The 57,671-nt window shown below is 45.1% G+C and carries 46 protein-coding genes and 1 tRNA gene (2 of these 47 cut by a window edge); 26 read left to right on the forward strand and 21 right to left on the reverse strand.

What is annotated here, in order from left to right; all coding sequences use genetic code 11:
* Both BT112_RS07680 and BT112_RS07685 read left to right on the forward strand, forming a co-directional pair.
* Positions 1-2,303, forward strand: partial view of a SusC/RagA family TonB-linked outer membrane protein gene (locus BT112_RS07680; RefSeq protein ID WP_083564835.1) — the 3' portion only. The gene continues 763 nt to the left of window position 1, outside the view; 2,303 of the gene's 3,066 nt are visible here — the last part of the coding sequence; the start codon falls outside the window, past its left edge; it ends in the stop codon at positions 2,301-2,303.
* A 55-nt stretch (positions 2,304-2,358) separates the two neighbouring features.
* Positions 2,359-3,981 carry a RagB/SusD family nutrient uptake outer membrane protein gene (locus BT112_RS07685; RefSeq protein ID WP_072316917.1) on the forward strand — a complete coding sequence of 541 codons (1,623 nt, stop codon included), beginning with the start codon at positions 2,359-2,361 and terminating at the stop codon, positions 3,979-3,981.
* Between the two features lie 132 nt (positions 3,982-4,113).
* Here BT112_RS07685 and BT112_RS07690 read toward each other — a convergent pair whose 3' ends face one another.
* Positions 4,114-5,163 carry a substrate-binding domain-containing protein gene (locus BT112_RS07690; protein WP_072316783.1) on the reverse strand — a complete coding sequence of 350 codons (1,050 nt, stop codon included), beginning with the start codon at positions 5,161-5,163 and terminating at the stop codon, positions 4,114-4,116.
* Between the two features lie 477 nt (positions 5,164-5,640).
* Between BT112_RS07690 and BT112_RS07695 the strand changes: the two genes are divergently transcribed.
* The 5 genes from BT112_RS07695 to BT112_RS07715 all read left to right on the forward strand — a co-directional run bounded on the left by BT112_RS07695 (position 5,641) and on the right by BT112_RS07715 (position 13,755).
* Complete coding sequence (locus BT112_RS07695; RefSeq protein WP_217652338.1) at positions 5,641-6,204, forward strand: RNA polymerase sigma-70 factor; 564 nt, start codon at positions 5,641-5,643, stop codon at positions 6,202-6,204.
* Between the two features lie 75 nt (positions 6,205-6,279).
* A complete protein-coding gene (locus BT112_RS07700; protein WP_072316785.1) occupies positions 6,280-7,431 on the forward strand; it encodes a FecR family protein in 1,152 nt (383 codons plus the stop codon).
* A gap of 174 nt (positions 7,432-7,605) precedes the next feature.
* On the forward strand, positions 7,606-11,118 hold the full coding sequence (locus tag BT112_RS07705; RefSeq protein ID WP_217652339.1) for a TonB-dependent receptor: 3,513 nt from the start codon (positions 7,606-7,608) through the stop codon (positions 11,116-11,118).
* 13 nt (positions 11,119-11,131) lie between these two features.
* Positions 11,132-12,898 carry a RagB/SusD family nutrient uptake outer membrane protein gene (locus tag BT112_RS07710; RefSeq protein WP_072316786.1) on the forward strand — a complete coding sequence of 589 codons (1,767 nt, stop codon included), beginning with the start codon at positions 11,132-11,134 and terminating at the stop codon, positions 12,896-12,898.
* An 11-nt stretch (positions 12,899-12,909) separates the two neighbouring features.
* Positions 12,910-13,755 carry an endonuclease/exonuclease/phosphatase family protein gene (locus BT112_RS07715; RefSeq protein WP_072316919.1) on the forward strand — a complete coding sequence of 282 codons (846 nt, stop codon included), beginning with the start codon at positions 12,910-12,912 and terminating at the stop codon, positions 13,753-13,755.
* 78 nt (positions 13,756-13,833) lie between these two features.
* Here BT112_RS07715 and BT112_RS07720 read toward each other — a convergent pair whose 3' ends face one another.
* From BT112_RS07720 to BT112_RS07745, 7 genes are all read right to left on the reverse strand, one after another.
* Positions 13,834-14,760 (reverse strand): hypothetical protein, encoded by a 927-nt coding sequence (locus BT112_RS07720; protein ID WP_072316787.1) that lies wholly within the window; start codon positions 14,758-14,760, stop codon positions 13,834-13,836.
* Positions 14,761-14,766: 6 nt separating this feature from the next.
* Positions 14,767-16,026 (reverse strand): MraY family glycosyltransferase, encoded by a 1,260-nt coding sequence (locus BT112_RS07725; protein WP_072316788.1) that lies wholly within the window; start codon positions 16,024-16,026, stop codon positions 14,767-14,769.
* Position 16,027: 1 nt separating this feature from the next.
* On the reverse strand, positions 16,028-16,435 hold the full coding sequence (locus BT112_RS07730; protein ID WP_072316789.1) for a hypothetical protein: 408 nt from the start codon (positions 16,433-16,435) through the stop codon (positions 16,028-16,030).
* Between the two features lie 94 nt (positions 16,436-16,529).
* The gene (locus BT112_RS21795) at positions 16,530-16,697 is read right to left on the reverse strand and encodes a hypothetical protein (RefSeq protein ID WP_175545763.1); all 168 of its coding nucleotides are present in this window, start codon (positions 16,695-16,697) and stop codon (positions 16,530-16,532) included.
* 3 nt (positions 16,698-16,700) lie between these two features.
* Positions 16,701-16,961, reverse strand: coding sequence for a DUF4236 domain-containing protein (locus BT112_RS22200; protein ID WP_072316790.1), 261 nt, complete (start codon positions 16,959-16,961; stop codon positions 16,701-16,703).
* An 891-nt stretch (positions 16,962-17,852) separates the two neighbouring features.
* Positions 17,853-17,926 (reverse strand) — tRNA-Ala (locus BT112_RS07740).
* A gap of 138 nt (positions 17,927-18,064) precedes the next feature.
* A complete protein-coding gene (locus BT112_RS07745; RefSeq protein WP_072316791.1) occupies positions 18,065-19,357 on the reverse strand; it encodes an aminopeptidase P family protein in 1,293 nt (430 codons plus the stop codon).
* A gap of 301 nt (positions 19,358-19,658) precedes the next feature.
* Between BT112_RS07745 and BT112_RS07755 the strand changes: the two genes are divergently transcribed.
* The 3 genes from BT112_RS07755 to BT112_RS07765 all read left to right on the forward strand — a co-directional run bounded on the left by BT112_RS07755 (position 19,659) and on the right by BT112_RS07765 (position 23,215).
* Positions 19,659-20,321, forward strand: a complete 663-nt coding sequence (locus BT112_RS07755; protein WP_072316793.1) for a succinate dehydrogenase cytochrome b subunit — start codon at positions 19,659-19,661, stop codon at positions 20,319-20,321.
* A 9-nt stretch (positions 20,322-20,330) separates the two neighbouring features.
* Positions 20,331-22,340, forward strand: coding sequence for a fumarate reductase/succinate dehydrogenase flavoprotein subunit (locus BT112_RS07760; RefSeq protein WP_072316794.1), 2,010 nt, complete (start codon positions 20,331-20,333; stop codon positions 22,338-22,340).
* 131 nt (positions 22,341-22,471) lie between these two features.
* On the forward strand, positions 22,472-23,215 hold the full coding sequence (locus tag BT112_RS07765) for a succinate dehydrogenase/fumarate reductase iron-sulfur subunit (protein ID WP_072316795.1): 744 nt from the start codon (positions 22,472-22,474) through the stop codon (positions 23,213-23,215).
* Between the two features lie 76 nt (positions 23,216-23,291).
* Here the strand turns inward: BT112_RS07765 and BT112_RS07770 are convergent, their stop codons facing one another.
* The 3 genes from BT112_RS07770 to bioA form a co-directional block, all read right to left on the reverse strand.
* The gene (locus BT112_RS07770) at positions 23,292-24,452 is read right to left on the reverse strand and encodes a beta-ketoacyl synthase N-terminal-like domain-containing protein (RefSeq protein ID WP_072316796.1); all 1,161 of its coding nucleotides are present in this window, start codon (positions 24,450-24,452) and stop codon (positions 23,292-23,294) included.
* Positions 24,453-24,474: 22 nt separating this feature from the next.
* Positions 24,475-25,071: an SET domain-containing protein gene (locus BT112_RS07775; RefSeq protein ID WP_072316797.1), complete on the reverse strand. Its 597-nt coding sequence runs from the start codon at positions 25,069-25,071 to the stop codon at positions 24,475-24,477.
* A gap of 124 nt (positions 25,072-25,195) precedes the next feature.
* A complete protein-coding gene (gene bioA / locus BT112_RS07780; RefSeq protein WP_072316798.1) occupies positions 25,196-26,467 on the reverse strand; it encodes an adenosylmethionine--8-amino-7-oxononanoate transaminase in 1,272 nt (423 codons plus the stop codon).
* Positions 26,468-26,527: 60 nt separating this feature from the next.
* Between bioA and BT112_RS07785 the strand changes: the two genes are divergently transcribed.
* Positions 26,528-28,024, forward strand: a complete 1,497-nt coding sequence (locus tag BT112_RS07785; protein WP_072316799.1) for an ArnT family glycosyltransferase — start codon at positions 26,528-26,530, stop codon at positions 28,022-28,024.
* Here the strand turns inward: BT112_RS07785 and bioD are convergent.
* On the reverse strand, positions 28,021-28,644 hold the full coding sequence (gene bioD, locus BT112_RS07790; protein WP_072316800.1) for a dethiobiotin synthase: 624 nt from the start codon (positions 28,642-28,644) through the stop codon (positions 28,021-28,023). The two genes, BT112_RS07785 and bioD, sit on opposite strands and share 4 nt — an antisense overlap.
* Positions 28,645-28,706: 62 nt before the next feature.
* Positions 28,707-29,864, reverse strand: coding sequence for an aminotransferase class I/II-fold pyridoxal phosphate-dependent enzyme (locus tag BT112_RS07795; RefSeq protein WP_072316801.1), 1,158 nt, complete (start codon positions 29,862-29,864; stop codon positions 28,707-28,709).
* Positions 29,865-30,657: 793 nt separating this feature from the next.
* On the opposite strand from BT112_RS07795, the gene BT112_RS07800 reads away from it, so the two are divergent.
* The 13 genes from BT112_RS07800 to BT112_RS07860 all read left to right on the forward strand — a co-directional run bounded on the left by BT112_RS07800 (position 30,658) and on the right by BT112_RS07860 (position 45,756).
* A complete protein-coding gene (locus BT112_RS07800) occupies positions 30,658-31,443 on the forward strand; it encodes a DUF3108 domain-containing protein (RefSeq protein WP_072316802.1) in 786 nt (261 codons plus the stop codon).
* 4 nt (positions 31,444-31,447) lie between these two features.
* Positions 31,448-32,410, forward strand: coding sequence for a tryptophan 2,3-dioxygenase family protein (locus BT112_RS07805; RefSeq protein WP_072316803.1), 963 nt, complete (start codon positions 31,448-31,450; stop codon positions 32,408-32,410).
* A 5-nt stretch (positions 32,411-32,415) separates the two neighbouring features.
* Positions 32,416-33,684 carry a M23 family metallopeptidase gene (locus tag BT112_RS07810; RefSeq protein ID WP_072316804.1) on the forward strand — a complete coding sequence of 423 codons (1,269 nt, stop codon included), beginning with the start codon at positions 32,416-32,418 and terminating at the stop codon, positions 33,682-33,684.
* Between the two features lie 101 nt (positions 33,685-33,785).
* Positions 33,786-34,094, forward strand: a complete 309-nt coding sequence (locus BT112_RS07815; protein WP_072316805.1) for a GIY-YIG nuclease family protein — start codon at positions 33,786-33,788, stop codon at positions 34,092-34,094.
* Between the two features lie 121 nt (positions 34,095-34,215).
* Positions 34,216-35,859, forward strand: a complete 1,644-nt coding sequence (gene pgi, locus BT112_RS07820) for a glucose-6-phosphate isomerase (RefSeq protein WP_072316806.1) — start codon at positions 34,216-34,218, stop codon at positions 35,857-35,859.
* Between the two features lie 213 nt (positions 35,860-36,072).
* Positions 36,073-39,420 (forward strand): TonB-dependent receptor, encoded by a 3,348-nt coding sequence (locus BT112_RS07825; RefSeq protein WP_245776997.1) that lies wholly within the window; start codon positions 36,073-36,075, stop codon positions 39,418-39,420.
* Between the two features lie 173 nt (positions 39,421-39,593).
* Positions 39,594-40,652 (forward strand): lanthionine synthetase LanC family protein, encoded by a 1,059-nt coding sequence (locus BT112_RS07830; RefSeq protein ID WP_072316807.1) that lies wholly within the window; start codon positions 39,594-39,596, stop codon positions 40,650-40,652.
* A gap of 18 nt (positions 40,653-40,670) precedes the next feature.
* Positions 40,671-41,417: a nucleotidyltransferase domain-containing protein gene (locus BT112_RS07835; RefSeq protein ID WP_072316808.1), complete on the forward strand. Its 747-nt coding sequence runs from the start codon at positions 40,671-40,673 to the stop codon at positions 41,415-41,417.
* A gap of 61 nt (positions 41,418-41,478) precedes the next feature.
* Positions 41,479-41,739, forward strand: coding sequence for a class I lanthipeptide (locus BT112_RS07840; RefSeq protein ID WP_072316809.1), 261 nt, complete (start codon positions 41,479-41,481; stop codon positions 41,737-41,739).
* A 104-nt stretch (positions 41,740-41,843) separates the two neighbouring features.
* Complete coding sequence (locus tag BT112_RS22205; protein ID WP_217652341.1) at positions 41,844-42,071, forward strand: class I lanthipeptide; 228 nt, start codon at positions 41,844-41,846, stop codon at positions 42,069-42,071.
* Between the two features lie 580 nt (positions 42,072-42,651).
* Positions 42,652-43,089 (forward strand): hypothetical protein, encoded by a 438-nt coding sequence (locus BT112_RS07850; protein ID WP_072316811.1) that lies wholly within the window; start codon positions 42,652-42,654, stop codon positions 43,087-43,089.
* Positions 43,090-43,243: 154 nt separating this feature from the next.
* Positions 43,244-43,666, forward strand: coding sequence for a Fur family transcriptional regulator (locus tag BT112_RS07855; RefSeq protein ID WP_072316812.1), 423 nt, complete (start codon positions 43,244-43,246; stop codon positions 43,664-43,666).
* Between the two features lie 113 nt (positions 43,667-43,779).
* The gene (locus tag BT112_RS07860; RefSeq protein ID WP_072316813.1) at positions 43,780-45,756 is read left to right on the forward strand and encodes a heavy metal translocating P-type ATPase; all 1,977 of its coding nucleotides are present in this window, start codon (positions 43,780-43,782) and stop codon (positions 45,754-45,756) included.
* Positions 45,757-45,813: 57 nt separating this feature from the next.
* On the opposite strand, the gene BT112_RS07865 is transcribed toward BT112_RS07860, so the two are convergent.
* The 3 genes from BT112_RS07865 to uvrC form a co-directional block, all read right to left on the reverse strand.
* The gene (locus BT112_RS07865) at positions 45,814-46,191 is read right to left on the reverse strand and encodes a lysozyme inhibitor LprI family protein (protein ID WP_072316814.1); all 378 of its coding nucleotides are present in this window, start codon (positions 46,189-46,191) and stop codon (positions 45,814-45,816) included.
* A gap of 124 nt (positions 46,192-46,315) precedes the next feature.
* Positions 46,316-48,556: a patatin-like phospholipase family protein gene (locus BT112_RS07870; RefSeq protein WP_072316815.1), complete on the reverse strand. Its 2,241-nt coding sequence runs from the start codon at positions 48,554-48,556 to the stop codon at positions 46,316-46,318.
* A gap of 85 nt (positions 48,557-48,641) precedes the next feature.
* Positions 48,642-50,432, reverse strand: coding sequence for an excinuclease ABC subunit UvrC (gene uvrC / locus BT112_RS07875; RefSeq protein ID WP_072316816.1), 1,791 nt, complete (start codon positions 50,430-50,432; stop codon positions 48,642-48,644).
* A gap of 142 nt (positions 50,433-50,574) precedes the next feature.
* Between uvrC and BT112_RS07880 the strand changes: the two genes are divergently transcribed.
* Together BT112_RS07880 and BT112_RS07885 are read left to right on the forward strand one after the other, a co-directional pair.
* Complete coding sequence (locus BT112_RS07880; protein WP_072316921.1) at positions 50,575-50,757, forward strand: hypothetical protein; 183 nt, start codon at positions 50,575-50,577, stop codon at positions 50,755-50,757.
* A gap of 41 nt (positions 50,758-50,798) precedes the next feature.
* Positions 50,799-51,368, forward strand: a complete 570-nt coding sequence (locus BT112_RS07885) for a 5-formyltetrahydrofolate cyclo-ligase (RefSeq protein ID WP_072316817.1) — start codon at positions 50,799-50,801, stop codon at positions 51,366-51,368.
* Here BT112_RS07885 and BT112_RS07890 read toward each other — a convergent pair.
* From BT112_RS07890 to BT112_RS07910, 5 genes are all read right to left on the reverse strand, one after another.
* On the reverse strand, positions 51,353-52,000 hold the full coding sequence (locus BT112_RS07890) for a lipoprotein signal peptidase (protein ID WP_072316818.1): 648 nt from the start codon (positions 51,998-52,000) through the stop codon (positions 51,353-51,355). The genes BT112_RS07885 and BT112_RS07890 overlap by 16 nt on opposite strands.
* A 226-nt stretch (positions 52,001-52,226) precedes the next feature.
* A complete protein-coding gene (locus BT112_RS07895) occupies positions 52,227-52,613 on the reverse strand; it encodes a TraR/DksA family transcriptional regulator (protein WP_072316819.1) in 387 nt (128 codons plus the stop codon).
* A gap of 4 nt (positions 52,614-52,617) precedes the next feature.
* Positions 52,618-56,016: an isoleucine--tRNA ligase gene (gene ileS / locus BT112_RS07900; RefSeq protein WP_072316820.1), complete on the reverse strand. Its 3,399-nt coding sequence runs from the start codon at positions 56,014-56,016 to the stop codon at positions 52,618-52,620.
* Between the two features lie 620 nt (positions 56,017-56,636).
* Complete coding sequence (recO, locus tag BT112_RS07905) at positions 56,637-57,356, reverse strand: DNA repair protein RecO (protein ID WP_072316821.1); 720 nt, start codon at positions 57,354-57,356, stop codon at positions 56,637-56,639.
* Positions 57,357-57,448: 92 nt separating this feature from the next.
* Positions 57,449-57,671, reverse strand: the 3' portion of a protein-coding gene (locus tag BT112_RS07910; protein ID WP_072316822.1) for a peptidase domain-containing ABC transporter. Its footprint extends 1,943 nt past the window's final position; the window shows 223 of its 2,166 coding nt (coding positions 1,944-2,166); its start codon lies beyond the right edge, outside the window; the stop codon is at positions 57,449-57,451.

Consider the following 57,671-nt stretch of genomic DNA (forward strand, 5'->3'; position numbering starts at 1 on the left):
GCGGAAAAGCAGGCAAGACCTCGGTATCCTACAGTAGTCACTTTGGTATGACCTCGGCCACACACCTGGTCGACATGATGAACGGTGAAGAATTTGCCCGGATGAAACGCGAATCCCAAAGAACCTCTTGGAACGGAACCATTCCGCAAGATGAAAACATTTTTCTGGACCCTGTGGAGCTTAGATCCATAGCAGAAAACAGGTCTACCGACTGGCTCGACCTGGTCATCGGTACCGGATGGCAAACCAATCACCAGTTAAGCGTAAGCGGCGGATCGGAAAAAACGACCTTTAATACCTCCATAGGCTATTTCAAGGAAGAGGGTATCGTACCCACTATGGACTACGAGCGCTATACAGGCAGGATAAACCTGGATCACAGGATCAGTGATATATTTAAAGTAGGAGTCTCCATCGCCCTCTCTCATGGTATCCAGAACTGGGGATCTTCGGCTGCGGTCTCCGAAGCACTGATGAACAACCCGCTTGGGGTTCCGAGAGACAACAACGGTGACCTCATCTTTTTGCCTACCAATGACGGGCTGCGGACCAATCCGCTCAGTGAACTCGTCAAAGGGGCCTTTATAGACGAACGCAAATTTACCCGGATATTTGCGCCGGTTTACCTGGATATACACATTAACAGTAATCTGAAATGGACAACGACCTTCGGCCCCGATATCCGGTATAACCGCAAGGGGATATTCCAGGGCAGTTACACGAATGCAAATCGCGGGGGCCCCGGAAATGCTTCGATAGAACATGAAGATAATTTCGGGTACACCCTCGAAAACCTGCTTACCTATAACCAGACTATCGGCGAAGATCACAACCTCAAAGTGACGTTGCTTCAAAGTATTCAGAAATCCCGGTTCGAAAAATCCCTTGCAGGAGTATCCAACATTCCTTATGAAGAACAAAAATTTTACAATCTCGGCTCTGCGTCTGTCAAAGGCGACATCACTTCGGAACTTGTAGAATGGAGCCTGGCCTCTTTTATGGGACGTATCAATTACGATATTGCCGGCAAATATCTCTTCCAGGCGTCCGTAAGGGCAGACGGTTCTTCCCGTCTCGCTACAGGCAACAAATGGAACTATTTCTCCGGGTTCTCCGCAGGATGGCGTGTAACACAGGAAGAATTCATGAAAAACATCGAGGTTTTTGACGACCTGAAGATCAGGGCTTCTTACGGAGAAGTAGGGAACACTTCGGTAGATCCCTACCAGACTGCCGGAAGGCTGGGGCGTACTGTGTATGCCTTCGGAAGCACACCGGCACTCGGTCAGGGTCTTAACGAAATCGCTAACCCCAACCTGGGATGGGAAGTCTCCAAAACCCTGGATATAGGCCTGGATTACAGCCTCTTTAAGGGCAGGATACAGGGAAGCATTGACTGGTATCACACCAAAACATCAGATATCCTCCTCCAACGGAGCCTGCCCTACACCTCCGGATACGAAGATATTCTTCAGAATATAGGAGCCACCAGCAGCAAAGGGATCGAATTTAATGTAGATGCTAACATCATAGACAATCCGGAAGGATTCCGGTGGAACCTCGCCTTCAATATCGCCGGATACAAGGAGAAAATCACCGAACTGGCCCTGAGAGACGAAAACGGGAACCCTGTAGATGACGTCGGCAATCAATGGTTTATAGGAAAACCCATTAATGTTTTTTACGATTACAGAAAAACCGGAATTTATCAGGCAGACGAAGCAGACCTGGCCAATGCGGCCGAAGGAAAAGTACCGGGCGAGATCAAACTGGAAGACATTGACGGCGACGGTCTTGTTACCCCGGACGACCGGGTCATCCTCGGTTCGGATGTCCCCGATTTTTACGGAGGTATCACCAATAACTTCGCTTACAAAGGCATTGATTTCAGTTTCTTTTTCTACTTCCGCCAGGGGCAAATGGTAAGAAGTCGCTTCCACGATGACAACAATACCCTTTTCGGACGCTTCAATAATCTGGATGTGGACTACTGGACCATAGACAACCCGACCAATGCCTACCCCCGTCCCAACCAAAATCAGGAGAGGCCCAGAAATGCGTCCACCATGAGTTACTTTGACGGTAGTTTTATAAAACTCCGGAATATCAGCCTGGGGTACACCCTGCCGGGATCGGTAACAGATAATCTCGGTGTCTCCTCGATGAGATTTTATGTTTCCGGGCAAAACCTCTTCTTCATATCCAAATTCGACTCCTTCGATCCGGAGCGGGCCGGAGAACTAAACGGAAACACCATACCGAGTAACAAAATGTATGTACTGGGTCTTAAAGTCGTCTTTTAACCTCCTGCTGTCCCTCAGGCATAAGGAGATATTTAACCTATTAATGCCACATATCATGAAAAGAAAAATATATAGGGGATGTATACTCATCCAGGTACTATTACTCGCCTCCTGTAACAAATTTCTGGAAGAAGATCTCGTTACCTATGTTTCGGCAGATTCTTATTACAAAACAGAAAAGGGATTTCAGGATGCCGTAAACGCCACTTACGCCTCTCTGAAGACGTTTTACGGGCAGGAAGCAGGCTTTACCATGACCACATTCGGAACGGATATTTTTACCAACGGATCGGACGGAGGTTTTAAGTATTACAATTTTTACGACGTCAGTCTCAATGCCTCCGACGCTTATGTGCGCGATGCGTGGCGGGAATGGTACAAAGGCATCAACCAGGCCAATGCTGTGATCGGTCGTTCGCAGGAACTGGAAATGGATGAAACACTAAAAGGAATCCGCCTGGCAGAAGTTCGCTTTTTAAGAGCGTTGTTCTATTTTAATATTGTAACCACCTATGGCGATGCTCACCTCACCTTGGAAGAATCGGAGGGTGTCGAAATCGAAGCTACCAGAACACCGGTAACCGAAATATACCGGCAAGCCATCGTTCCGGATCTGGAGTTTGCCATAGAAGCACTTCCGGACACGCAGAGCGATTACGGCAGGATCACAAAACCCGCAGCCCAGTTTCTTCTGGGGAAAGCCCTACTCACCAGGAGCTATACCTCCTATGCCGAAGCGGATGATGCCGCCCGGTCGGAATCCCTGTTTACACATGTCATCGAAGATTACGGGTTCCGGCTGCTCGACCGTTATGGCGATCTGTGGGACATCAGTAACAAACAAAATGACGAGATCATCCTCGCTGTGATCAATTCCAAGACACAGGTCGATGACGGTACGGATGAACTGGGGCACCGCGGCCACCTCTTTTTTCTTATGGAATATGACATTCTCCCCGGCATGGCCAGAGATGTGAAAAACGGAAGACCGTGGAAAAGATTTAAACCCACCGATTTTCTTCTTTCTTTATGGGACAGAGAAAAAGATACGCGTTATGACGAAGGCTTTACACAGGTCTGGTACACCAATAACCCGACGGAAAATCTTCAGGCAGGAGACACAGCGGTCTATATGCCCGGACCCGGAAAAGATGAACTATGGCCGCAATCGAGGCAGGAAACCAAGCCTTATATGGTGATCACCAAAGAGGAATACACAGAACGCCTTTTTCCCAGCGTACTCAAATGGCTCGACCCTACCCGACCGGACCAGCAGCGGGAGCCCTCTCAACGCGATCATATCCTGATGCGCCTTGCGGATGCCTATCTGCTTCGGGCCGAGGCAAGACTCCTCCAAAACAATACTCCCGGAGCCGCAGACGACCTCAACGAAATAAGGCGTCGGGCAGCATGGCCGGGTATGGAAGCTGATATGGAAATCGAAGCATCGGATATCACCCTGGATTTTATCCTCGATGAAAGGGCCAGAGAATTATACGGAGAGGGATATCGCTGGTGGGACCTCGTAAGGACCGGGAAGCTCATAGAAAGAGTACGGCTTCACAATCCGGGCGGAGCTCCCAACATTAAAGACTACCATACGCTGCGCCCCATACCACTGGATCAGATAGACCGGACTATAAACGAATATCCGCAAAATCCGGGATATCCGGACTAAAGCATCATGAATTTCATGCAGATAGCATCAGGCGGGAATAAAATCCTTGACGGATCGCTGAGGCGAGGACCTGGAAACCTAAAATCACAGTCTTAAAAAACTTATAAGAAACACAATCACCAAAAGATGCTTCTAAACCAAATGCAGGTTTTCCCGGACAACAATTTCTACGGGAATATCGACATGCAGGCCGGAAGCATCTTTTTCCGTCAAGAACTTAAACAACCCTCTGACCGCATGGTATCCCTGGTACTCCGGCTTCTGATTGATAAGAAAAGAAATTTCCTCACGGCGCAGACATTCCAGGTTTTCCTCGTTCAGATCAAAGCCCACCACGGGAATACCGGTTACACCGTAATGACGAAAAACCGGCGGCAGCATGTACGCCCGCGAGTTGGTAACAAACACTCCTTTTCTTCTTTTATCAAGCAACAGGCGCTCCATGCCGGGCATTGTTTCCAGAGGCTGATCCAGGGGATAATTGATCGTCACCACTTCCGCGATCTCCTTTTTATCATGTGTGTTCAGGAATTTCCGAAATCCGCTTTCCCGTTGCCTGTTGTTTTCATGAAGCCCTTTGGCGTTGATAATATTCAATACCAGGTATATGCCTCCCAGCCCTACCAATCCCTGTAACAACCTGCCCGCCACCTCACCTGCCCGATGAGCGTGCTGGCATATAAACCAACCCGGAAAATCCAGGGATACCTCAGTGTCCAGAAACACCACCGGCACCTGATTTACTTGTGCACCACGAAGCAACGCATTACTTTCGGCAGTAAAAAAAGGTACGGTGACTATCCCTTCGAAACCTTTATCAAGAATCACCTTACTCCTCTCAAGGAATGCAGACGGCTCGGAAAAATAAAAATAAGAAAGTTCTATTCCGTGATCATGAAGTTCTGCAGCTGCCCTGTCCATACCTCTTTTGGGAAACTGCCAGTATTTCCAATGGCTTGCTGCTTCCGGGACAAGGCAGGCGATCCTCACTTTTTTGTGAGTTCCCAACCGAAGACGGCTTGCCACCGTATTCTTCCGGTAACCGGTTTTTCTGATAACATCAAGTATTTTTTGCTCGGTAATCTTAGACACACCTCCCCTGTTGTGGAGCACCCGGTCTACGGTACCGATAGATACTTCAGCCAGTTTTGCAATCTGTTTGATCCCTATAGGTTCTTTCATAATCTGATTCTGGTATTTACAATAAAAAATCGCCTGCCAGGAGCTGCTTATAATTAACTCGTCTTGAGTCCAGTATTTAAAGATAATAAAGGCTTTGTGAAATGTGATGTAGCCTCAGAACAATTTACCTTCACCTCTCTGCGCTATCCTCAAAAAACAAATATCTAAATCTCTTAGCACAACCTCCTCGGCATGCATTCCCCTGTGCTGTCCGCCTGTACATACCCCAACGTTCTCTTGGTACGCTCCAAAACAGTGTCCCTGTTTTCCACAGGCATTATTTATCCGGCTAACATTCCACGACGCTGTGACGACTACAATGAGACAAATTAAAAGATTTCTATGTAATTAACGTATTCTTAAAAGATTGTTAACTATAACATCATTACCTCCTTTTAGTTGCAATATAATTTTGTTTCACGAAAGCATCATCAGCAAAATTTCTTCAATTCATAAGTATTCCTCTTGAGCGAAAAAGTGACAAATATAAACTCGGATACCTTCAAAGACCTTCTAAAGAACGATGTTCACAAGGCCTTTGAAATTTTGTTCCGTTTATATTTTGATAAATTGTACCATATCGCCCGCTCTTATACCGGAAATACGGAAGATGCCAGGGAAATTGTGCAAAATGTATTTTGTAAACTCTGGCAGAAGCGCGAAAGAATAGACAATATAACAAGCAGCTTTTTGTTTACCGTAACCCGGAATGCTTGTCTGGATCACCTCAAACACCGGAAACGCGTTCGCGAAAAATCCGGAAGTTTATATGAGACTGAACTCGATAATCCGATACGCTTTGTAGAGAATGAGGCCGCATCACGAATACTGCAACAGGAATTGGAAAATCAGATCCGAAGCAGTATTACCGCTCTTCCGGAAAAGCAACGGCAAGTCTTTGTTAAAAGCAGGTTTGAAGGCATGAAAAACAGTGAAATAGCCGAAGATATGGGAATATCCAAAAGAACAGTAGACACTCATATTCACCTCGCTCTCAAGTTCATGCGATTCCAGCTAAAGGAGTTCATGACTTTTTTCTGATTTTTCTCCATATACATTACGTATCCCCTCGCTTCCGGTCGTTTATATAATAAAGACATACCGGAACGGGAAACTATGAAAAGAGAAAAATTGATTCTGTTATTTAAAGGACTTGCTTCGGAAGAAGACAAAAAAAAGATACTTCGATGGATTCGCCTGTCAAAGGCTAATGAAGATTTTTTTTATAGGATAAAGGCCGATTATACGGCTTCTCAATTTCCCGTTTCTTCAAAAGAAGTGAATATCGATTCGGAATGGAAACAGTTCAAAAAACGATCTTTTCATTCTACATATAATTACAAGCAAATATGGCCTTATGCCGCCGTTTTATTGATAATGTTAAGTCTTGGCACAGGTGGATACCGGATACTTTCTGACGGCCAGCACAAGACAAAGGCTCCAGAAATATCCCGGGAAGCTATTACGCTTCAGTTGAGCAACGGTAATATAAAAATCTTGGACGAAGAAGGGAGTATGTACGTACAGGACACTAAAGGCAATATCATCGGAACACAAAAAGGAAAGCAGTTGATATATACGGACAGTATTACCAGTACCGGAATTACCGAAACACAATACAACACCCTTACGGTTCCTTATGCAAAAACATTCGACCTTACGCTTTCCGACGGAAGCCGGATTACTCTCAATTCCGGGACCACCATAAAATACCCGAGCAGCTTCTCTACAGAAGGTGAACGAAAGGTCTTTCTTAAAGGGGAAGCTTATTTCAGGATTACCAAAAACCCCCAACACCCTTTTATAGTAAGTTCGGAAAATATAAATGTACGCGTTCTCGGTACGGAGTTTAACCTTTCTTCTTATCCTGAAGACAAAAAAATACACACCGCACTCATCGAAGGTTCGGTCAGTCTTTATCCGAATGGGGAGAATTATGATCCTAACCGGGCGGTACTGTTACAACCAGGGCAGGTAGCCATGTGGGATAAAGCTCTTGGAAGTGTGCACATAAGCGAAACTGAAACGGACCTTTACACCTCGTGGATCGACGGTAAAATAATTTTCAGACATACTGTTTTTGAAAATATTGTAAAAAAACTGGAGCGCCATTACAACGTAAAAATCCGGAATATGAATACTGAGTTTCAGAACAAGAAATTTACGGCAAGTTTTGATGTGGAAACCATTCAACAGGTCATGGAAACTTTTCGTTCCGGTTACGAGCTGAATTATCGTATTGACGGAAATACAATAACTATAGAATAAAATCAAAAATCACTGCCTATGTAAAAATGATTCCGAACTAACCCGAATAGTACAAAAAACTATCGGCCATTGTAAGAAGTGATTACAAAAAATCGGAAAATGAGCCACCATTCTCCGATTCAAAAAATTTGTGATCAACAAAAACCATTAATCACCAATAAGTACATCAAAAGTATGAAAAAACTGTGTAAGCCTGAAATATATATCCATTTCAGGCTCAAGAGCAATTTGAAAATGAAATTAACCCTATTGTTACTCATCTTTTCTCTGTTTCAGATCCGGGCCCTTCCCACCTACGGGCAAAGCACCAAAGTATCTTTAAACTACAATAATGTCCCTTTGGAGAAAATTCTTCATCGCATAGAAGCCCGAACTTCTTACAAATTCATGTATGATGACAGTGAACTGGATTATTCCAGAGTTGTATCGGTAAAAGCAAAGGACGAACCACTATCGACAGTATTGAAACGACTTTTAAAAGAATTTAACATTAGACACAAGATAATCGACAGTCAGATTATTCTGTATCCGGCACCGGAAACAGCCATCCAGGGCACGCCCATACAAGGTGTGGTAACAGATGAGAATGGCGTTCCGCTCGCCGGGGCTTCCGTAGTTGAGAAAGGGACAAATAACGGGGTCACTACCGATTTCGATGGTTTGTTCTCCATAATCGTCTCCGATCGGGAAGCGATACTCGAAATTTCCTATCTGGGATACGAAAAACTGGAAATTCCCGTAGGAGATGAGAAGAACCTTCAACTGGTACTTCAGGAAAATAATACCAATCTGGAAGAAGTAGTTGTTGTAGGGTATGGCACGCAGAAAAAAGTAAATCTTACCGGCGCGGTAGACCAGGTCGGAGGAGAGATTTTTGAAAACCGTCCTATACCCAACGTATCACAAGGATTGGTGGGGGTTATTCCCAACCTCAATATCCGCATGCTGGACGGGAAGCCCACCCAGTCTCCATCATTTAATATCCGGGGGACAACCTCTATAGGACAAGGAGGTAATGCCCTGGTGCTTATCGATGGGGTTGAAGGCGATCCCCGCATGCTAAACCCTAATGACATCGAAAGTATATCAGTCCTAAAAGATGCTGCTTCTGCATCTATTTACGGCGCAAGGGCCGCCTTCGGTGTTGTATTGATCACTACCAAATCTGCTAAAAAAGGCAGGACATCAATATCATATACAACCAATTTTTCCTTGAAGTCACCTACCACTGTCCCGGACAATATAACCGAATCATACCCCTGGGCCAAAAATTTTAGTGATGCCTGGTCCAATTGGAATGATAACGGGACCACTCCTACGGCTATAAACAAAACCATGCCTTTTTCACCGGAATACCTGGCTGAGATTAAAAGACATTGGGAAGACCCTTCCCTCCCCCGTGTTGAGATTAACCCTGAAACCGGGGAATATATGTATTACAACAGCACGGATTGGTATGATGTGCTCATGAAAGATCACTTCATGGCACAGGACCACAACCTTAGTTTTTCAGGCGGAAATGACAAAACCGATTTCTATCTCAGCGGCAGGTACAATGAACAGGACGGATTATTCCGCTATAATTCCGACGATTATAGCATGTATAATCTTCGGGCAAAAGGAAGCATACAGCTTACCGATTGGTTATCGGTGACCAATAATACCGAGTTTTCCAAAATGAAATATCATCAGCCTCTCAATGTAGGAGAAGGAAGCGGAATATGGCGGAATATGGCCGATGAGGGGCATCCCCTGGCCCCCCTGAACAATCCTGACGGTACACTTTCTTTTCCCGCTGCATATACTGTCGGAGATTATTACATAGGTCGCAACGGAATAGACACGGATCGGAGATTTTTAAAAAACCAGGTTGCTGCAAAAGCAGAGTTTTTGGAAAAAAGCCTCGTCCTCCGGGCAAATTTCACATATCAGACCACGGACATAGCTCAAAAACAAAAACGGGTACAAGTACCCTACAGTCGTTACGAAGGCATTATCGGATATACCGGAACAAACACCAATGACCTCCAGGAAAGAAGGCAAACTACCGAATATCTGGCCACCAACCTGTATGCGGATTATACCAAATCATTTGGAGAAGTACACAACTTACATTTCCTGCTCGGTTTTAACTATGAACAGTCTACATACGAAAACCTTCTTGCCCGCCGTAACGGAATTGTTTATGAAGATGCCAATGATATTAACCTTGCACTCGGGCAAAGTATAACGACACAAGGAGGTTATGAAAAATGGAAAATCGCAGGTGGTTTCTTCAGGCTGAACTATAACTATATGGAACGCTACCTGTTGGAATTCAACGGGCGATACGACGGTTCTTCGAAGTTCCCTACAAACCAGCAATGGGCGTTTTTCCCTTCGGCCTCCGTTGGCTGGCGTGTTTCGGAAGAGTCATTCTGGAAGGTCAGCCCTGACCTGATATCCAATCTCAAACTCAGACTTTCTTACGGTTCTTTGGGCAACGGAAATATAGATGCCTATTCCTTTACCGAAAATTTCTCCATCAATCAGTCCGGACGTGTCATTAATGGCATACGTCCCCAGCAAACCGGTCAGCCGGGTGTTGTACCTTCCGGGCTTACCTGGGAAACTTCTACCACCGGAAATATTGGTCTTGATTTTTCTATGCTCAAAAGCCGACTCACTTTTACCGGAGATCTATATCGCCGGTGGACAAAAGATATGTTTACCGTAGGCCCTACACTGCCTGCCGTGTTCGGCACCGGTGTTCCTAAAGGAAATTATGCAGACCTGGAAACTACAGGATGGGAAATATCCGTAAAATGGAAAGACCGTTTTTTTGCAAAAGGGAAACCTTTTAATTATGGAATAGGTATCAACATGTCCGATTCATGGGCTATCATTACCAAATACAATAACGACAGAAAGATTCTTACCGATTATTACGAAGGTCAAAGGGTCGGTGAAATCTGGGGGTACAAGGTAGAAGGCCTCTTTCGGTCGGAAGAAGAAATAGCCAACTCACCCAGCCAGTCCAATCTGCAGAGTACCAATACCCGACAGAATTATATAGGAGACCTCAAGTATAAAAACCTGGACGGGGATGACATCATTTATCACGGAGAAAATACCGTAGATAATCCCGGAGACAAAACCGTCATCGGAAATTCCGAACCCCGCTACATCTACGGGATCAATCTCGATGCCGACTGGAATGGCATTTTCTTTTCCGCTTTCTTTCAGGGGGTGCTTAAACAGGACTGGTTCCCTTCGAGCGAATCGCGATTCTGGGGTCAGTACAACCGCCCCTATAATCCATATCCCAGCTGGCATAAAGACAATATGTTCCGTGAGGAAGAAGGCAATTTCGATGCTTACCTTCCCAGATTGGTCGGGTATAGTCAGCTCAATGATCATCCCAACAACCGTTACTTACAGAATGTGGCCTACATACGTCTCCGAAACATACAACTGGGTTATACCTTCCCGGAGAATATCGCATCCAAAATAGGGGCTTCCGATCTTAAGGTTTACCTCTCTGGCGAGAACCTGTGGACCTGGTCCCCCCTGTACAAATGGACTAAAGATACCGATGTTACCAATATCTACGGTTCCGACCGGGATCTGAGCGGAGGAACCAGTGGTGACGGCTATAATTATCCCATGATGAAAGCCGTTTCTTTCGGATTGTCTGTTAACTTTTAATACCTAAACAATAATGAAACTTTATAAATATATATTAGCAAGCTTTATACTGTTGTCGCTTTGGGCGTGTGACCTTGACGAGAGCCCGGTGGCAACCGCAAACGGAGATGCCATTTTTGGTTCTGAAAGCGGTATGGAATTATACGTAAATTCGTTCTACGACAATCTTCCAGGTACAGACACCGGAGTATTTACCATAGATAATACTTCCGATTATGTTGCCCGCCGAGGTGTAGACAGCTATCTTGTACCCAATGCTCTGAGTCCTATAACCAGCACCGGATGGAGTTGGGGAGCATTGCGAAACATCAACTATTTTATTAAAAATGCAGAAACCAGTGAAGTCGGCACAAAAGAAAATTATATAGGTCTGGCCAGGTTCTTTCGTGCGTTGTTTTATTTTGAAAAGGTAAAAAGATTTGGCGATGTACCATGGATAGAGGTCCCTATAGAAGTACAGGATTCCACAACACTATATGCGTCCCGGGACAATCGGTTTGAGGTTATGGAAAACGTTTTGGACGATCTCAACTACGCGATAGAGAATATTGCTCTTACCAGTGACCCGTCCTGTTCACGTATTACCCGAAATGTTGCCCGCGCCTATAAAACACGGATATGCCTTTACGAGGCATCTTTCCGTAAATATCATACCGGTTACGGTATGCAGGGTACTGCAGAAAGCTGGTATCAGGAAGTCATCGATGAAGCCAACAGCATCAATGGTTTCAGCCTTCACCAGGCCGCAGACAACACGCGGTCGTACCGGGAACTGTTTATTACACCATCCCCTTTTGCCGATGAGACCATACTTGCCGTCTTGCTGGACCCTTCTTTACAGATATATAACTCCGCCAACCGGCGTTTTATCAGCCCCACATACGGCGATCGTCCGTCCATTACCAGGAATTTCGTAAATACATATTTAAAACTGGACGGAACCCCGTTTACCGATAATCCCGATTATGAGGCTACCCCCTTTGCAGAGGAAGTCAAGGACCGGGACCTCCGTCTACAGCAAACCATTCGCCTGGGGGATTACCAACGTACCGAAAACGGTACTCCGGTAATCGCTCCTCCCAATCTCAGCCAGTCCTACACGGGGTACCAGCCTATAAAATGGTGTTACGACGAACGTTTCCCTTATGATGACGAAAGCCGTAACGATAACGCCCATATTATAATGCGCTGGGCGGAAGTACTGCTCAACAAGGCAGAAGCACTGGCCGAGCTCGGAAAGATGAATGACGCCGAATGGGCCACCACCATAGGAGCCCTCAGAGAAAGAGCGGGAATAGCCGGTCCTACTCTGACCAGCATGCCGGTAACAGCCGACCCCTATATGGTTGCGTATTATAAGGGAAAATTTACTAACCCCGTCTTGCTTGAAGTACTGCGGGAAAGAGCCATAGAACTTACCTTCGAAGGCCTTCGTCCTGATGATCTCAGGCGCTGGCATCTGGGAGAACTCTTCGAAGAGGCCCCGATGAACGGAATATATGTAGCAGCACTCGGAGAACAGGACCTCAACGGAGACGGTATTATGGACGTATGCTTCTATCAGGGAGAAAGACCACAGCCTTCGAATCCTTCTGTAGTAATGATCGATGTCTCCTCCGACACTTCCGAAGGAGGAAGAAAACTTTCCAACGGAAGTTCCGGGGAGCTCATATACAACCCCGGACAAAGACAATGGGAAGATCGCAAATATCTATACCCTATACCTCAAGGCGATTATGAACAAAACACAAATTTAGGGCAAAACCCGGGATGGGAATAAACAGTAATGTCATGAAGAAACTACTATCAATTTTATTTTTGTTCATACTTGGATTACCTGTATCCGGGCAGCAGTCGCCGGGAGTAATACGGATAGCAAGCTATAACCTGCGTATGGATACCCCTACAGACGGTATAAACTCCTGGAAATACAGGAAAGAGAATGTCAAAAGTCTCATCCGGTATCACGATTTTGACATCATGGGCACACAGGAAGGTTTCTCACATCAGTTACATGATCTGCTCGAACTAAAAAATTATACCTATTTCGGTGCAGGCAGAGATGATGGTAAGGAAGCAGGAGAGCATTCGGCTATATTTTATAAAAAAGCACGTTTCAAAAAACTGGACTCAGGAAACTTCTGGCTTAGTGAAACACCGGAAAATCCCGGAAAAGGATGGGATGCCACCTGCTGTAATCGTATCTGCTCCTGGGTAAAACTGAAAGACAAAAACAACAATACGGTGTTTTACGTTTTTAACGTACATTTCGACCATCGGGGAATTATTGCCCGTAAAGAATCAGGGAAACTCATGGTCGAAAAAATAAAGAGCATTGCCGGTGATATGCCCGTAATTTGTACCGGAGATTTCAATTCTACCCCGGACACCGAGCAGATACAGCGTATGCGATCCCTTTTACAGGACACTTTCTCGGCAACAGTAACCCCTCCTTATGGTCCCATAGGTACAGCCAACGCATTTCGTTTCGATGCTCCGCTTAAAAAACGTATCGACTATGTATTTGTGAGCAAAGATTTCAACGTATCGAAATATGCCGTACTTACCGACTATAAAGAGCAGCGCTATCCTTCCGATCACCTCCCGGTGGTTGCCTACATAACGCTTTCCAGGTAAATCGAAAAAAAATGTTCTTCACAAACCGATTGCTACTGCGGTGGCAATCGGTTTTTCATGTAAACCACAAGCTCCCTGTCAAGGATTATCAGATAAAAACTCAACGATGATCTTATTCATATCCGCGGGCAATAAGGCTGTTTTTATTTCAAATCGCCTCACGCCCATAGCCAGAAGCCACTCCCCCCAGTAGCTGACCATAACATCCGCTTCATAAGGATTCTTCTTATCCGGATTAATTCCCAGTACAAGAACCTCCAACGAATCGAGTCCGTCGATAGCCGGGATAAGGCCGTAATCCCCCTCTTCCTTTCTCTTCATCCACTTTCCTGAATTAAGGCCCTCTCTTCGTATATCCTGGGGCGTGAAATAACTCGTCCTGTTCCTTTGTTTTATCCTGGTATTTTCATGATAGATATAGCCGTCGGTGAGCACTACAAGAACATTACGGAACCCCTTCCGTACGCACAGGCTTTTCACTTTGGTCTTAAAAAACCCCCAGATATCCGATCCTACAAAATCCTGGTCGGCGATAGCAGTCTCATAGATAATCCGGGTTATGCTATCGTACTTTCGCGATGTTTCCAATATAGAATCTTTATGTGCATTGTACCTGTTAAACCCCGTATTCAATGACCTGATTTTTGCATTCAACGTTTTATCTGCCGGCTCGGGATCGAGATAAATTTGCAGATAATCATTAATCTCCCTTATTTTTTTATGCAACACATGGTTTTCAAAAGTGCGCGTCACCGCATTGATATATCCCAGATCCCTTTCATAAAATTCCATAGCGGGATTGGGATACTTCTCCGGATCAATGCGATCCGAAAGATCCAGGAATACACTGATGTTCATATCGACTTTGGCGGGCCCGACCTTCGCTTCGGAAACAGCGGCCACATCCTTGTTCTGCAATACATCAGCAACGGCCTTCGCCGGTTCTTTCTTACAGGCCATCAACACTAAAAACAAGCCTATACCACAACATAAATAATATCTCATAGTTATTTAATTTACAAGCTTATACAGTCTTCCTTCATAATTTTCATTGTCGATCTGGTGATCGGCAAGATGCCCTTTCTCCTCTTCCACACACCGGCTCAGCAACTCTTCCCGGCGCTTTTCAGAAGGCACATCATCTGCAATAGCCAAAAACCATCCTTTTACGTACTCGGCATGATACATCAGATAGTGTTTGTTGGAAAATATAAATCCGTCTATGGTGCGCTGTAAATCACTTATTTTCCCTTCTATACCGGAAATCTCTTCTTTTATGGGTTGTAGTTTCCTGTCGTATTCCAAAAGGTCCCTTTCCCTGTTTTTGATATCCTCGACACGGGTTTTAATAAAGGACTTTATCTTATCGAAATTGTCGTATTCCTTCATGATAAAATCAAACACCAGGCCCCAGATAATATACACGACAAAACCTGCAAAAATGATCCCCCAGAATTCTACGGAAGAGAGCGCTATCTTCAGATCAAATGGCGGCGAACTGGGGGTTTTCTCTATTTCGTAAATTTTGTATTCAATCATATATGCCAGGATCGCATCAAAAACGAAAGTCACCATAAATAATAAAATGATCTTTACGTAATTCCATTTTCCTTTTCGCTTCTGGAACATATGTATAAGATATCCCAATCCCATAAAAGCAAAAGGTATGGTAGCCACAAATACGGCGGTAAGCCATCCGTCTTCCATAGCTTTTGCTATGGCCTGCCCGCTAAAAATCGCGCTGGTGAGTGCTGTGGTCACAAAATTTTTAAAAAAGGCCGAGAAGGAAGCCGATATGTAGAAAACCAGCAGGTAAAAGGTTATGGGGATCAAGACGGCCAACCCGATATAGAACTGCGCCTTTGGTCTTTTGTCGATCTCTATCCCGTATTTTTCCGGATTTCTCTTGACCTCTACCATATCATGCCGGTAAGAGGTTATTTTGTTTTCGAGATCCCGGATAGACTCTTCCATAATTCCCAGAACAGTTTTTCGTTTTTTAAGTTCCGTATCCTGTCTTGATTTCTCTTCTTCGTAAGGTTTTCGTAATTCCTTTTGCAGCTCTTCGTTTTGCCGGCATTTCCCTTTATAGTCCATATACACATTTTGCAGGCATGCCCGGAATACCGTCGGATTGCCCTGGGCCTGTTTGGAAGACCCGTAACCACTCTCAAAAAACGTAAGTTTTATTTGCTTTTCATCATGTCCGGTATGCGTTCCGGCTACCGTATCATTTTTTTTCAGGGTAAAAATATCTTTCAACGCACTCATATCACATGGTTTTAATTTGTTCCAATAAAATTTCCAGGGGCATACCATCCCTGGCTTTTTCCAGGAGAAAGCGGGTTAATTCTTCGATATGGTCCTCCATAAAACCGAATTTTATACAGTATTTTTTCAAAGCAATATGCTCGTCTTCGGTAACTTTGCCATCGGCCCATATCATAATAGCCAGATCGTACAGATATGCTACCTTCTGCGATAGTTCTTCGGGGATCACAGTTTGATGAGAAGGATTGAGCAGCACATCATTCAGCGCTTCCTTGCTGATACCCCGATCTTCTGCAAACCTGTATAGCATACGCATTTCCAGAACATCAAAATTATCATCGGAGAAAGCAATTTGGTACAGGCGCAGAAAATGCCCCTTCAACGCTGTGGAGATCACATGTGTTTTCATCGTCTTGTTATTTACATGGTTTAATTGATTCGTTTTATTTACATGGTTTAATTGATTCGTTGTCTGTGTAAAAAAATCTTCAGGCACATGGATCTCACCACATAACGCGGATAACACTCCACAAGGCTAACAAGCCCGGAACAAGCAATGCCAGACATCCCGCATTTTTCCCGCTCCCCCTGCCCTTTTTGCTCCGGTCATTCACATAGTGTCCCTGGACGTAGGTCCCGTCCTTTCTGTAGTATCCTTTTCTGTACCTCATAACTCAAAAAATAATTCTGATTATACCTATAGCAATACACCCTCCCAAGGTCAAAAAAAAGGATAGTGCCACCAGGCATCCTTTCCCTGAAAATCCCGATAAGGATTTTCTGAAGGTCAAGCCCGGTATTCCCGTCCGGATAGAAATTCCTCTTGAACTCAGGGAGCCTGCTTTGGTCCGAAAACTGGGAGAGAGCCCGGACTTACTCATAGTAACACCCAATCCTTTCCCCAACTTTATCCGCTTCTGAAATCGTAGTCCCATAGGTTTTTATTTAAGTGATAACCAATTGAATGGCACAAACTTAAACTCTACGAAAAAGAAAATTTTACGGCTTCCCGCATTCCGGATTTTTTTCTGTCAAATTTTTTGGCTTAAAGATGCGCTACGAAGCTCCTCTCCCCTTCTCTACGGGGCGGTTGCGCTTTTTTATCGATGAGAAATCTTGCTTATCCCTTTTCCGAAGATTTTACAGGCTTCTACTGACAGGTATAACTAAAGGGAGTACCAATGATATATGTCCTTTAAATGATTCATCCGCATACCGGGCTGCAATTTATTTCAGATGAATCATACTCAAACTGAGGCCAGTTTTATATTGTCAATTGTACATTATCAGCCAATTATTGAGTCTAATCGGCCCAAATACAACAAAAAAATGGGGGCGTCTAAAAAGTTTTTTCAACCCCCTGAGATTTGCGTATTTGAGATTTTTCTCGGATACCTACCCGAATAAAAATGAGGCTGCCTTGACTTTTTAGACAGCCTCATTTGTTACTACAAAGAAGTACTCTTATTCTCATACGCTCCGGTTAAAGCTCCTAAAACTACTGATTCTTATTCTGTTTTAATCGAATTCATCTTCATAGCTTCTGTAGCCTTCCCTAAAAAGGTGGTAACCTCCGTAGATTACCCTAAAGTCTTGTTTGTTTTAGGATTCCGTTGATCCGGATCAATATTTTGTCCTGTACTACATGCTGCGAGATACGGTAAAACCAGCTTGTTAAGAAAAAAACGGGCGTTTTAAAAAGATGGAAAGGCCGGCGGATAGCCGTTTTAGACATGCAATTGATATTAATCGAATATGCCTGAAATAAAAAATCCCGCAAACATTAATGCTATGCGGGATTTTGCTTTGTCTTCTAACAATTTTAGTGGAGAAGATGGGATTCGAACCCACGACCTTTTGACTGCCAGTCAAACGCTCTAGCCAACTGAGCTACATCCCCGAATGTCAATATAAATAACAGAATTATATTTATTCCGTTTCAGGGGGCAATATTACGCATTTTTTTTGTTTTGCCGCAAAAAAAAATTAAAAAAGGCCAACACTCCGGTCGGCCCTTATATACGGTTCGGGAAACCGGTTATTTATTCATATACGCTTCGATCTCTTCAACTTCAAGCGGAATGTTTTTCATCAGGTTCACGGGTTCTCCCTGTTCCTGGATCACCATATCATCCTCCAGTCGTATTCCCATATTTTCTTCGGGTATATATATACCAGGTTCTACGGTAAATACCATATTAGCGGTCATCGGGGTCTTTAAGGCACCGTAATCGTGGGTATCCAGTCCGATATGATGGGAGGTTCCGTGCATAAAATACTTTTTGTATGCCGGCCAGTCCGGGTTTTCATTTTGTACATCCGCTTTGTCGAGCAGCCCGATACGCAGCAGTTCGGAAGTCATTATCTTCCCTACTTCTTTATGATATTCGGCCCAGAGCGTGCCGGGTACCAGCATTTTCGTAGCCTCCTTTTTCACATGGAGCACGGCATTATACACCGTTTTCTGCCGTTTTGTAAAGCGTCCGTTTACAGGGATGGTACGGGTCATATCACTGGAGTAATTAGCGTATTCTGCCCCTACATCCATCAGCAGCATATCTCCGTCCTTGCATTGCTGATTATTCTCTATATAATGAAGTACACAAGCACTGAACCCCGAGCCTACGATAGGCGTATAGGCAAATCCTCTGGACCGGTTCCGAAGAAACTCATGCATGTACTCGGCCTCGATCTCATATTCCCACACACCGGGTTTGACAAAACCGAGCACCCGCTTAAATCCTTTCTCGGTAATTTCGCAGGCCTGCCGCATGAGTTCGATCTCCTGGGGCTCCTTTATCCCTCTGATGTATTGGAGTATGGGATTGCTTTTCTCCCATTGATGTGCCGGAAACTTTTCCTTGCACCAACTGATAAAGCGGTCTTCGCGAGTCTGGGTTTCTACCGCCTGGCGATAGTGTTCGTTCGTATTGAAATAAACTGTTTCGGCTTCGGTCATAATATCGAAGAAAACCTTTTCGAAATCCTTAAGCCAGTATACGGTTTTGATACCACTCACCTCATAGGCCTTTTCTTTGTCCAGTTTTGCACCTTCCCAGATCGCTATGTGTTCATTGGTCTCCCGGACAAAGAGTATTTCCCGGTGCCTGGCATCTGACGCATCCGGAAAAAGTACGAGGATGGTCTCCTCCTGGTCTGCCCCACTCAGGTAAAAAATGTCCCTGGCCTGCTGAAAAGGCATAGTACTGTCCGCACCTATGGGATAAATATCGTTACTGTTAAAAACCGCTATACTCTTGGGTTTCATTTTTGCGGTAAACTTGGCGCGGTTTTTCACAAACAGATTCCTGTCTATAGGGTCGTATTTCATATTCGGAAAATATTTTGAAAATTGATATTTGCGGCACTATCGCCACCAAACAAAAGTATAAATTTGTATCAGAACTCTATATTTTATTCTCCCAAAGTTTAAAATGTAACAAAGTGTCCTGCAAAACCTCTCCCGGACATTTCCTCTCCCTTTTCGGGAAGGCTGTACTTCTTCAAAAATTACACTTTAAAAAACACCTCCTTCTTTATACTCATTCTAAATTCCCGAGAAAACAAGAGCCAAAGTTTTGCCAAAATCTTCTTCCGCAGTATTTTTGTCAGGTTAAAAAACTACAAAACCGATGAGTGGAATTATAAAATCCTCCATTGCCAGAAAGGTTTCCATGGCTCTTTCTGCGCTTTTCCTGTTAATTTTTCTTTTACAACATTTTTTAATTAACTTCAGTTCGGTCCTCAGTGCCGACATGTTCAATGAACTGTCCCACTTTATGGGAACCAATCCTCTGATACAGTTTGTCATGCAACCCATACTTATTTTCGGTGTTGTGTTCCACTTTGTTATGGGATTCATTCTCGAGGTCCGGAATAAGAGTGCCCGAAATGTAAAATACGTCAAGTACAACGGTAATGCCAATTCTTCCTGGATGTCCAGGAACATGATATACAGCGGTATAGTGATCCTTGCTTTCCTGGGGCTTCACTTCTACGATTTCTGGTTTCCGGAGATTGCGCACAAATATGTTCATGCACTGCCGGAAGATCCCAACAGATATTTCGGGGAACTCGTGGTTAAATTCCGTGATCCCGTAAGAGTAGGTTTGTACTGTCTGGCTTTTGTTTTCCTGGCCCTGCACCTTTTGCACGGGTTCAGTTCCGCTTTTCAGTCGGTCGGATTCAACAATAAGTACACCCCTGCGGTTCAAAAAATTGGAAAGGCGTATGCTATACTTATCCCGTTAGGATTTATTTTCATCGCTCTTTTTCATTATTTCAATTCACTATAATTCGCAATTATGGCTTCTTTAGATTCCAAAACACCACAAGGCGCTCTCGCAGACAAGTGGACTAATTATAAGAACAATATACGGCTGGTCAATCCTGCCAACAAACGTAAGATCGATGTTATCATCGTGGGTACGGGGCTTGCCGGCGGATCAGCAGCGGCAACCCTGGCCGAATTGGGATATAATGTAAAAGCATTTTGCTACCAGGATTCTCCCCGACGGGCACACTCTATCGCTGCCCAGGGAGGTATTAACGCTGCCAAGAATTACCAGGGAGACGGAGATTCCGTTTACCGTTTGTTTTACGATACGATCAAAGGAGGAGACTATCGTTCCCGCGAAGCTAACGTGTACCGGCTTGCGGAAGTTTCCGCCAATATTATAGACCAGTGTGTCGCCCAAGGCGTACCTTTTGCCCGTGATTACGGCGGACTCCTGGACAACCGGTCTTTCGGGGGAGTATTGGTCTCCCGGACATTCTATGCCAAGGGACAAACCGGACAGCAATTGCTCTTGGGCGCCTATTCTGCCATGAACCGGCAGATCGCCAAAGGGAAGATCACCATGTACAACCGTCACGAAATGCTCGACGTAGTACTGGTAAACGGTAAGGCAAGAGGGATTATTGCAAGAAACCTCATCACCGGTGAAATCGAAAGACATTCGGCACACGCCGTAGTCATTGCTTCCGGCGGATACGGTAACGTATTCTTCCTCTCTACCAATGCCATGGGCTCCAATGCTACCGCAGCATGGAAAATACACAAGCGCGGGGCTTATTTCGCCAATCCGTGCTACACGCAGATACACCCTACCTGTATCCCTGTACACGGCGACCAACAGTCAAAACTGACCCTGATGTCCGAATCGCTTCGTAACGACGGACGTATCTGGGTACCGAAGAAACTGGAAGATGCCAAAGCCGTACGCGAAGGAAAATTAAAACCTACGGACATTGCAGAAGAAGACAGGGATTATTACCTGGAACGAAGATATCCTTCTTTCGGTAACCTCGTACCGAGAGATGTGGCTTCGAGGGCTGCCAAAGAACGTTGCGATGCCGGATTCGGAATCATCAACAACAGCACCAACGAAGGAGTATTCCTCGATTTTTCATCTGCCATAGAACGTTACGGTAAAGAACAGGCTCATATACAAGGGGTACACAACCCCTCCAGGGAAAAGATCCTGCAACTCGGAGAAGAGGTCGTAGCCTCCAAGTACGGCAACCTATTTGACATGTACCAGCAGATCACAGACGACAACCCGTACAAGACACCGATGAAGATCTATCCTGCCGTACACTACACTATGGGTGGTATATGGGTAGACTACAACCTGATGACTACTGTACCGGGGTTATATGCCATCGGAGAAGCCAACTTCTCCGATCACGGAGCCAACCGCCTCGGGGCTTCCGCATTGATGCAGGGACTTGCAGACGGCTACTTCGTATTGCCATACACTATCGGCGACTATCTTGCGGACGATATCCGTACCGGTCCCATCCCTACAAATACCCCCGAATTTGATGCTGCGGAGAAGCACGTGACCGATCGTATTTCACAACTCATCAATAATAACGGAAAACACTCTGTAGACTATTTCCACAAAAAACTCGGGCACATTATGTGGAACAAGGTGGGAATGGCCAGAAATGCGCAGGGACTTTCGGAAGCTATCCATGAAATCGCCGAACTTCGCGAACAGTTCTGGAAAGAAGTCCGTGTTCCCGGAGTTCCGAACGAATTCAACCAGGAACTCGAAAAAGCAGGCCGTGTTGCCGACTTCCTCGAATTGGGAGAACTGTTTGCACGCGATGCCCTCGAAAGAAACGAATCCTGCGGAGGACATTTCAGGGAAGAGTACCGAACAGAAGAAGGTGAAGCCAGGAGAGACGACGAACACTTTACCTACGTGGCCGCATGGGAATATACCGGCAAACCTTCCGAAGCCATCCTGCACAAGGAGGATCTTAAATTCGATAATGTGGAACTGAAAACGCGTTCCTACAAATAGGCATAAAGACGCCATAAGCGGCGTCTCCATAATAAGCGATGCACGCCGTGCATTTCAAACAAGGAGCTTTAATAAGGTTCCGTAGCGGGGCCCCGGTCTCAACAATAGTATAACGCATAACGAATTAACAAATGAATCTCACACTACAAATATGGCGCCAGAAAAACGCAGATGCGAAAGGGGCCATGGAAACATACAAAGTAGAGAACATTTCACCGGATAGCTCTTTCCTGGAAATGCTGGATATTCTCAATGACCAGTTGATAAACGAAGGAAAAGAGCCCGTAGCTTTCGACCATGACTGCCGTGAAGGTATTTGCGGTATGTGTTCTCTTCAGATCAACGGGGAGCCTCACGGTCCCGGCAGAGCCATTACTACCTGCCAGTTGCACATGCGTAAATTCAAAGACGGGGACACTATCTATATCGAACCTTTCCGCGCCAAAGCTTTTCCCGTAATCAAGGATCTCGTGGTAGACCGCAGTGCTTTCGACAGGATACAACACGCCGGGGGATACATCTCTGTCAACACTTCCGGAAACACCCAGGATGCCAACGCTATACCGGTAGAAAAAGAAAAAGCGGACAAAGCTTTCGATGCGGCGACCTGTATCGGCTGCGGAGCCTGTGTAGCCGCGTGTAAAAATGCCAGCGCTATGCTCTTTACCTCTGCCAAGGTATCACAGTTTGCCCTGCTACCCCAGGGTCGTATAGAGGCTACCGAACGCGTGCTGAACATGGTAAAACAAATGGACCTGGAAGGTTTTGGAAACTGTACCAATACCGGAGCATGTGAAATAGAGTGCCCCAAAGGGATCTCCCTGGAAAACATCGCAAGAATGAACCGGGAGTACCTGAAAGCCAGCGTTAAATAAGCTTATATAATCATTCACATAAAAAAGGACAAGCCCGAAATGCTTGTCCTTTTTTTATATCGTACTACGAGTGCTCTTAACACCGCCTCAGTAACACACTCACCGCATTTCCTCCGAAACCTACCGCATTGATCATTACTCTTTCCACCTTTCCGGACCATTCCTGGGCAGCCCCGAAAGGGACGGGCACAAAACTGTTCTCCGAGATCATCAGCACTCCGAGTTCCAGGCTGAGCATTCCGGAAGCCCCGAAACTATGTCCTACTTTCCATTTATTGGTAGTCAGTGCAGGCATTTTTTCTCCGAATACTTTCCTGATGGCATTATACTCGGAACTATCTCCTTTAATCGTACCCGGAGCATGCATGACCACCGCATCCACACTACCAGGTGCTATTTCCCCCAACGCCATTCGCATGGAACCCTGAAAACAGTCTGCATCAGCAGAGATCGATGTATTATGCTGAAGAACTTCCGTGGCATACCCGACACCTTCGATCACTGCCAGGGCCTGGTTAAGCTCTCCCCGTTCAAGGCAAGCCACCGCGGCACCCTCACCGAGCACCATGGTATTAGCTGTCTTGTTCATATCCAGGGCACGACACGGGTAACCGCCATCCGATCCTCTCGAATACACCTTTAAGGCTTTCATCTGGGCGATCGTAAAAGGGGTTAACGGGGCTTCGCTGCCTCCTACAAGAAACTTATCAACCATACCCGAGCGTATCCAGGCCACACCGTTTAACAAGGCATGCAAGGCCGTAGAACAGGTTATGGAATGGGAAATCTGCGGACCGTTGGTCTGCAGGTCATGGCCTACCCAGGAAGAAATATTACCCAGGGTAGTTGTCGGCGATGCGAGCGTACTGGTCTTACCGCGCTCCAGGAATTCCCGGTGGTAACTCTCGAAAAGTCCTGTTGCCCCTCTCGAAGACCCGATATTTACACCGAAGACCGCTCCTTTACCCCAACCTGCCAGGTCAGCTGCCATTCTGGAGGCATATAAGGCAAAAAGCACCGAATTATCCAGGTTCTTATATTTTAGATCCGCACGCTTTACCTTGCCGATTTCTTCGTCTTCAAGATCGGAAAGTGCGGATACAAAAGCTTTATCAAAGCCGAAATCTCTTTCTGTAATAAGGTGGTCAGGTTTCCGGTAACTTTCCCATACGGAACCCCGGTCCTTTCCCAATGCGGAGACCGAGGCTAGTGCCGTGATCGATATTGGTGTATGCAAAACTTTTTGCCTGCAAAGGTAATCAATTATCCTCCCCTTCCTGAAAGTAGCAGGACAATATAGAGTCCAGTGTTTCCTCTCCCTGGCTGATATTTTTTATTTTTTCGAGAATATCCGGGGCCAGTATTTCCTCTAAAGGCTGTTCTACATCGGTAATATGTACAAAGGCTTCCGCGATGGATTTATCCCATTTCTTATGATATTTCAACAGGTCATCCGGATATACGATTCGCCTTCGCGTACCTTCCCGTATTCCACGAAACGGACGGGAAATATTCAGGTAACCATAATCGTCTGTCAATTGTTCTCCCGGGTAAATGTCCCTGATAGCAATTTCAAAGTCATAAGGTGTGGTGAGACAATTGCTCCGGAAACTGTGATTTACATACTTGGCATGGTCCCAGCAAAGGACATAATCTCCCTTGTTGTTCCGGAAAGTGTAAAAGTCGAGAATATTCTTGTAAAAATCGCTCATAGCATCGATCTGAGCGGAAGAGAGCACAATGTCCAGCTTATCCTGGACCCAGGTAATTGTTCCCTTGGGGATCAACTTGGTAGCCACTACGCCGTAACCCATTTCATCTGAAATAAATTGCAGCTCGGTATGCGGATGAATCATTTAAAGTACACATATCATACTACGAATGTATATCATTTTCGGATTCGTTTCACCTACGCCCTTAAAAAATTTCCACACTTCATAAAGAAATCCTTTTCCCACACGAATACAAGGCTAAAATATGCTACAACACCTCGTCGAGTGCCCTCCCGATAACATTATAAATTTGCTGCAACTGCTCATCGGTTACGACATAGGGCGCCAGAATATAGATCGTATTCCCCAGAGGTCTTAAAAATACACCGTTCCCCATAAAAAAACGGAAAAGTTTATCCCTCAGGTTGCCGTAGCGCTCCATTTTTACACGGAGATCCAGCGCGTAGATCACCCCCAGCTGCCTGGTTGAAGCTACTTTTGGATGATGTTTTATCTCCTCGTCAAACCTGCGATGTGCCTCCGTTACTCTTTGTATATGGGCCTGCATTTCTTCCGATCTCAGCAGAGTAATTCCGGCCAGCGCTACCGAGCAGGCTACCGGGTTTGCAGAGTACGTATGCCCGTGGAACAGGCCTTTGGATATATCATCACTGTAAAAAGCATCATAGATCTCCTGTGTACAACTGGTAACTGCCATAGGCAACATTCCTGCCGTAAGTGCCTTGGACATACTCATGATATCCGGTTTATGCCGCATATATTCGGAAGCGAAGTACTTACCCGTTTTTCCGAAACCGGTCATCACCTCATCCGCTATAGTTACGACATCGTGTTCTTTACATATACCGATCAGTGCGTTCAGCCCTTCGGCATCGTGCATTTTCATGGCAGCGGCACCCTGCACCAGAGGCTCATAGATAAAACCAGCCACAGTGCCCTTTTCTACAATGCTCCGAAGCTTATCTGCAACCTCCCTGTTATTCTCTCCGTCCGGAACCGGTATACGCTCTACGGACAGGAAAAAATCTTCAAAAGGACCGTTATATACCGACAGTCCGGAAACAGACATGGCACCAAAAGTATCGCCGTGAAAACCTTCTTCGAAAGCGACCAGCACATTTCGCTTGTTCCCCCGGTTAAAATGATATTGTAAAGCCATCTTTATAGCGACATCGGAAGCTGTGGAACCGTTATCCGAGAAAAAAAGCTTTTCCTGGTTGTCAGGCAGTATATCCATGAGTGCTTCACTCAGCGCTACCGCAGGCTCATGTGTAAAGCCGCTGAACACCACATGATCCAGCCGTTGCATCTGCTCATAGGCTTTTTGTATGATAAAATCATTACAATGCCCGTACACACAGGTGTACCATGAAGCTATACCATCTATATAAGTTTTATCGTTTTCGTCATAAAGCACAGCTCCTTTGGCCCTGGTAACAGCAAGGGATTCCGGGTGTAGTTTATGCTGTGTCAAAGGGTGCCAGAGATGCTTTTTATCACGTTCTGAAATATTTTTCATGCCAACTCGTTATTTATATTATCTTGCAAAGATGAGAATTGTAGCTAAAACTGACTAACGTTGAACGTATTAAAACAAGGGATTAACATCAGGTACTGCCCCCTCAAATTATATCAGATATTCCTGATTTTCCTGGGAGCAGCTTTGTTTATCCGCTTTCCTTTCTTCTTTCGGGATTATATAGACCGGGACGAAAGCACCTTTATTCTCATGGGACAATCCTGGGCGGAAGGCCACCTGCCTTATACTCATCTCTGGGACCTGAAACCTCCCCTGGCCTTTTTATTCTTTGCCATTATCATTAAAATCTTCGGGAAAAGCTTTATCGCCATACGCCTGGCCGGCACCATTTGCGTTGCTATAACTTCACTATACCTGTTTAAAATAGGGGATCGTATTTCCGGAAGAAAAGTAGGGTTTTGGTGCGGCATGCTTTACGTATTCCTATCCAGCCTTTTCGGGAATGTCCAGGGGGTCATGACCGAGCATCTGTCGATGCTTTTTTCAGTCCCCGGATTCTGGTTTCTGATCAAGGCCACGAAAAACAGGCATATTTTTACAGCCGGACTCTTCTTTGGTATTGCTGCCATGATAAAACTGAATCTGGCTTATCCCATATTATTTACAGGACTGGGACTCATGTATTTTGAATTCCGTGAGAAAAACACTGTCACCTGTCTAAAGAGTGGAGTTATATACGGTATCGGAGTTGCAATACCTTTCATTTTAACCGCCCTCCCCTACTATGCCGAGGGGTTGCTGGAGGTATGGTGGGAATCCGTCATCATGGCGCCGCTTCATTACGACACCCCGGACCCTGCCAATAACATCAAGGCCTTTATAGACCTTATACCATTCATAGCTGTTATCGGTCTTCTCATTTTTATCAACCGTAAAAAAAGATGTTTCCCCAAGTGGTGCAAAAACTACACCTATATCCTGCTCGGCCTGGCCGGGACCATGGTTTCTTTTATTCAATCCGGAGAGGTCAACAGTCATTATCTCATACAACTATATCCCTTCCTTATCCTGCCCCTGGCCGTTGTCGTAAGCCATATTCACTGGTTTGCAAAAGTAGCATACACTCCCGTCGCTGCCGCGGTCATTCTTCTGATACAGTTTGAACCTATTAAGGAATACATTGTTCTCGGAGACCGTGTCCTGAACGGAAAATCCCTGTATAACGGCGAAGGAATCGAAGTTCCCAGGTACATCAGGAACCATGTGGGTGATGTTCAATCCGTATTTTTTCTCGAAAACCATATTGGTTACTGGCTTATAGACGAGCAACCACCGACCAAATCGGTTACACATCCTTCAAATCTCGACCGCGAACAGTTATACCCGTTCTACGACAACCCCAGAAAAGACAGTATCGAAGAACTGCGTTATATATGTTCGGTGATAAATCCGGAAATCATTGTTACGGAACGGGGGAAAATACCCTTTATCCAGGACGACACACCGGATAACATTTATTTTAAAAAAGTACTCGCACAACGCTACCGATTATTAAAACAGATCGGGGAAGCCCAGATATACCAAAGAATCGATTAAAGTGCCGAAAGAACAGGCGCGAGAATATCCGCATATTTCCGGACCACCGCCTTATCGAAATGGGATTCTTCTGCAATCCTTCCGATAATAGACACCCCGGACATCTTGACGATGATGCTTTCTGTCGACGGGTTTTCATCTCCGCTGATGAGAATACCGGATACATCGATCCCCCTGTGCTTTAAAGCTTCGACAGAGAGTAATGTGTGATTGATACTTCCGAGATAATTCCGCGATACCAGTATCACCTTATACCCGGGTTTTATCAGATCGGCTATGGTTTCTTTTTCATTGAGTGGTACCAGCAAGCCTCCTGCACCTTCTATAACGAGGTCATTCGCCGTCTGCGGGGTAACGATTTTCGTCGTATCGATACGGACACCGTCAATATCCGCAGCCGCATGAGGGCTCATCGGTGTTTTCAGCGCGTAACTGTTGGGATGTATTTTTGTTTTCGGGTTGGAAATAAGCCGCTCTATCTTATGCGAATCCGAGTCGTCAAGATCTCCAGATTGTATCGGCTTCCAGTAATCGGCTTCAAGAGCTTCCGTAACAATGGCCGAAACTAAGGTTTTCCCGACTTCGGTAGAGATGCCTGTTATAAAAAAGTGTCTGTTCATGCTTTATTTTCTTTTTCCCGAAAGACAATAGAGCTCCGAATGGTATCGGAAAATCAGTCTTTCTAAAGCACAAAGTTAGCCAACAGCTTCAGAACTTCAGAAATTTCTTTTTCCGTATTATAACTGTGCAGGCAAAAACGCAGACGTTCCTGCCCTGCAGGGACCGTAGGAGAAAGAATGGCTTTTACCTCAAACCCCTGCTCCTGAAGTTTCAGGGCTGTTTTCTTCACCATTTCATTTCCCGGAACAATACAGCAATGGATAGAAGAATCGCTATCGACAAAAGTTGAGGTCAGTCCCAGTTCTTCGACCACAGTCTTAAAAAAGCTGATATTACGCCTGAGTTCCTGTCCAGGCCAGGCATCGGCCAACCTGCTGTAAGCTGCCTGTATAACCGCGAGGGAATGCATGGGCATTGCGGTTGTATACATAAAGCTCCGGGCAAAATTCACGAGATAATCTTTTAAGGATTGTGCCCCGAGTACAGCGGCACCATGACATCCCATAGCTTTACCAAAGGTAACGATCCGCGCAAAAACGCGATCCTGAAGTCCTTTTTCCTGTACCAGGCCTTCTCCCTGATCTCCGAATACTCCCACGGCATGGGCTTCATCAACCACAAGGTAAGCTTCGTATTTTTCCGCAAGACCTGCTATCGCTTCCAGATCGGGCGAATCGCCATCCATGGAAAAAACCGATTCGGTTACAATATAACAATGTCCCCCCAGGTTTTTTGTGGCACACCGGTCAATAACCCTCGCTATTTTATCCTCCAGATCGGCCATATCATTATGCCTGAACTTATAAGTGTCTGCCAGCCCCATTTGCATGCCATCGCGAATACTCGCGTGTATCCACTCATCATAAAACACCATATCGCCCCGCTGCGGAACGCTGGAAAAAAAACCGATATTGGCATCATATCCGGAATTAAATACCAACGCGGCTTCTGCCCGGTGAAAATCGGCAAGCACAGCTTCGGTCCCGGCGTACAACAGATGATTCCCCGTCAACAAACGAGATCCTGTGGCGCCATTTCCGACAGGCGTGCTTTTCCGGAGTATACGGGCCGCTTCCTCTGCCACTACCGGCAATTTTGAAAGTCCCAGGTAATCATTGGAAGAGAAATCTACCCCCGACACGGGCCCGGGAAGTCTGCGCAATGCATCGCGATCCACACGTTCCTCTAATCTTTTCGCTAACTTTTTCGGAAATTCCATAAGAACCAAAGGTAAAAAAAACAGGAAAGCCCTGCACCGTTAATAACATTGTTTAAAACGAGGAGAAAAACAGGTCTTTTCGGGGTGGATATATCAAGCTTTATTCTATTTTTGTAACATAGCTACGGGAACGTTTCCGCACCGAAACTTCAGGGAGAAACAGCGGGCGAAACTACTACAACGTTTTCGTAAATAAAAACAGGGCGATCCCAGTGTTCACAGGGCATAGCAACCCATCAACAAGGAACGGTTTTCTTTGCAAACTACCTAAAGTTCCTTAACAAAAAATATTGTTTTGCGCCGCTTTGCGTTAAAGTTTCTTAAAAGCATTTCCAAATGCAGATTTCTGACATATCTTTGTATCATCAAAAGGGGTGGTGCCCTTTTGTAACTTTAAGTAAAGTTTTCATAATTTAAAGTTTTGGTTGGTTAATTAAGAGGCCCGGATCTTCCGGGCCTCTTGTTTTTTACACCCCTCTCTCCCTTCGAAAACCGTAATCCCCGGACAACTTCACGCCCATTTACAGAATAATTTCACAAGACACAGCGGTGACAAATAGTCAAAATCCTGTCCGAATAACCTGACGACCAGGTCATCCCGGACCAGATCAACCCAATGACCAAATACCTCATTGCCCCAAATCCCAGGGAATTTCTTGATTTCATCACATGTTCCGTCCCTAATTTACCCGCGGATTTACAATTTTTTAATTATCAGACTGTTTAATAACTATCAGGCTATCGGGCTTGAATAGCTACAATTTATTATTTTTACGATATTATTAAAGCAACGATGAAAAAAATTCTTTTTACTTCCATACTTTTTTATCTTATTACAAACCTCCACGGACAGGGGAATTCCGGAAATGCATTCACTACCGGCGAATGGTTACAATACCGTGTACACTATGGCATTTTTAATGCCAGCTACGCGACCATGGAACTCAAAGAAGGCAGTGTTAATGGTAGATCCGTATTTCATGTCGTAGGCAAAGGCCGTACCACGGGTCTTGCACGACTGTTTTTTAAGGTCGATGACACCTACGAAAGCTATTTCGACAAAAAAGACGGCAGACCATACAGGTTTATCCGGCAGATAGACGAAGGCGGATATACCAAAAATATGGAGATCAATTTCGATTATACCAGCAACCAGGCTGTTGTAAACAATAAAAAACATAAGAAAACAACTACGATCCCGATAAACAAGGACATACAAGACCTTTTATCTGCGGTGTACTACCTCCGGAACCATTATAAAACCGAAAATCTGAAGGTCGGGGACGAGACCGAACTCGATTTGCTGTTCGATGACGACGAAAGCTTTAAATTTAAGCTCAAGTTCTTGGGTAAAGAGGTTTTAAAAACTAAATTTGGCAAAATTTCCTGTACAAAGTTCCGACCTTATGTACAGGCAGGAAGGGTTTTTAAGGAGAAAGGCAGCTTGACCTTATGGGTATCGGATGACGATAACAAGCTTCCCATGCGTATAAAGGCAGATCTGAGGGTCGGTTCTATTAAAGCAGACCTTGAAGCCTTCCGGGGGCTCAAACATCAGTTCAAAGTAGAAGTTGATTAACACCATGGAAATAAAACCGGAAATTGCCGAAAGGATACATCAGTTAGAAGCCAAATACAAAAATTCCGGTCAGGATCTTGGGGCCTATCTCGACGGCCTGTTGCACCAGCGTTATCTCACGTATTGGGATTATATTCACCTCGACACCCTGCTCAGCCTTCAAATACCGCGAACCCATTTTCCCGATGAAGAGATCTTCATCATGTATCACCAGATTACCGAGTTGTACTTTAAACTCATTATCCACGAACAGAAACAGATCATTGATGATAAGCTTCAGACCGCTTCTTTCTTTATTACAAAGATCGATCGTATCAATCGGTATTTCAAGGCCCTCATCACTTCGTTTGAAGTGATGATCAACGGCATGGAGCCCGAGCAGTTTCTGCAATACCGCATGTCGCTTCTACCTGCAAGCGGATTCCAGTCTGCACAATACCGCATGATCGAATTGTACGCTACTCCACTCGAAAACCTGGTCCATTCTTCGGTAAGACACCTGTATGACGAAGGCACCCCCATGGATACGCTATATGAAAATATCTATTGGAAAAAAGGAGCCACTGATAAGGATACCGGAGAAAAAACGCTAACGCTGAAACAATTCGAATATCGATATACCCCAAGGTTTATGCGTATTGCCAACGAAGTAAAAAACAGTACTATATACCAGAAATATCAGCAGCTTCCCGGGAGAGAAAAAGAAAACCCCGCGCTTACAGAAGCCATGAAAGCGCTGGACGTCAACGCCAATGTCAACTGGCCATTGATGCACCTGGGATCGGCATACCGATACCTGAGAAAAGATAATAACACCATAGAGGCCTCGGGTGGAACAAATTGGAGAGATTATTTACCTCCAAGTTTTCAGAAAGTCATCTTTTTTCCTGAAATTTGGAACCGGGAAGAAAAATCCGACTGGGGGAAAGAATGGGTAGCACATATGTTTAATCCGGAAAACAAATAAGTTTAATGCTCAAGAAGGTACTTTTAGTTGCACTGGCTATTACCGTCGTAGCCTGCAAAAAGGAAAAAGAAGAGGAAAGCGCTGTAAAAACAGCTCAAAGAGAAGTATTAAAGCCCATCGAAATCAAAGAGTTTGGTTTTAATCTCAACAACTACATCGTTCGCAGGGACACCATAAAGTCGGGAGACAGTTTTGGTGAGATTCTCGCAAAAAACAACATCGACTACGCCAAAGTGTACAAGATAGCCGAAATAGCCAAAGACACCTTCGATATCGTCAGGGGGCTACGCGTCGGAAAACCATACACCCTGCTATGCAGCAAAGACTCCCTGCAGACTCCGGAATGTTTTATCTATCAACCCAATAGTGTGGATTATGTAGTGATCCGTTTTGCAGATTCCATACAGGCATACAAGGAGAAGAAACCGGTGACCATCGTAGAACGGGAAGCCTCCGGAGTCATAACCAGCTCGCTTTCCGAAGCGATCATATCCAAGAACATAGATTACCAGGTGGCATACGACCTCTCTAACATTTACGCATGGACCGTAGACTTCTTCCGGCTGCAACGCGGTGACCGGTTTAAGGTCATTTACGAAGAAAAGTATATAGACGATACCATCTATGCCGGTATAGGCAACCTCAAAGCCGCCTATTTTGAGCATAATAACAAGCCTTTTTATTCTTTTAAATTCCAGACCGATTCCGTAAATGGCATCAGTGATTATTACGACCATGAAGCCAATACGCTGCGAAGGGCATTCCTGAAAGCCCCGCTGGAGTACAGCCGGATTTCTTCCCGCTATACCATGAGACGTTTTCATCCCGTTCAAAAACGATGGAAATCACACCTCGGTACAGACTACGCCGCACCGCACGGAACCCCTATAAAAGCAACCGCCAACGGTACGGTAACCAAATCCGGGTACACTTCCGGAAACGGAAACTATGTAAAACTCCGTCACAACAGCACTTACGAAACACAATACCTACACATGTCGAAAAGGGCCGTAAAAGTTGGACAGCATGTAACACAGGGACAAGTTATAGGATACGTAGGGAGTACCGGACTCGCTACCGGGCCTCATGTTTGCTACCGGTTCTGGAAAAACGGAAAACAGGTGGACCCTTACAAGCAGGACCTGCCATCTGCGGAACCCATCAGAAAAGAACTCAAAGAAGGATACCTCGCCTATATAAGACCTTTACAGTTACGATTGGACAGCATACTGTTTGACGACGAACAGGAAGAATTCATTACTTCTGCGGAGTAGTGGGGTGATAAATAGCTGCGGATAAACAAACTTTCTGCTATTGTGAGATCCCTCCTAAAGTCGGAATGACATGATTATGAACAACTAAAAATGCATCCTCTGTGAAAACGCTGCGAAGTCATAATTACTATGTATACATTCTGACTAACAGAAAAAAAACAGTCCTTTACATAGGTGTCACCAACAACTTAAAAACACGCCTTTATTACCACAAGAACACAGACACCAATAGTACGGCCTTTACAGCAAGGTACAGATGCTTTTATTTAATCTATTGGGAACATTTCGATTCTATCATAAAAGCGATAAAAAGAGAAAAGGAGCTGAAAGGATGGCGAAGAGAAAAAAAAGAAAACCTGATAAACAACTTCAACCCGGAATGGGAATTTTTGAATGATAAAATAGATTAAAACATTATGTATAAAATGCCATTACCAGTCATTCTGAGCGAAGCGAAGAACCTCAGCAAAAGCTAAAAGCATTTTTCCTGCCCACTCTATTAAAACACATTAACAAATAACAACACATAAAATGCCACTACCAAAAATAAACCCTACACAAACCGAAGCCTGGAAAAAACTCACGGAACACTTTAATGCTACGGAGCATTCGGAAATGAAAGGTTATTTTAACGAAGACCCCGAAAGAGCTTCCGCTTTTACCATACAATGGAAGGACTTTTACGTTGATTATTCCAAAAACCGGATCACCGGAGAAACTACAGACCTGCTGCTCTCCCTCGCCGAAGAAGTTGGACTGAAAGAAGCCATAGGCAAATATTTTGCCGGGGACACGATCAACGAAACCGAAAAACGGGCAGTCCTTCATACGGCGCTCCGGGCAGGGAAAAATACGGATATCAAAGTAGCCGGAACCAATGTTATGCCGGAAGTATTTGCCGTTAAAAACAAGATCAAAGCCTTTTCGGAGCAGATCATCTCGGGGGCGCAAAAAGGATATACGGGCAAAGCATTCACCGATGTGGTCAACATAGGGATAGGCGGTTCCGACCTTGGTCCCGCCATGGTGACAGAGGCCCTTACCTATTACCAAAACCATCTCCATGTACATTTTGTAAGTAATGTCGATGGTGACCACGTACACGAGACCCTGAAAAACCTGGATCCCGAAACTACACTATTCGTAATCGTTTCGAAAACGTTCACCACGCAGGAGACCCTGAGCAATGCTACAACGATTAAGAACTGGTTTTTAAAACATGCTAAACAGGAGGATGTAGCCAGGCATTTTGTAGCCGTATCTACCAATCTTCCCCAAATCGCGGCCTTCGGGATTGCCGATGACAACGTATTTCCTATGTGGGACTGGGTTGGTGGCCGCTTTTCTTTATGGAGTGCCGTAGGCCTTTCCATTGCCCTTGCCGTGGGATATGACAATTTCGACAAACTATTGCAGGGCGCCCATGCCATGGACGAACATTTCAAAACTGCAGACTTCAGAGAAAACATCCCCGTTATGCTTGGCCTTATCGCCACGTGGTACAACAACTTTTACCAGGCCGAAAGTGAAGCCATTATCCCTTACACCCAATACCTGAGCAGGTTTTCCGCCTATCTCCAGCAAGGTATTATGGAAAGTAACGGGAAAAGTGTGGACCGCACCGGGAACCGGGTCGATTACCAGACAGGCAGTATTATCTGGGGAGAACCCGGAACCAATTCGCAACACGCTTTCTTTCAGCTGATCCACCAGGGGACAAAACTGATCCCGGCCGATTTTATAGGCTTTGTACATGCCCTGCACGGAGACCAGGATCATCACAATAAGCTAATGGCCAATTTCTTCGCCCAGACCGAGGCCTTACTTCAGGGCAAGACCGATGAAGAGGTCATTGCCGAACTCCAGGCTAAAAATACCGGGGAAGATGAGATCAAAGCGCTACTGCCCTTTAAGGTATTCGAAGGCAATAAGCCGACCAATACGATCCTCGTAGACAAACTCACGCCGGAAAGCCTCGGTGCCCTCATCGCCATGTATGAACACAAGATCTTCGTACAGGGCGTCATCTGGAATATCTTCAGTTATGATCAGTGGGGTGTGGAACTCGGCAAACAACTCGCCAATACCATCCTGAACGATATACAGAACAGCACTATGGCCCCGCATGACAGCTCTACCACTCAATTACTGACGTACTTTAAAAACAAATCCTGACCCTTCGGAGTAAGCACCTGGATATCAACATCAGCCCCGGTTATCTTAAAATAACCGGGGTTTTTATTTCCGGTTGTAATCCTGTTTCATAAAATACTGTTAATAAATAGGTGTAAAAATTAAATATCTGAGAACCAATCACACTGGTTTTATGGCTATTTTTGCTTTGTATAGTTAAAGAATCGCATTGTTAAAACATTTAACATTTACTTAATGTTGAATCATTTTATAAATGTCAATTTTGCACAGCTAAATCAAATTTATTTAACACAGATGAAAACAATTTTCAATGGGTTTTTCACAGTGGTTTTCGCCCTTCTCGCGTCTACTGCTGCTATTGCACAGGTAACTACGTCCAGTATTAACGGACAGGTTACAGATGATCTCGGTCCCCTGATGGGTGCATCCGTTGTTGCAACGCATACACCTTCCGGAACCACTTATGGGGCCGTTACCAGTGAAGATGGTCGTTATACACTGCCCGGAATGCGTGTTGGCGGACCATACACCGTAGAGGTATCCTACATGGGTTATGGCACCAATGTAACCAAAAACATAACCATCGGGCTGGGTGTATCCTTTGTCCATAATGTGGTTTTGACTGAGGAAAGCATGGAGTTAGACCAGGTGCTTGTCACCGCAAAGAGAGGAAAGTTTTCAGCTCAAAAGACCGGAGCTGCGACCAACATCTCTAACGAGCAAATGAATGCGCTGCCAACTATCAGCAGGAGTATTGCAGACATGGCTCGTGTTTCTCCATATGCCAACGGTATGAGTATGTCCGGTGGAGATGGGCGCTCAACCAACTTTACTGTAGATGGTGCTAACTTCAACAACAACTTTGGTTTGAGTTCCAGCTTGCCAGGTGGTGGAAATCCTATTTCCTTAGACGCTATTGAAGAAGTTCAGGTCGTGGTTTCCCCATTCGATGTGCGTCAGACCAACTTTATTGGCGGAGGGATCAATGCAATTACAAAGTCAGGAACCAATACCTTTAAAGGTTCTGCTTACACCTTGTATACCAACCAGGATATGCGCGGTAACAGAATTGGTGATACCGACTTTGGAGAACGTCCGGAAGCCTCTACAACCACTATTGGCGCCACTTTCGGAGGACCTATTGTAAAAGATAAATTGTTCTTTTTTGTCAATGCTGAAACCGTAAAAGTACCCGGGCAAGTAGTGAACTGGAGACCTTCTGAAGACGGAGTTGCGAACCTGGATTTGATGCGTTCACGTGCCAGTATTGCCGATATGCAGGCCGTAAAAGACCATTTGATATCTAATTACGGTTACGATCCCGGATCCTACGACAGCTATCCTGCAGACGAAACCAATAAAAAACTGTTGATTCGTTTGGACTGGAACATCAGCGATGCCCACAAATTGAGTGTGCGTTACAACTACACTAAAAACGAGGGATGGAACGCTACTAACGGAAACTCCACAGATGCCGGGTACCGAAACAGAAACGCGGATCGTATCTCACAATACTCCATGGCGTTCTCCAATTCTACGTACTCGATGAATAATATTGTGAACTCCATATCCTTTGATTTAAACAGTAGATTCTCAGACAAGATTTCGAATCAGTTTTTGGCCACCTATTCTAAAATAGAAGATGCCCGTGGCACAAACTCTTCGCCTTTTCCCTTCATAGATATTATGAACGGATTGGACGACGAAGGCAATCAGATTTTAGAGCCTTATATCTCTGCAGGTTATGAATTATTTACCTGGAATAATGCCGTAAACAACAATACGTTAACCTTCATCGACAACCTTACTTATTACGCGGACAATCACAAAATTACTGCAGGTTTGAGTTATGAGCATCAGATGGCAAACAACTCTTATATGAGAAACGGTACCGGATATTACCGATATGCCAGTCTGGATGATTTCCTTAACCAAGCCGCTCCAAGAGATTTCGCTTTAACTTACGGCTATAACGGAGAAACGAATCCTGCTGCAGAGGTTGCTTTTAACCAGTTTGGAGCGTATCTGCAAGATGAATGGGATATAAACAGCAAATTCAAACTCTCCGTAGGACTTCGTGCAGATTATTTGAAATATGAGGATAACCTCATCAGAAACAATGCCATCTACGATTTAGATTTCGGAGGTAGACGTATAGACACAGGTCGTTGGCCGAAAGGCAATGTTCAGTTCTCGCCAAGGGCCGGATTTATCTGGGACATCAAAGGAGACCAGTCTATGAAACTCCGAGGTGGAACTGGTATCTTCTCCGGAAGATTGCCCTTGGTATTCTTCACCAATATGCCAACCAACTCCGGTATGGTACAAGGAAGTTATGCCGCTACAACTACCTATGATAGTAATGGAGTCGCCATTTCAAATCCTGTCCTGGAAGAGTTGGCAGGACCAATGATGACAGATGTAAGTGAGATGATAGATAGATTAGGATTACCTAATACCATTACCCCTGAAGATGGTGCTTTGCCACGTGACATAAATGGTGTGGACCCTAATTTCAAAATGCCACAAGTATGGAAAACCTCTTTGGCTTTTGATTATCAAATTCCTACTGAATTCCCATTTTCAGTTACTTTAGAAGGTATTTACACCAAAACTTTAAACGGTGTAATGCTTAAGAATTATAACCTGATGCAACCGGACGATTCCTGGAACCGTTTTAACGGACCCGATAACCGATATATTTATCCTTCAAGTTCCGATATTTCATATCAGGACAGAGCGGCATACATGCTGTCAAACACCAGTAAAGGTTGGGGTGCAATAGGAAACATTACGTTAAACGCCCAGCCGGTAGAAGACTTGAATTTAATGGCCTCCTATACCTATACCGAATCTAAAGAGATCTCAGGTATGCCTGGTAGTAACGCGGGTTCTGCCTATACCGGACTTATTCAGGTAGACGGACCTCACTTGCCGGCACTTCAACGTTCACAATATGTGGTACCAAGCAGGGTTATCGCTTCTGCATCCTATAGATTACCATGGTCTAATGACTTCTTAAAATCATCTACATTTGTTAGTTTGTTCTATTCCGGATATTCTCCTTACGGAAACAGCTATATCTATACTAACGATATGAACGGAGATGGTATCGGAGCAGATTTGATCTATATTCCAAGCGGAAGAGGAGACATTAACTTCGTTAGCCAGGAGGATGAAGATGCCTTTTTCAACTTTATGGAACAGGACAGATACCTGAAAAATAACAAAGGTAAATACGCTGAAGCCTATGCAGCCCGTGCGCCCTGGGTTCACAAATTTGACCTTAGATTATTGCGGGAGTATTACTTCAATATTGGTGAGTCTACAAATACCTTGCAAATTAGCTTAGACTTTATTAATGTTGGAAACCTCATCAATAGCCAATGGGGTGTCAGAAAAACAAATAACATTTCCAATAATAGTGCTATCCTAACGTATGAAGGAGTAAATGACAACAACGAGCCAACCTTCTCCTTCCCGACAGTTAGCGGAGATTACCCAACACGATCTTACGATTACAACTATAACTTTAATGAAACCTGGCAATTACAAGTAGGTGTCAGGTATAAGTTTAACTAATCTCAATATCAAAGTTTGAGGGTGCCTAAAAAATTTATCACTCTCTGAGATATTACGTATTTTGAGATTTTTCTCAGATTTCTATCCGAATAAAAAAGAGGCTGTCTTCACTTTGAGACAGCCTCTCTTTTTTTATTTCACACAATCTTTCTACCTTTAAAAAAACATGATAAATGCCTCCGATCCTACAAACCATTACTGATGCTATAATAAATTCGACTCCCGATAAAAAAGATATCTCCCTCGCTACCGGAAATTCGGGGAGAATACTTTTTCTCGCCACCTCCTATCTGAAAACAGGAGATGAATCCTGTCATGAAAAGATAAATGAGCTCCTCGACCAAAATTTTATGATCCTGGAAAAAGAACCCCTTTCCACATCATTCCGTAACGGTCTTGTGGGCTTCGGATGGTTATTGCAACACCTGGGAGAACACCGGTTACTGGATCAGGAAGAACTTACCGATATACTGAGGCAATTTGACCGCATCATTACCAGCGACATCCACCAAAAAACCGGCACGTTACAAGATCTTGCGGGTTTTAATACCAGGATATTTCAAACGAGCCATTATCTTTTTCCGAGACTGAAAAAATCCGGTGATATAAAGCCTGTCCTGGAAGCAGTGGTAAATCATCTGAACCATATCATCCCGGACTTTATGAATGCCGGAAACACCCCTTTTCAAAGTCCGGAAACTGCCCCCGCTATTCTGTTTCTCTGTACATGTGTACGTTTGGGTATTCAGGAACAGAAAAGCAAAGCACTAATAACATTCATACTCGCTAACATCGTCATTTCTCTTTCCCTGTTTACCGATAAAAACACCTTTTTCCCACTCCGGGACTCTTCGGATGGGCGCACCGTAAGCCTGGATCTCAACATGGCCCACGCACTATGGGAAGCCGCGAAAATATGCAAAAACACCTATTGGAGACGACTGGCATGTATCATCCTTAAATACAACACCTATAATAAAGACAAAAATCACGACTTTTTTTATCAGTCGGGAATAGCCAGGGACCATTGGGGTATTGCTTACCGCTACCGGTATTTTTATCAAGAAACCGCTTTCAGACTCCTTGAAAAAAACAGTAACTTCTGGTGCGATACCAAGCTGCTGCCCTCTTTAAATTCCAAATACGGGGTACCGGGGCTGGAAAACGGGATCTCAGGTATCGGACTTGCCCTGATCCCCCCCATGGACCAATCACTCATCGGAATAATCTAAATAAAAACCAATACACCTATGGAGCCCGAAATCTTAGCCTATATATTATCCGAGTGGAGTAATGATAAAGCATGTTCCGGAATACTATTATGCGGAAGTTATGCATACGGGATGCCAACCGAACATTCTGATATCGATTTGAGAATTGTTTTCGACAATACTTCCGGCAAAACGCACCGGGCAGGTGTCACTACTTTCCGAAAAAAAACTATCGCTTTCAGAGAAGATACCGAATATGTTTTTTACCAGACCATGCACCTGGGAATACACCAGACCAATCGGTTTCAGGCCAGGAACTTTGCTTTGGGAAAAATACTTTATGAAAAGGATCAATGCCTTCAATACCTCAAAAAGGAGGCTCATTTTCTTATGAAGAAAAAGTTTCCCGAACTGAATAAAGACAAAATCAAGTATCTCCTTTATAAAATATGGTATGATTACGATAAGATTGACTGCCTCCCGGAAAGCGATCCCTTTTATGTCCTGAACTATTACCATGCACTCGAAGAAACCCTCAAAAACTATTCGGAAATAATACGTACCGAAATTATATCCAGGCACAAATTATCCGCATTTCTTTTCTCCACCACTTTTACGGATGCTTACCAGATCACCTCATTTCCCGACCGGGAATTTATCGAGTTATGGACCAAAGCCGTAAATACCATAAATAAGACTTCCTATCAGGAACTTTATGCATATATCATCGGTAATTATCCCGGGATTGACGTCAAAAACTTCAGGATCTCCATGATTAACAATTAGATAACCTCTACATCTCATATTTTTTACTATATTGTAAATCAACCTTAAATCAATTCTTATCATGAAGAAAAAAATTAAAAAGCTATCCCTGAACAAAAAGACGATTTCCAGCCTGAACCTGCAAACCCAAAATCAGATCAAGGGCGGCGACAATTCCGATCCTTCTTTATGTCAGACCTGCCGGGACAACGATTGTCCTACAGACCACACCTACTGCGGTCCATGTGACAATACCTATCAATGTGGCGGGCCTACCGACAGAAACTGTCAGCCAATGACCGGATGGGGATGTCAGACCGAGCTTTTTGCTTGCGGTACCTGATATCATTTTTCTACATACCTGTGTTTTCCGATATAATTTATATCTAAAATGCAGGTATGTAAACCTTTTCTCTACAATGAAATTCACCTACTAAGCACGTAAATATGGAACGAAAAATCAAAAAACTTACTCTGAACAAAAAAACGATCTCTAATCTTAATTTAAAAACTCAAAACCAAATCATAGGAGGAGCAACAGAAGCATGTGACACCAGACAGGAATGCCCTACCAATCAAATGTCCTGCAGAGAGTGCCCCACCGATCATACCTATTGCGGCCCATGTCCGAACACAGAATATACCATGTGTGACCTGACTTGTGGCTGGACCTGAAAAGCTTTAAAAACAGGGGTACGGACACTCTTATGATTCGTACTCCTTATCCTTCCCCCCATGCCCGATCCCAACGGATTCTCTGACCTCCACCCTAACCTCACAGTTATTTTCCCGGCATCCGCCCCATCTTTTGCCCCGCGAGATCTACCAGGCGTATTTTAAAGATGAATTTCTCCGTTCATACTCCGATAAGAGATTTCCGGCTTATAATATCTTTTTGATGATCCCGCTGTTGTTGCTCCCCCCGATCTACAACCTTTCGTATGAAAAACTGGTGAAAAACGTCGGGAGACGAATGCATGCTTTCCATACTTTAACGGGTTGCAACAGCCAAGCATAGTAAAGACGGACATATCCCGAAGAAGTATTGCTACAGGTAGAAATCCTGATCCGGAAGTCCCTCAAAACGGCCATAAACACAACGCTGTTTACACCGAACAGATTTTTCCATAAAAAGGTGCAAAAAGAGACAAGTGGTCCAACCCCGAATGTACGTTAAAAGACCGCACTTCACGGACATCAAACCATCCACTCTCCCTAAAATTCACTACTTTTGAGAAAACTTAAAAACTAAGACATGGGGATCATTCAAACCTTACATTCGTACTGGGCTTACCTAACCCTTATTATGCTTGTTATCGCTGTAATCAATGCTATTATCGGCTATTTCAGCAGTAAACCTTTTATCATAGGGAAAGACCTTCGTATCAGTCTTTTTGCCCTTATTTTCACGCATATCCAATTGCTCCTCGGTATTGTACTGTACTTTGTTTCCGACCGTTTTTCGTTATGGTCAGAACTCGGTCCGGGAGGTGTTATGAAAAATGATCTCGCAAGACTATTACTCGTTGAGCATCCTTTTACCAATATACTTGCCATAATCCTCATTACCATAGGTTGGTCCAAACACAAAAAAGTAGAAAGCGCCAAGGGGAAATTCGGTAAAATAGCCTTTTTCTACACCATAGGCCTTATTCTCCTGCTCAGCAGAATCCCCTGGTCGCAGTGGATGTAGTAAAATGCTATACACTGAGCGCAACCGAAGGGTGCCAATGGGGTAATTTGATAATGAAGATAATGAAATAGTAGTCTTAAAAAGACAATCCTCTCCCCCTGCAGGGGGAGAGGCCGCAGGCAGAGGGGGTGTCCCCCGGCAAAAACCAAATCTCATGCTAAACACATTGATATCCTGCATAGAAGACAAAGGCGTACGGGCCACCCCGGTGAGGATACTGACCCTGGAACAGTTCTGCAAGGACTCCAATGCCAAAAGCCTTACCGAATTACAGATCCTGCTCGACACCGTAGACAAAGCCACCATATACCGGACCCTGAAAACTTTTGAAAAGCACGGCATCCTGCACGCCATAGACACCAATGGTGATGCCGTTAAATACGCATTGTGCAGCCCGTTTTGCCTGGCAGAAGAACATACGCATACCCATCCGCATTTTGTCTGTGAAAAATGCGATGCCACCCATTGCCTCGACCATACCAAGGTATCCCTCAGCCACTTTCCCTCCGATCACACCTTCAGCAGTATGGCTGTTATTATAAAAGGACTATGCACTTCCTGTAAATCTTCCGGATAAACTCCCCGGGGCCCGACTTTGCAACCGGGTTACATAAGATTACCCGTAATTTTACCCCGGATACTAAAATTAATGTCCGCTCCTCCTGTGTCCGGACGGTTAAAATAAAATGTATGGAGTCTCATCAGCATAACGGGTGCAGCCATGATCACGGAGGCATCTTCGGAAAAAACACAGAACTGATCTTCTCATTGCTTTGCGGAATTTTATTACTCGTCGGATTCCTCCTGCAAAAGTTTACCACCCTTACCGGATATGGTCTCTACATCTATATACCGGCCTACTTTTTCGGGGGATTCTACGCGGCAAAAGAAGCCTTCGAAAAAATACAGAAAAAGGAATTCGAAATCGACTTTCTGATGCTTGTCGCAGCCATAGGCGCTGCTATTCTCGGCAAATGGGCCGAAGGAAGTCTCTTGTTATTTCTCTTCAGTCTCGGACACGCTCTGGAACATTATGCCATGAACAAGGCCAGGAACTCCATCAAGGCATTGGGAAACCTCAGCCCGAAAACAGCGCTTGTCCGCAGAGACCGGCAAAATGAGGAAGTGCCGGTAGAACAATTACAGATCGGGGATATCATCATTGTAAAACCCAACAGCAAGATTGCAGCAGACGGTGTGGTAGTGAAAGGAAAAAGCAGCGTCAACCAGGCCTCTATCACCGGCGAAAGCATACCCGTGGACAAAATCCCTGCCGCACAACACGAACAACTCACCGATTTTGCCCATGTACCACAGGAGAGCAAAGTGTTCAGCGGAACCATTAACGGTAACAGTGCCCTTGAGGTCCGGGTATTGAAACTCTCTTCGGACTCCACCCTTTCCAGGCTTGTGGCACTGGTCAGTGAAGCCGAGACGAAAAAATCACCCACACAGCAATTCACCAAAAAGTTCGAGCGGATATTTGTCCCTTCCGTAGTTGTACTGGTGGTATTGCTTTGTTTTGCTTTTCTGGTCATAGACGAACCGTTTGCTGCAAGTTTTTATCGTGCCATGACCGTATTGGTAGCTGCCAGCCCATGTGCCCTTGCCATTTCCACACCGAGTGCCGTACTGAGTGGGGTGGCACGCGCCGCACAGACTGGAATACTCATTAAAGGAGGGAAGGCCCTGGAGAACCTCGGCAGTCTTTCTGCCATAGCTTTTGACAAAACCGGTACACTCACCAGGGGAGAACCGAAACTGATCCATGCCATCCCTTTCGAAGGGGTTTCCGGGACCGACTTCCTCAACACCGTCCTGGCGGTCGAGCGCCAAAGCGACCACCCCCTGGCCAGAGCCATCTCGAGGGATATTAACAACATGCCGGGACAATCCGGCACAGATACTCAAGAAGCTTCCGACATCGAAGCCCTTCAGGGAAAAGGAATAAAAGCAAAGTACCGGGGAGAGACGGTTTATATCGGAAACCCGCCCTTGTTTGAAGACGACCTGCAACTCGTCCTCGATAAAAACATTAAAGGCAAAATCCGGGAATTCCAGGAGCAGGGACATACGACCATGCTGGCCAGAAAAGGAGATACGTTTTTAGGCATACTCACCCTGATGGATACGCCCAGGGAGACAGCCAAAAACACACTGCAACAACTCAAAAACATCGGAATACGCCGTATGGTCATGCTTACGGGTGACAATCAGAACGTAGCCAATACCATCGCAGCACAGATAGGGCTTACTGATGCTTACGGAGATCTTCTTCCGGAAGACAAAGTAGAAGCCGTGAAAAAGCTCCGGGAAAAGGAAGCACAGATCGCTATGGTAGGCGATGGAGTTAATGATGCCCCGGCCATGGCTAACAGCACGGTAGGAATAGCTATGGGAGCGGCAGGATCCGATGTGGCGCTGGAAACCGCAGATATCGCACTGATGAATGACAGGCTGGACAAATTGCCTTTTGTTATAGCCCTCAGCAGGAAATCCAGGCAGATCATCCGTCAGAACCTGTTGATCAGCCTGGGGATCGTACTGTTCCTGATCCCCTCCGCCATGATCGGTTTTACAGGTATCGGGCCAACCGTAGCCATACACGAAGGCTCTACACTGCTCGTCGTATTCAACGCACTGCGTTTACTCGCTTTTAAACGATAACCGTACCGGCCCGGACGATAACGATATCATCCCGGCGCTATCTGTAAATACCCGGCGTTATCGTACCGATCCACGGCAGACATCCCCCTCCTCTGTCCCGTTGATCCAGGTTTTAAGTTTTTCCGTACGGGCTTCGGCCATTTCGGTCAGGTATGCCATAGCACAGGTCGAATAAGCACTCCCGTAAGCGACCTGCTTGTTTTTCTCGGGAAACTTCATCTCCAGTTCCGCATCGCGAAACCTGATCCACAAATGCTGAGCCTTTTTCAGTTTCCGGATAAAAGCCGTATCGGATTTATACACTACAAGTATCTGCTGATATGTATCGTTCAGCTCCTTGTCCGCATTTTTATAGGCCTCTTCAACCTGGGGTGCAGGCTGTGAAAAACACGTTGTACTTACCGCTATACACAACAAAAACAGCATCTTCTTCATAAGTATGTATTTTAAAATGATTTACATAAGTCACAGGAAAGAACACCTGTCTCTTACAGCTATTCTTCCCGGAATAAGATACAAAGAATTACGAAGGCAGGAAAATTCTTAAAACCCGTAAGTATCAGAACCAGAATCCGAGATTGAAAAACCACAATCCCTTACCGCGCTCCGGCGACCAGGAATATTTGAGTTCGATAGGCCCGATGAACGTCTCCAGACCGTAGCCTACGGCATAGCCCGTGTACGTGGGTATCTCGAACCATTCGCCCCGTTCAAAAATATCATTGCCGGCGTTGGCATAATTCACCGTAAAATTCAGGTGGTTCTTACGGAGAAATTCATAGTCAAGGGTAGCAACACTCTTCACATAACTGTTACCCCCGAAACTGATGTAGTCATATCCGAGAAAAGAGGTGAAATTGTTGATCTGTTTATTCCCGTACCCTCCGAGGATGTATTGCAAGGATTCCGCACCGGTTTCTCCCAGGACGGCACCTGCTTCTGCAGTAACATTCAGTGCGAGATTCGGTAAAAAGACAGTCGTAGCCATTCCGGCCTTTGCCTTCAGCATCGAAAACTCACTAAAGGTTTTATTGAAATCGGAAGAAGCAAAATAGAAATGATAGTCCCCGTCAAAATACAGGCCCCGTTTGGGATAGTACCTGTTGTCGTAGGTATCGAGCTTGATAAAGCTATAAGCGCTGTAATAATCACTGTCCTCAAATACGGATTTACGGCTGTTTTCCTGAGATATGGTTTCCGATTCTATTTTTATCCTTTTGTGTTCCAGTCCTGCCCCCACCGAAAACTCTTCCCGGAAAACAGTCTGCATATACATCTGGTTGGTAAGGTCGGATAGTTTAACACCAATTTGGTTAAGGCCGTTTACATCCGGTGGTTGCTGCGTAGATTCCTGTAAAAAATCTACCGCGATATCAGTCGCAAACCTGTTGTACGCCGATTTCACCCCAAAACTCCAGTAAAATCCCTTATCCAGGTAATATTCCAGGTTATACCGGAGGTTATCCCCGAGCCCGACATCCAACGACAGTACATCGTCATCCAACATGAATTGCTTCTTGGTAAGATTCAGTAATACAGCACTCTTATACAGACCGTCGTAATGCAGGCCAAAACGCAGCAGCGTGGTTCTCTTGTTCTCCTGCAGCTTCATCAGCATATTGTATGTATCATCGTCTTTATCCTTGATAAACTGGTACCGTATACTTTCGAAGTTATTGGTAGCTGCCAGGTTGGCCAGTCCCTGATTGAGTTTCAGAAAAGAAACCTTCCCCGAGGTGGTAAAACGAAGTTTCCCCTTGATGTAGGCCCTGGAATATTTATCGTTTCCCTGGAGCGTAAGACCACTGATATCGATACTGTCTATTTCTTTGAGGTGTTGTGGTTTGGGACCATAGGCCTGCTCGGCAGCCAGATTTTTGAGTTGCTGCATTTTTTCACGGGCTGCAGCCTCTCCATTAGCTATGATAACCTGGCCCCGGTCAAACGAAACTACCGAAAAATCCTTGATGTCCGGTTTGATATAAATATCCGTTTCCTTGGATTTTATCTTCATGTCATTGACCGTCCTGTAATTATTGATCTGCATCAGGATGTCTGTTGCCGCGCTGAGCTCGTCCCTGTCCGACAGGGCATCCTGTACATCGATACCGATAATTTTTTGTGCCCCCAGTTTTTTCACCTCTTCGATAGGGTAATTATTGACAACACCTCCGTCTATAAGCACGTCATCTCCTATCTCTACGGGATTAAAGAGGGAAGGAAAAGATCCGCTCGCCAGGATAGCTTCAGGCAAATACCCTTTGTTGAGTATCACAGGCTCCCCCGTTTCCACATTGGTTGCTATACAGAAAAACGGGATGGGAAGTTTACCGAAATCCTCTACATTATTTGTGGTGTACAACAATTTCACCAACAGGTTGTAAATATTCTGCCCGCGGGAAAGAGCTCTGGGAAAGGATATTTTAAAATTGTCAAAAGGGAGGGTGAGTGCATACCGCTCGGAAATTTCCTTTTCATAGAACGGCCGTGCGGACCGTGGTACGTTATCCTGAATAAGTTCGTCAAAATTCACTACCCGAAAAATAGAGTCCAGTTGGTTCGCCGAATATCCGGAAGCATAAAGCGCCCCGATAATAGCTCCCATACTGGTTCCTCCGATATAATCTATGCGCACCCCCGCTTCTTCAATGACCTTCAGCGCCCCGATATGTGCCAGTCCCTTGGCGCCACCTCCGCTAAGCACCAATCCGACCTTTACATCTTCAGGGCGTTTATCTTGCGCATATCCTCCCCAGAACGTTACGCACAATACGAGGAGCAGCATTATATTTTTTTTCATATCACGGGTCTTTACAGCATCTGACGAAAATCTCTATTATTTGTTACAAAACCGAGCGTCCCGGGTTGACATCACTTGTCTCAGGCTACGGGTGAAAATAATCGTAGATCTTCCTGGCTTTCGCCTGTCCGATTACTTTTGATATATCTCCCAGCTCCGCTTCTTTTATTCTTTTAACCGACCGGAATTCTTTGAGCAGTTCCTCTGCCGTCTTGTCTCCTACACCTTCAATATTGGTGAGTTCGGTATCTAAAGCCGCATTACTTCTTTTATTGCGGTGAAAGGTAATCCCGAAACGGTGTGCTTCATTACGCAGGTGTTGTATGATCTTCAGGGTTTCGGACTTTTTATCCAGATAAAGCGGTACGGAATCTCCCGGATAGTATATTTCCTCGAGACGTTTGGCAATACCGATAATGGCTATCTTTCCGCGAAGTCCCAATATATCAAGACTTTTCAAGGCCGAAGACAACTGTCCTTTCCCCCCGTCTATAACGATAAGCTGTGGCAGGGATTGCCCTTCTTCCACAAGTCTTTTATACCGTCTGAAAACCACTTCTTCCATAGAGGCAAAATCATCAGGCCCTTCTACGGTTTTAATATTAAAGTGCCTGTAATCCTTTTTGCTCGGCTTCCCGTCTTTAAAGACCACACACGCCGCCACAGGGTTTGTTCCCTGAATATTCGAGTTGTCGAAACATTCGATATGCCTGGGCTCCTGCTTTAGCCTCAGGTCCTGTTTCATCTGTGTCATAATACGGTTTACATGCCTGTCCGGATCGGTAATCTTGGTCTGCTTGAAGCGCTCCTGCCGGTAAAAACGGGCATTTCGTTCCGAGAGTTCCAGCAGGCGCTTTTTATCACCGAGCTTCGGAACGGTTACCTTGACCTCGGGAGATACTTCGACGGGAAAAGGTACATAAATTTCCCTGGACCTCGAATGAAACCTTTGGCGGAGTTCCGTAATAGCCAGCTCCAGGAGTTCCTCGTCCGACTCCTCAAGTTTCTTTTTCATTTCTATCGTATGCGCACGTATAATAGCCCCGTAAGATAATTGTAAAAAGTTTACATACCCGTAACTGTCATCCGAAACAATAGAAAATACATCCACATTGCTGATTTTCGGATTTACGATGGTCGATTTGGCCTGATAGTTTTCGAGGACTTCCAGCTTTTCTTTGATCTTTTGCGCCTCTTCAAATTGCATATCTTCCGCATAGGCCTTCATCCGCTCCCGAAAGGTATGCAGCGAATCTTTAAAATTTCCTTTCAGGATTTCCCTTATGGCCCGGATCTGCGTATTGTATTCTTCCTCGGTCTGCAGACCTTCACAAGGCCCTTTGCAGTTTCCGAGATGATATTCCAGGCAGACCTTGTATTTTCCGGCATTCACTTTGGGTTTGGACAAATCATAATTGCAGGTACGCAGAGGGTATAATCCCTTAATAAGCTCCAGCAATGTACGTATGGTCCTGATATTGGTATAAGGTCCGAAATATTCCGATCCGTCACGTATGACGCGCCTGGTACTGAAAATCCGGGGAAACCGCTCTTTCTTTATGCAGAGCCAGGGATAAGACTTGTCGTCCTTGAGCAGGACGTTATACCTGGGCTGATACTTCTTGATCAGGTTATTCTCCAGAAGCAGAGCATCCGTTTCCGTAGGAACGACAATATGCTTTATATCTTCGATTTTACGGACCAGAACTCTTGTTTTTCCGTTATCGTGCTGCTTATTAAAATAGGAAGACACCCTTTTTTTCAGGTTTTTTGCCTTTCCCACATACAATATTTTTCCGTCTTTATCGTAAAACTGATATACCCCCGGACTATCCGGCAGGGTCTGGAGTAGTATTTCGACAGCAGTAGTGCTCATATAGCGAAATTAACGATTTTATACAATACTTTTTGGGTGTATGGCAAAACCTCTGGGAAAATTGTGTTTTGCCCTCTCCTTCGGAAATGGCATGATTTTTACGGTATCTTTGTACATAGCTTTAACTTTAAAAAAAGAAATTATGAGATCATTAAAACTGATTTTAGGCATATTTCTTATGACCGCCTTCCTGGCTTCATGTAGTGTGCACCGCGTGCATACCAATGGTAAAGGGGACATTCCGCCAGGGCAAATGAAAAAGATTACAGGAGAAAAAAGTGCTAAGAAATACGCTCCCGGACAACAAAAAAAGAACCGGTATTAGCAACACATTATTATCCGGGACACCGGACGTACTATAGACCTATGAACAAAAAGGAACTGCGCCAAAAGTACAGGTTACTCCGGCAGCAACTTACGGATACCGAAGCCGGAGAAAAAAGTCTGGCTATCGCCAATAATGCGTTGTCCTTACCGATATGGAAGGGCACGTATTATCATATTTTTCTGCCTATAGAACGGCATAGCGAAATCGACACCTCTTTTCTACTGAGTATTCTTCAGGGCAGGGATAAGGAGGTGGTGTTATCCAGAAGTAATTTTGACGATGCCTCAATGACCCACTATCTACTAACGGATAATACGGTATTGAGAAAAAACGAATACGACATTCCGGAGCCTGTAGATGGCATTGAGGTGCCACCGAAAAAAGTGGATGTCGTGTTTATTCCGCTGCTGGCTTTTGACGCTCAGGGAAACCGGGTAGGGTACGGAAAAGGGTTTTACGACCGCTTTTTACTGCAATGCCGGAAAGATACCCTCAAAATAGGACTATCGTATTTCGGAGCTGAAGAAGAAACCATAGCGGGATTGCTGGAAAGCGATATCCGTCTGGACTATTGCATTACTCCCGATCGTACTTATACGTTTTCCTGAGGTGCCGGTTCTTCCTCTTTTTTAGGAAAAGCCTGCTTATGAAACAGCAATAAGGTTACCACCCCGACAAAAATAGCCGAATCGGCAAGATTAAAAACCGGTTCGAAGAAACGAAAGGTCCTTCCCCCTAATCCGGGTACCCATTCGGGCCAGGTCGTGTCTATCATCGGAAAATAAAGCATGTCCACAACCTTTCCGTGAAACAGTTTCCCGTAAGGTTCGGCTGCAAACAGGGTAGCCACCTGGTTGTGGCTTTCGTTAAAGACCAGGCCGTAGAAAACGGAATCCACAATATTACCGAATGCCCCGGCAAATATCAGGGCTATGGAAACGACGAGAATGCGCGGACTGTTTTTACGAACTGCATCGTACAACCAGTAACCGATACCACAAATGGCAAACAACCGGAAAATGGTAAGCGCAATCTTTCCGGCCTCATCCGAAATAAAAGGAATGATATCACTGAGTTTTGTACCCCAGGCCGCTCCTTCATTTTCGATAAACAGTATTTTAAACCAACTGAAGACCGAGACGGATTCGCCGAGTATAAAATTGGTCTTGATGTATATTTTGCTGATCTGATCGATTAGGACGACCAGGACGATTATCAGCGTAGCTTTTTTTAAAGACATGATTCCTTTTGGTAACTAAGTCCGCTTCCGGCGGATTTTTCATCGTTTTTCCTCTTTCATCATCACACAAAGGCCAAAAATACAATATTTTGGCTTTGACTGAGGAATCTTTTATTTAAAAGAAAACCCGCCAGACATGATAAACCGGCAGGTCTTCGTATACTATATCGCTACAAAGCCGTTGCAAACGCACAGAAAGTATTTTCTCTCTTTCCGTAAAAGTGCTTTAACTCTTTTGCATGTTTTTGGCTTCGATGCTCAGTGTCGCATGAGGTACGAGTTTCAGACGTTCTTTGCTTATGAGTTTGCCGGTAACGCGGCAAATGCCATACGTTTTGTTTTCGATGCGTACCAGGGCATTTTTGAGATCGCGGATAAACTTTTCCTGGCGGATAGCCAGCTGTGTATTGGCCTCCTTACTCATGGTTTCGGATCCTTCCTCAAAAGCCTTGAATGTCGGCGAGGTATCATCCGTACCGTTATTTCCGTCATTCATATATGCGCTTTTTATCAGATCGAGATCTTTTTTAGCTTTATCGATTTTCGCTTCGATCAATACCCGGAACTCTTCCAGTTCCTTATCGGAGTATCTTACCTTAACATCTGTACTCATAGCATTAATGTTTTTGAATAAACAATTTGGTGTTCACATCATCAAAAGCAACTTCCGTACCGTTTTCCATATGTTCTTCAAAATTGAGCTCAGCAGTCAGTGTTTCTGCCTTTATATAGTCCAGGTTGTTGTTTACCGCCTGTTCTAAAAAACCGTCTTTCTGAAGCTTCACATCGATCTTGTCCGTTACGTCAAACCCGGAATCCTTACGAAGGTTCTGAATCCTGTTCACCAATTCTCTTGCTACACCTTCGCTTTTGAGGTCCTCGGTTATCGTAACGTCGAGAGCTACGGTAAGCCCTTCCGATACTGCTACTAACCACCCTTCTATATCTTGTGAAGAAATCTCCACGTCATCGCTAACTAAAGTAATGCTTTTTCCGTTAATTTCCACCTCAATACAGCCATTTCGCTCGATTTTTTTGATATCTTCCTGGCTGAATCCCTGTATTTTACTGGAAACCAATTTCATATCCTTACCAAAACGAGGCCCCAATTTCTTGAAATTAGGTTTCACCTGTTTTACCAGTACTCCCGAAGCATCGTCCAGTAGTTCTATCTCCTTGACATTCACCTCAGATTTTATGAGATCGGCCACTGCCAGTATTTCCGCTCTGCTGTTGTCGTCGAGTACCGGAATCATGATCTTCTGCAAAGGCTGTCTAACGCGGATACTCTCTTTTTTACGCAGAGACAATACCAGGGAAGATATAATCTGGGCTTTCTCCATCTTGTGCTCCAGCATTTTGTCTACACAAGCAGTGTCATGCACCGGAAAATCGGCCAGGTGTACACTTTCGGCATTCCCTTTACCCGTTGCAGCCGTGAGGTCCCTGTACAACCTATCCATATAGAAGGGTGCTATGGGAGCCCCGAGCCTTGCAATAACTTCCAGGCAGGTATATAACGTCTGGTATGCAGAAATCTTATCCTTGCCGTAATCTCCTTTCCAGAAACGTCTCCGGCTTAAACGTACAAACCAGTTACTCAGGTATTCCTGTGTAAAATCGGATATTGCCCTTGCCGCTCTCGTAGGTTCGTAATCGGCATAAAACTCATCTACCTTCTGTATCAGGGTATGTAATTCGGACAGTATCCAACGGTCTATCTCCGGACGTTCTGCCAATGGCACATCGGCTTCCTCATACGTAAAGCCGTCGATATTGGCATACAGACTGAAAAAAGAATAGGTATTGTACAGCGTACCGAAAAACTTACGGCGCACCTCGGCTATGCCTTCGACATCAAACTTAAGATTGTCCCAGGGGTTGGCATTACTTATCATATACCAGCGTGTGGCATCCGGGCCGTATTCTTTTAACGTAATAAAAGGATCGACGGCATTCCCGAGGCGCTTGGACATTTTCTGTCCGTTTTTATCGAGAACCAGTCCGTTGGAAACTACATTTTTATACGCCACGGAATCGAATACCATCGTGCCTATGGCGTGCAGGGTATAAAACCATCCCCGGGTCTGGTCTACACCCTCGGCAATATAATCTGCCGGGAAAGCCTCCCCGGCATCTATTTTCTCCTTGTTCTCAAAAGGATAATGCCATTGTGCATACGGCATGGAACCACTGTCGAACCATACATCAATAAGATCGGCCTCCCGTTTCATCGGTTTCCCCGAAGGGGACACCAACACAATACCATCTACGACATTCTTATGCAGATCGACCTTCTCGTAGTTCTCATCGGTCATGTCTCCTATGACAAAATCGGCAAAAATATCGCCGTCCATAACCCCGGCAGCAACGGCCCTGGTCATTTCCGTTTTCAGCTCTTCTACCGAACCTATGATAATTTCCTCCTTACCGTCTTCGGTACGCCATATCGGCAACGGGATCCCCCAGAAACGGGAACGGGAAAGGTTCCAGTCGTTCGCGTTCTGTAACCAGTTTCCAAAACGGCCTTCTCCTGTCGCTTTGGGTTTCCAGTTGATTGTGGTATTGAGGTCGTACATCCGGTCTTTTACTTCGGTAACCTTGATAAACCAGGAGTCGAGCGGGTAGTACAATACGGGCTTGTCCGTTCTCCAGCAATGCGGATAACTGTGCACATATTTTTCGACCTTAAACGCTTTGTTTTCCTCTTTCAGCCGGATCGCGATCTCTACATCTACCGATTTCTCCGGTTCTGTACCGGCATCGTAATATTCGTTCTTCACATATTTGCCTCCGATCTCGGGCAATTCGCTTCGGAAACGCCCCTGCAGGTCTACCAACGGAACCGGGTTGCTGTTTTCGTCCAGCACCAGCATAGGCGGGATTTCCGGCTGTGCTTCCCGGGCCACCTTCGCATCGTCCGCACCAAAGGTAGGGGCCGTATGCACGATACCGGTACCGTCTTCGGTAGTTACAAAATCCCCGGAAATAACACGGAAAGCATGTTCCGGATGCCGGTAAGGCAAAGCATACGGTAACAACTGCTCGTAACGGGTTCCGACAAGGTCTTTCCCCGTACAGGCTGCAAGAACCTTAAACGGTATTTTCTTGTTCTCAGGACTGTAATCCTCAAAGTCCGCTTCGCTTTCCGCTCCGTAGTACTTACCGGAAAACACAGCATTTACCAGGTTTGCCGCCAGTACGACATGTACAGGTTCAAACGTGTACTGGTTAAAAGTCTTTACCAATACATATTCTATTTTCGGGCCTACGGTAAGCGCCGTGTTGGAAGGCAGGGTCCAGGGCGTCGTGGTCCAGGCCAGCAAGTGCACTGTTCCAAAACCTTGTAATACCTCCGGGAGTGTGTCCTGTTGCGCCTTAAACTGTGCCACCACCGTAGTATCCGTGACATCACGGTAGCAGCCGGGCTGATTGAGTTCGTGCGAACTCAATCCTGTTCCTGCCTTGGGTGAGTAGGGCTGTATCGTGTATCCCTTGTATATCAGATCTTTGTCGTAAATCTGTTTCAGGAGCCACCATACACTCTCCATATATTTGGACTTGTAGGTGATATACGGGTTATCCATATCTACCCAATATCCCATTTTACGGGTAAGGTCATTCCAGATATCCGTGTATCGCATCACCGCTTGTTTACAGGCCTGGTTGTATGCTTCTACCGATATCTTTTTACCGATGTCCTCTTTGGTTATACCGAGTTCTTTTTCCACACCGAGTTCTACGGGAAGCCCATGGGTATCCCATCCGGCCTTACGCTTCACCTGGTATCCCTTCTGAGTCTTATAGCGACAGAAAATGTCTTTAATAGCGCGGGCCATCACGTGGTGAATTCCCGGCAATCCGTTTGCCGAGGGCGGCCCTTCGTAAAACACAAACGGTCTATTTCCTTCGCGTGACGATATACTCTTGTCAAAAACATTATTTTCTTCCCAATAGTTCAGGATTTCTTCTGCCACCTGCGACAGCTCAAGACCTTTATACTCGGTAAATTTCATTATTTATACTCCTTATCTCATTTAAGATTGCGAAATTAATCATTTTCAATGAATTGTAAAGGTGGTTAACCAGGAAAATCGGCAGGTTTATGGCACCGTTCAACCATACCCTTCTGATCCGCACATAATTTCCGCTCCTTTACTGCATCGCTCCTGCGGTTTTTGTCGCATCGACACCCCCTGCAGCAGCATTGAAGTGCCTGAGTACATGGATCCGGGATGCAGGCTTTAATCTTCTGAAGTAAGATTGATAGTCCCGACATTTCCGGCTCCCGGCTCCTCATAAAAGATCATAGCAATGATCAGGCCATGAGGACGTGTTCCGTAACGGACAATGCCACTTTGGCCATCCCATCGGTATGGTCCCGGGCACCGGCTGACATTCCGGCAACACGTTGACGAAAGCTCAAAGCTTTCTTCATTTCCCGCAACCGGTGCAACGGCTGGTCACACGAAACGTATAGTAGACACGACCAATAGCGCAGGGTAAAGCAGCAGCAGAAAGGAACTGTACATCCGAAGAATAAAAACTCCTGCCCGTTTACTTATTTTGGGGTGGTTTGATCAATGTTTTCCGGTCAGGGATCGGGCACTCCGGCTGAAACCATGCATATATCCCTTCAGCTAAACACTTCATGCAGCACCTGCAGCGATTTAGGTTTGCGAAAACCGGAAAGATGGAACTCAAAATAGGCCACCAGCGCATTGAGAAGGTCCTGACGAATGCCTTTGGTGAGCCTGATCTCCCGGACGCGCTCAAAATCGCTGGTTAAAAAAAGTCGGAACCTTGTGAGCGCATCCCCTGCAATCACATGTCCGTACCCCGCATCGGAAACGAAAATCCCTTCCCGAAGATCGAAAAAAGGCAGGTGTTCGTCGGAGGCATCCGGATAAAAACCCAGGTATCGCGTAAGTTTCAGAAGAAACAATATGTGAAAGTTGGCGGTTTTTCCCTGGTTATCCAGCCAAAGCAGGGCCTCTTCCAGGTAGCGATATAACGGGCCGTTCTCTTCTTCTTCCTGAATGGCCGTATTTAAGATCTCGGCCAGGAACAGTACCACGGCATTCTTGGTCATATCGGTATAAATCGTGTGGTAATGATGCTCTACCCGGGCTTCTTTAATGTACTCCAGGTTTCCCTTTCCTTTATGCCCGGCAGTGATCTCCAACTGGTTTAAAGGAAAAAAAAGGGCTTTTTTCAATTTGCCTTTCCGCGAAGAGAGAATACCGCGCAACAGGTAAGACTGTACCCCACAGCACTCCGTAAGACATTTTACAATAAGACTGTTATCACCATACTTTATAGCGGACAACACAATGGCTTTGGTGGTTATAACCATATACGTAACTGTTGTTTCCCTTTCCGGGCAGCTACAAACCTAAGGAAATTTTACAAGTTACAAGGTTATCGGAAAACAAAGCCTCCCGATCTTTAAACCACGAATTCGGGGATCTGCTGTTGCCATAAGGTGTAATAATGTCCTTTATCGGCGTACAATTCCTTATGGCTCCCCTGCTCGACGACCTCTCCCTTGTCGAGTACCACGATCTTATCTGCATGCACCACCGTACTAAGCCGGTGTGCTATAACGATAATAGTCTTGTTTTGTTCCCGGAGTGTAGCGATCGTTTTTTGTACAAAGCTCTCCGAAGTA

This window comes from Sinomicrobium oceani, assembly GCF_900119185.1.
In the GTDB taxonomy this organism is placed as follows: Bacteria; Bacteroidota; Bacteroidia; order Flavobacteriales; family Flavobacteriaceae; genus Sinomicrobium; species Sinomicrobium oceani.

Coding starts and splice junctions, on each gene's coding strand:
- BT112_RS07715 (WP_072316919.1), top strand. CDS start 12,910: ATGAAGAAACTACTATCAATTTTATTTTTGTTCATACTTGGATTACCT.
- bioA (WP_072316798.1), bottom strand. CDS start 26,467: ATGAAAAATATTTCAGAACGTGATAAAAAGCATCTCTGGCACCCTTTG.
- BT112_RS07830 (WP_072316807.1), top strand. CDS start 39,594: ATGCCTCCGATCCTACAAACCATTACTGATGCTATAATAAATTCGACT.
- BT112_RS07775 (WP_072316797.1), bottom strand. CDS start 25,071: ATGATTCATCCGCATACCGAGCTGCAATTTATTTCAGATGAAATGGGT.
- BT112_RS07725 (WP_072316788.1), bottom strand. CDS start 16,026: ATGAGTGCGTTGAAAGATATTTTTACCCTGAAAAAAAATGATACGGTA.
- BT112_RS22200 (WP_072316790.1), bottom strand. CDS start 16,961: ATGGGACTACGATTTCAGAAGCGGATAAAGTTGGGGAAAGGATTGGGT.
- BT112_RS07855 (WP_072316812.1), top strand. CDS start 43,244: ATGCTAAACACATTGATATCCTGCATAGAAGACAAAGGCGTACGGGCC.
- bioD (WP_072316800.1), bottom strand. CDS start 28,644: ATGAACAGACACTTTTTTATAACAGGCATCTCTACCGAAGTCGGGAAA.
- BT112_RS07745 (WP_072316791.1), bottom strand. CDS start 19,357: ATGAAATACGACCCTATAGACAGGAATCTGTTTGTGAAAAACCGCGCC.
- BT112_RS07795 (WP_072316801.1), bottom strand. CDS start 29,864: ATGGAATTTCCGAAAAAGTTAGCGAAAAGATTAGAGGAACGTGTGGAT.
- BT112_RS07730 (WP_072316789.1), bottom strand. CDS start 16,435: ATGAAAACACATGTGATCTCCACAGCGTTGAAGGGGCATTTTCTGCGC.
- BT112_RS07825 (WP_245776997.1), top strand. CDS start 36,073: ATGTTGAATCATTTTATAAATGTCAATTTTGCACAGCTAAATCAAATT.
- BT112_RS07755 (WP_072316793.1), top strand. CDS start 19,659: ATGAGTGGAATTATAAAATCCTCCATTGCCAGAAAGGTTTCCATGGCT.
- BT112_RS07860 (WP_072316813.1), top strand. CDS start 43,780: ATGGAGTCTCATCAGCATAACGGGTGCAGCCATGATCACGGAGGCATC.
- BT112_RS07800 (WP_072316802.1), top strand. CDS start 30,658: ATGAAAAAAATTCTTTTTACTTCCATACTTTTTTATCTTATTACAAAC.
- uvrC (WP_072316816.1), bottom strand. CDS start 50,432: ATGAGCACTACTGCTGTCGAAATACTACTCCAGACCCTGCCGGATAGT.
- BT112_RS07685 (WP_072316917.1), top strand. CDS start 2,359: ATGAAAAGAAAAATATATAGGGGATGTATACTCATCCAGGTACTATTA.
- BT112_RS07765 (WP_072316795.1), top strand. CDS start 22,472: ATGAATCTCACACTACAAATATGGCGCCAGAAAAACGCAGATGCGAAA.
- BT112_RS07885 (WP_072316817.1), top strand. CDS start 50,799: ATGAACAAAAAGGAACTGCGCCAAAAGTACAGGTTACTCCGGCAGCAA.
- BT112_RS07890 (WP_072316818.1), bottom strand. CDS start 52,000: ATGTCTTTAAAAAAAGCTACGCTGATAATCGTCCTGGTCGTCCTAATC.
- ileS (WP_072316820.1), bottom strand. CDS start 56,016: ATGAAATTTACCGAGTATAAAGGTCTTGAGCTGTCGCAGGTGGCAGAA.
- BT112_RS07850 (WP_072316811.1), top strand. CDS start 42,652: ATGGGGATCATTCAAACCTTACATTCGTACTGGGCTTACCTAACCCTT.
- BT112_RS07710 (WP_072316786.1), top strand. CDS start 11,132: ATGAAACTTTATAAATATATATTAGCAAGCTTTATACTGTTGTCGCTT.
- BT112_RS07835 (WP_072316808.1), top strand. CDS start 40,671: ATGGAGCCCGAAATCTTAGCCTATATATTATCCGAGTGGAGTAATGAT.
- BT112_RS21795 (WP_175545763.1), bottom strand. CDS start 16,697: ATGAGGTACAGAAAAGGATACTACAGAAAGGACGGGACCTACGTCCAG.
- recO (WP_072316821.1), bottom strand. CDS start 57,356: ATGGTTATAACCACCAAAGCCATTGTGTTGTCCGCTATAAAGTATGGT.
- BT112_RS07760 (WP_072316794.1), top strand. CDS start 20,331: ATGGCTTCTTTAGATTCCAAAACACCACAAGGCGCTCTCGCAGACAAG.
- BT112_RS07880 (WP_072316921.1), top strand. CDS start 50,575: ATGAGATCATTAAAACTGATTTTAGGCATATTTCTTATGACCGCCTTC.
- pgi (WP_072316806.1), top strand. CDS start 34,216: ATGCCACTACCAAAAATAAACCCTACACAAACCGAAGCCTGGAAAAAA.
- BT112_RS07810 (WP_072316804.1), top strand. CDS start 32,416: ATGCTCAAGAAGGTACTTTTAGTTGCACTGGCTATTACCGTCGTAGCC.
- BT112_RS07805 (WP_072316803.1), top strand. CDS start 31,448: ATGGAAATAAAACCGGAAATTGCCGAAAGGATACATCAGTTAGAAGCC.
- BT112_RS22205 (WP_217652341.1), top strand. CDS start 41,844: ATGGAACGAAAAATCAAAAAACTTACTCTGAACAAAAAAACGATCTCT.
- BT112_RS07690 (WP_072316783.1), bottom strand. CDS start 5,163: ATGAAAGAACCTATAGGGATCAAACAGATTGCAAAACTGGCTGAAGTA.
- BT112_RS07700 (WP_072316785.1), top strand. CDS start 6,280: ATGAAAAGAGAAAAATTGATTCTGTTATTTAAAGGACTTGCTTCGGAA.
- BT112_RS07705 (WP_217652339.1), top strand. CDS start 7,606: ATGAAAAAACTGTGTAAGCCTGAAATATATATCCATTTCAGGCTCAAG.
- BT112_RS07840 (WP_072316809.1), top strand. CDS start 41,479: ATGAAGAAAAAAATTAAAAAGCTATCCCTGAACAAAAAGACGATTTCC.
- BT112_RS07870 (WP_072316815.1), bottom strand. CDS start 48,556: ATGAAAAAAAATATAATGCTGCTCCTCGTATTGTGCGTAACGTTCTGG.
- BT112_RS07720 (WP_072316787.1), bottom strand. CDS start 14,760: ATGAGATATTATTTATGTTGTGGTATAGGCTTGTTTTTAGTGTTGATG.
- BT112_RS07865 (WP_072316814.1), bottom strand. CDS start 46,191: ATGAAGAAGATGCTGTTTTTGTTGTGTATAGCGGTAAGTACAACGTGT.
- BT112_RS07895 (WP_072316819.1), bottom strand. CDS start 52,613: ATGAGTACAGATGTTAAGGTAAGATACTCCGATAAGGAACTGGAAGAG.